Here is a 55,333-nt window from a genome sequence, read left to right as displayed (position 1 = left end):
GGCTCCCCGCGCGCCCTCGCCGTCCTCGAACCGCTGGTCGACGAGGTGCTCTGCCTGGTCGCGCCGGCTGCGTTCCGAGCCGTCGGGCAGGCCTACGGCGACTTCGGCCAGACCACGGACGCGGAGGTCCGCGGAGCACTGCACCCGGTGTGACCGAGCGCACCGGCGGGGGCCGCTGTCAGGTACCTCACACCCGGGCCTAGACTCGGAACGAGCGACTTTGTGAACCAATTCACAAGGTCTGTGGATTCGGAGGAGGCGCCGCGTGCCCGGCACGACGACCGCAGCACCACTCGGCGCGGACGCGGGCGCCGACGTGGTCGTGGTCGGCGCGGGCCCGGCCGGTTCGAGCGCCGCGTGGTGGCTGGCGCAGGCCGGGCTCGACGTCGTCGTCCTGGAGAAGGCGGCCTTCCCCGTGAGAAGGTGTGCGGCGACGGCCTGACCCCGCGCGGGGTGAAGGCGCTCGACGACCTGCGCCTCGACACTTCCGGCTGGGTGCGGCACAAGGGCCTGCGGGTGACCGGCGGCGAGCAGGTCGTCGAGGTCGACTGGCCGCAGCTGAGCACGTGGCCGGCCTACAGCCTGGTCTGCCGGCGCAGCGAGCTCGACGCCCGGCTCGCCGCGCACGCCCGGGCCGCGGGCGCGCGCCTGCACACCGAGGTCACCGTCACCGATCCCCTGTTCGACGAGGCGGGGCGGGTCGCCGGTGTCCGTTTCACCGCTGGGGCCGACAAGGTGCCGGGGAGGTCCGCGCTCCGCTCGTCGTCTCCGCGGAGGGGTGTCCGGACGCCTGGCCAAGGCTCTCGGTCTGGCCCGCCGCGAGGACCGGCCGCTCGGCGTGGCCGTCCGCCGCTACGTCGCCAGCCCTCGCGCCGCCGACGACTACCTGGACATCTCCTTCGACCTCGCCCCCGAGGGGCCGACCGCAGCCTCCATGCCGGGCTACGGCTGGATCTTCGGCATGGGCGACGGCACCGCCAACGTCGGCTTCGGCCTGCTCGACACCCGGCGGTCCGACGGCGGGGACCACCGCGAGGTCCTGCGCCGGTGGCTGGACACGTTCCCGGCGGAGGACCGGCTCGGTGAGGAGCACGCGGTGAGTCCGCTGCGGGGGCAGGGCTGCCCATGGCGCTGCACCGGCAGCCGGCCTACACCCGCGGCCTGCTGCTGGCCGGTGACGCCGCCGGAACGGTGAACCCCTTCAACGGTGAGGGCATCAGCTACGCCCTGGAGACCGGGCGCATGGCGGCCGAGACGGTGGTCGACGCCCTCGCCCGTCCGGAGGGCCTCGCGCGGGAGACGGCGCTGCGCCGCTACCCCGACCGGCTGCGGGCGGCCTACGGGCGCCACCACCGCCTCGGCATCGGCTTCCTCGCCCTGCTCAGCCGCCCCGACGTCGTCCGGTTCGCGACGGCGCACGGCCTGAAGCGGCCCGCGCTCGTGAACGCCGCGCTGCGGCTCATGGGCAACCTCGGCGACGGCTGGGACGGGGACCGGACCGACCGCGCCATCGCCGCCCTCACCCGCCTGGCGCCGGCGGTCTGACATGCGCAGTTACCCGGGTCTCGACACGCTCCGTACGCGTTCCGCGCCTGACCGGAACGTGATCGTCCCCACCGTAGGGTGCCGCTGATGCTCTCGAACTACGTCCCGATCGTCGGCCTCTTCGGCCTGGCCGCGGCGTTCGCGCTGTTCTCGGTCACCGCCGCGCCGTTCATCGGTCCGCGCCGCTTCAACCGGGCCAAGCTCGACGCCTACGAGTGCGGGATCGAGCCGGTCGACCAGCCGCTCACCGGCGGCCGGTTCCCGGTCAAGTACTACCTGACGGCGATGCTCTTCATCGTCTTCGACATCGAGATCGTCTTCCTCTACCCCTGGGCCGTCGCGAACGACGCTCTCGGGGTGTGGGGCCTGGTCGCGATGGTCGTCTTCATCGGCACCGTCTTCCTCGCCTTCGCCTACGAGTGGCGGCGCGGGGGCTGGAATGGGACTGAGCATGGGACGGGCGATCTAGTCATGGGACTCGAGGAGAAGCTGCCCAGCGGCGTGCTGCTGACCAGCGTCGAGAAGCTGGTCAACTGGACGCGCAAGTCGTCGCTGTGGCCGGCCACGTTCGGGCTGGCCTGCTGCGCGATCGAGATGATGGCCTCGGGCGCCGGCCGCTACGACCTGGCCCGGTTCGGCATGGAGGTCTTCCGCGCGTCCCCGCGGCAGGCGGACCTGATGATCGTGGCGGGGCGGGTGAGCCAGAAGATGGCCCCGGTCCTGCGCCAGATCTACGACCAGATGCCCGAGCCGCGCTGGGTGCTCGCGATGGGGGTCTGCGCCAGCTCCGGCGGCATGTTCAACAACTACGCGATCGTCCAGGGCGTGGACCACATCGTGCCGGTGGACATGTACCTGCCTGGCTGCCCGCCGCGGCCCGAGATGCTCATGGACGCGATCCTCAAGCTGCACCACAAGATCCAGCACGAGCCGCTGGGTGCCAAGCGCGAGCGCGCCCTCGAACGCGCCCGCGAGGACGGGACGGCGAAGGACCTGCACGTCGAGATGCCCTCCACCGTGCGGGTGGACAAGAAGGCGCGGCGGGCCTACGAGGAGGCCGCGGCGGAGGGCCGCACCGGCCAGTTCCTCATCGAGCAGCGGGACGGCAACGCGGTTCCCTGGCCCGGGACGGGAGGCCGGCGATGACGACAGGTGAGCGAGCATCGCGGGGAGCGCCGGCGACCGGGGAGCGGAACGAGCCCGGAGCCGAGCGGAGGACATCGTGAGCAACGACGGCGGCGAGGTCGTCCCCGGTCGCGAGGAGGCCGGGTACGACGCGGCCACGGCGCCCAGCGGCGGCTTCCGGAAGGGCTCGTTCGGGGTCACCGGCAGCGGTGACACCTCCGGCTTCGGCGGCCTGGTCCGCGTCGAGCCCGGCGGCGCGGTGGCGCTGCACTCCACGGACCGGCCCTACGGCGGCTGGTTCGACGAGGTCACCGACGCGCTGATCGAGGCCGTCGGCGAGGCCACCTACGCCGCTGCCGTCTCCCGGGTGCTGGTCGACCGCGGCGAGATCACCTACTTCGTCGCGCGCGAGCACCTGCTGACGCTGGTCCAGGCGTTGCGGGACGACGAGGCGCTGCGCTTCGAGCTGTGCAGCAGCGTCTCCGGCGTCGACTACCTCGACAGCGGTGGCCCTGCCGTCGACCCCGGCCGGCCGCGGCTGCACGTGGTCTACCACCTGACCTCGATGACGTACCGCCGACGCATCCGGCTCGAGGTGGCCGTCACCGCCGAGGACGCGCACGTGCCGTCGGTGACCGGGATCTACCCCACGGCGGACTGGCACGAGCGCGAGACCTGGGACATGTTCGGGATCGTCTTCGACGGCCACCCGGCGCTGACCCGGATCCTGATGCCCGACGACTGGGACGGGCACCCGCAGCGCAAGGACTACCCGCTCGGCGGGATCCCGGTGGAGTACCACGACGCCACGATCCCGCCGCCGGACACGCGCCGGGCCTACCGGTGAGAGGGGCCTACCGATGAGCACCACCTACAACGAGGCCGACCCGTACGCCGGCTCGCGCGAGACCACCGAGGGCCGCGTCTACACGGTCACCGGCGGCGACTGGGACCTCACCTTCGCCGACCCGCACGGCGAGGAGCGCCTCGTCGTCAACATGGGTCCGCAGCACCCTCCACCCACGGCGTCCTGCGGCTGGTGCTCGACCTCGAGGGCGAGACGGTGACCAAGGCGCGGGTGGTCATCGGCTACCTGCACACCGGCATCGAGAAGAACACCGAGTACCGCAACTGGACGCAGGGCACGACCTTCGTCACGCGGATGGACTACCTGGCCCCGCTGTTCAACGAGGCCGGCTACTGCATGGCCGTCGAGAAGCTCCTCGGCGTCGAGGTGCCGCAGCGGGCCCAGACGATCCGCGTGCTGGTGATGGAGCTGAACCGGATCGCCTCGCACCTGGTGGCGCTGGCCACGTTCGGCATGGAGATGGGCGCGCTCACCGGCATGACCAACGGCTTCCGCGAGCGGGAGATGGTCCTCGACCTGCTCGAGGAGATCACCGGGCTGCGGATGAACCACGCCTACATCCGCCCCGGCGGCCTGGCGCAGGACCTCCCCGAGGGCTCGGTCGAGAGCATCCGCGAGTTCCTGAAGGTCTTCCCGAAGCGGGTCGCGGACTTCCACCGGCTGCTCACCGGCCAGCCGATCTGGCAGAACCGGCTCAAGGACGCCGGCTACCTCGACCTCACCGGCTGCGTGGCGCTCGGCATCACCGGGCCCGTGCTGCGGGCGACGGGTCTCGCCTGGGACCTGCGCAAGGTCGAGCCCTACCTCGGCTACGAGACCTACGACTTCGAGGTGCCGACAGCGGACACCTCCGACGCCTGGGGCCGGTACCTGGTCCGCATGGCCGAGGTGAACGAGTCGTTGCGGCTCATCGCGCAGGCGCTGGACCGCCTCGAGCCCGGCCCGGTCATGGTCGAGGACCGGAAGATCGCCTGGCCGGCGCAGCTCTCGCTCGGCGCCGACGGCATGGGCAACTCCCTCGACCACGTGCGGCACATCATGGGTCAGTCGATGGAGGCGCTGATCCACCACTTCAAGCTGGTCACCGAGGGCTTCCGGGTGCCGGCCGGTCAGGTCTACGTGCCGATCGAGTCGCCCCGCGGCGAGCTCGGCTACCACGTGGTCAGCGACGGCAGCACCCGGCCGTGGCGCGTCCACGTGCGCGACCCCAGCTTCGTGAACCTGCAGGCCACGGCGGCGATGAGCGAGGGCGGCATGATCGCCGACGTCATCGCGGCCATCGCATCGATCGACCCCGTGATGGGAGGAGTCGACAGGTGAGTGAGCATCGCAGCGAGGAACGAGCGAGGAGCGGAGCGGCCGCGGAGACGACCCAGGGACAGGAGTGGATCGCTGATGAGTGCACTTCCAGGAAGCCCGGAGGCCGCGGCGACGACGGGACTCGACGACAGGCCGGTCCAGCCCGCGCCGCTGGACCTGCCGCCGTTGACCGAGCAGACCCGCCCGAGGCGCGCGAGATCATCGCCCGTTACCCGGTGGCCCGGTCGGCGCTGCTGCCGATGCTGCACCTGGTGCAGTCGGTGCAGGGCTACGTCTCGCCCGAGGGCGTCACCTTCTGCGCCGAGGAGCTCCGTCTCACCAAGGCCGAGGTGGGTGCGGTCGCGACGTTCTACACGATGTACAAGCGCCGCCCCACCGGTCGCCACCTGGTCAGCGTCTGCACCAACACGCTCTGCTCCGTCCTCGGCGGCCAGCGGATCATGGACGCGCTGTCGGCCGACCTCGGCGTGCACCACGACGAGACCGCCGTCGACGGCACGATCACCCTCGAGCACGCCGAGTGCCTGGCCGCCTGCGACTACGCGCCGGTCGTCACCGTCGACTACGAGTTCTACGACCAGCAGGACGTCGACAGCGCCCGCGAGCTGGTCGCCGCGCTGCGCCGCGGCGAGAAGCCGCTGCCGACCCGCGGCGCTCCGCTGACGGACTTCAAGGGGATCTCGCGCCAGCTGGCGGGGTTCTCGCAGCACGGCGACGACGCCGCCGCGCGGGCCGCCGTCGACGCGCCGGGTGAGTGGGGGCCGACCCTCGTGGGTCTCCGGCTCGCGGAGGACCGCGGCGAGGCGGCCCCCGAGATGCCGCGGCTGACCCCGGAGGAGACCCCGACGCCGGCGAGCCCCGGGAGACCGTCCGGCCCTCCGGGCGGACGGGCGAGACCCCCGGCGAGGAGGCGGCCGACGCGCGCGTCGCCGCCGCCGACACCCCGGCGGAGAAGGCCGGCGCCGCCGGCTCTCACCCGGATGCCCCCGAGCCCGCCGGACGGCGGCTCCCCGACGGCCGTGAAGGCACCGACACCCCTGCGGGATCCGAGCCGGGCACCACCGGCCAGGGTCCCGGGAAGGCCTGAGCCATGCCTCTCACCCCTGTGCTCACCACCCGCTGGGGCGCCGACCAGCCGTGGCGCCTGTCGACCTACGAGTCGATGGAGGGCTACGCCGCGCTGCGCACCGCGCTATCGATGGACCCCGACGAGCTGGTCACGATGGTGAAGGACTCCGGCCTGCGCGGCCGCGGCGGCGCCGGCTTCCCGACCGGCATGAAGTGGAGCTTCATCCCGCAGCCCAAGCCGGGGAGGCCCCTCCGGTCCGGCCGCCATGCCGAAGTACCTGGTGGTCAACGCCGACGAGGGCGAGCCGGGGACCTGCAAGGACCTCCCGCTGATGATGGTCGACCCGCACTCGCTCATCGAGGGCGTGATCATCTCGGCCTACGCGATCCGGTCGCACTTCGCCGTCATCTACGTCCGGGGCGAGGCCGTGCACGCCCACCGCCGGCTGCTGGCCGCCGTCGAGGAGGCCTACGCGGCCGGCTACCTCGGCACCGACGTCCTCGGCTCCGGCTTCGACCTGGAACTGGTCGTCCACGCCGGTGCTGGCGCCTACATCTGCGGCGAGGAGACCGCGCTGCTGGACTCGCTCGAGGGCTACCGCGGCCAGCCGCGCCTGAAGCCGCCGTTCCCGGCGGTCGCGGGCCTGTACGGCGCGCCCACGGTCATCAACAACGTCGAGACGCTGGCCAGCGTGCCCTTCGTCGTCCGCGGCGGCGCCGACTGGTTCAAGGCGTTCGGCCCGGAGAAGTCACCCGGCCCGAAGATCTACTCGCTCTCCGGCCGGGTGGTGCGGCCCGGCCAGTACGAGGCCCCCATGGGGACGACGTTGCGCGAGCTGCTGGAGATGGCAGGTGGCATCCGCCCGGGCCACGAGCTGAAGTTCTGGACGCCGGGCGGCTCGTCGACGCCGTACTTCACCGCCGAGCACCTCGACGTCCCGCTGGACTTCGACTCGGTGGCGGCCGCCGGCTCGATGCTCGGCACGACCGCGCTGATGGTGTTCGACGAGACCGACTCCATCGTCGAGGCCACCCTGCGGTTCACCGAGTTCTACGCCCACGAGAGCTGCGGCAAGTGCACCCCTGCCGCGAGGGCACCTACTGGCTGGTGCAGATCCTCGAGCGGATCGCGCACGGCCGGGGCACCGCGCAGGACCTCGACATCCTGGTCGACACCTGCGACAACATCCTGGGGCGGTCCTTCTGCGCCCTCGGTGACGGCGCCACGAGCTGCATCACCAGCTCGCTGAAGTACTTCAAGGACGACTACGTCGCCCTGCTGCCGCCCGAGGAGCAGGCCCGGCTGGGCCGCACCCTCCGCATCGAGCCCGTGGGAGTGGCGTCATGACACTCACCCCGACCAATCCGCCGCCCGCCCAGGCCGTGCCGCCGGGAGCGCCCGGTCCGCACACGCCGCCGGACGCGGTGCACTGCACGATCGACGGCTTCGAGGTGGCCGTTCCCAAGGGGACGCTGATCATCCGGGCCGCCGAGCAGATCGGCGTCCAGATCCCGCGGTTCTGCGACCACCCGCTGCTCGAGCCGGTCGGCGCCTGCCGCCAGTGCCTGGTGGAGGTGGAGGGCCAGCGCAAGCCGGTCGCCTCCTGCACCATGCCGGTCACCGACGGCATGGTGGTGCAGACCCAGCTCACCAGCCCCCAGGCGGACAAGGCGCAGCAGGGCACGATGGAGCTGCTGCTGATCAACCACCCGCTCGACTGCCCGGTCTGCGACAAGGGCGGCGAGTGCCCGCTGCAGAACCAGGCGATGAGCAACGGCCGCGCCGAGAGCCGGTTCGTCGACGAGAAGCGGACCTACCCCAAGCCGCTGCCGATCAGCAGCGAGATCCTGCTGGACCGCGAGCGCTGCGTGCTGTGCGCCCGGTGCACCCGGTTCTCCCAGCAGGTGGCGGGCGACCCGTTCATCGAGCTGTTCGAGCGCGGCGCCCTGGAGCAGGTCGCCATCTACGAGGACGAACCGTTCGAGTCCTACTTCTCCGGCAACACCACGCAGATCTGCCCGGTCGGCGCGCTCACCAGCGCGCAGTACCGCTTCCGCGCCCGGCCGTTCGACCTGCGCAGCGAGCCCAGCGCCTGCGAGCACTGCGCGTCGGGCTGCGCGCAGCGCACCGACTACCGGCGCGGCAAGACCACCCGCCGGCTGGCCGGCGACGACCCGGCGGTCAACGAGGAGTGGAACTGCGACAAGGGGCGCTACGCGTTCCGCTACGTCACCTCCAACCAGCGGCTCACCACCCCGCTGGTCCGCCGCGACGGCGAGCTGCAGCCCGCCTCGTGGCCGGAGGCCTGGGCCGCGGCGGCCGCCGGGCTCGCGCAGGCGCGGGAGGACGGCGGGGTCGGCGTGCTGCCCGGCGGCCGGCTGACCGTCGAGGACGCCTACGCCTACGCCAAGTTCGCCCGCGTCGCGCTGGGGACCAACGACGTCGACTCCCGCGCCCGCGCGCACTCCGCCGAGGAACTCGCCTTCCTGGCCGCCGAGGTGGCCGGCACGAGCCCGGCCACCGGGGCGGTCACCTACGACGATCTCTCGGCCGCGCCGGCCGTCCTGCTCGCCGGCTTCGAGCCCGAGGAGGAGTCGCCGATCGTGTTCCTGCGGCTGCGCCGAGCGGTCCGCACCGCGAAGACGCAGGTGTTCGACCTGGCGCCGTTCATGACCCGCGCCGCCTCGAAGCTCGAGGCGACCGTCCTGACGACGCTGCCGGGCACGGAGGCACAATCCCTCCGGGCGCTGGCCGAGGGCACCTGGGGCGGCCCGGCGCTCGAGGCGCTGCGCCTGCCCGGCGCCGTGGTCCTCGCCGGGGAGCGGCTGGCCGAGGTGCCCGGCGCCTTCTCCGCCCTCGTGGCGCTGGCCCGCGCCACCGGCGCCCGGGTGGCGTGGGTGCCGCGCCGGGCCGGGGAGCGCGGAGCCGTCGAGGCGGGCGCACTGCCGAACCTGCTCCCCGGGGGTCGGGGCGTCGGTGACGCGACCGCGCGCGCCGAGGTCGGGGCGCTCTGGGGTGCGGAGGTGCCCGCCGCACCCGGTCGCGACCTGACCGGCATCCTCACCGCGGTCCGTGACGGGGTGCTCCCCGGCCTGCTCGTCGGCGGGGTCGACCCGTGCGACCTGCCCGACCCGTCGCTGGCCGAGACTGCGCTGGCCAGCGCCTCGTTCGTGGTCAGCCTCGAGATGTTCCCGAGCGTGGTCACCGAGTGGGCCGACGTCGTCCTGCCGGTCGCCGCGGCGCCGGAGAAGGCGGGCACCTACCTGGACTGGGAGGGCCGACCGCGGTCCTTCGACGCCACCCTGCACGGCACCGGCATGCTGCCCGACGGGCGGGTGCTCCAGGGCCTGGCCGACGAGATGGACGTCGACCTGCGACTGCCCACCCCCGAGGCCGCCCGCGCGGAGCTGGCCGCGCTGGGTGCAGTGCGCCGCCCCGGGGAGGGGCGGGCCTCGACGTCCCACCGCCGGCCGGGCCGTCCCTCGGCGCCGACCAGGCCGTGCTGGCCTCGTGGCGCCAGCTGATCGACGCGGGGACGCTGCAGCGCGACGAGCCGGAGCTCGCCGGGACGGCCCGCCCGCCGGTGGTGCGGATCGGTCCGGACGCCGCCGGCCGGCTCGGCGTCGTCGACGGCGACCGGGTCGCGGTGAGCGGCGCGACCGGCTCGATCACCCTCCCGGTGCGGGTCACCCCCATGCCCGACCAGGTGGTCTGGCTGCCGATGAGATCACCGGGCAGCGATGTCCGCTCCGACCTCGGCACCGGCCCCGGTGGCGTCGTGCGGCTCTCGGTGTCCTCCGCCCACCCCTCCACCCCGGTGTCTTCCGCCCACCCCTCCACCCCGACGGCAGGACGCTCGTGATGCTCTGGGCGGTACCCGACCAGCCGACGCTCGAGGACTTCGGGCAGGACGTCTGGTGGATCGTGCTCATCAAGGTCCTGGGCGTCTTCGTGATCCTCGTCCTGCTGACGCTGTTCGCGATCGTGTTCGAGCGCAAGGTCGTCGCGCGCATGCAGCAGCGGATCGGCCCCAACCGGGTGGGACCGCGGGGCTACCTGCAGAGCCTCGCCGACGGGCTGAAGCTGGCGTTCAAGGAAGACATCATGCCGGCACTGGCCGACAAGCCGGTCTACTTCCTGGCCCCGGTGATCGCGACCGTCCCGGCCTTCCTGGCCTTCTCGGTGATCCCGATGGGCCCGTCGGTGAGCATCTTCGGTGAGGTCACGCCGCTGCAGCTCACCGACGCCCCGATCGGCGTGCTGATCGTCCTCGCCTGTTCGGCGATGGGCATCTACGGCATCGTGCTCGGTGGCTGGGCGTCCGGCTCGACCTACCCGCTGCTCGGCAGCATGCGCAGCGCGGCCCAGATGATCAGCTACGAGATCGCCATGGGGCTGTCGATCGTCGCGGTGTTCCTCTACGCCGGCAGCATGTCCACCTCCGAGATCGTGGCCGCCCAGGCCGACGGCAACCAGCTCTCCTTCTTCGGCTGGGAGTTCACCGGCCCGAGCTGGTACGGGATCCTGCTGCCGGTCTCCTTCGTCATCTACGCGATCGCGGTGGTCGGCGAGACCAACCGGGCGCCGTTCGACCTGCCCGAGGCCGAGAGCGAGCTGGTCGGCGGGTTCCACACCGAGTACTCGTCGCTGAAGTTCGCGCTGTTCTTCCTCGCCGAGTACATCAACATGGTCACCGTCTCGGCGCTGGCCGCGACGCTGTTCCTCGGCGGCTGGCGGGCACCCTGGCCCCTCTCGATCTGGGACGGCGCCAACACCGGCTGGTGGCCGCTGCTGTGGTTCTTCCTCAAGGTCGTCGCTGCGCTCTTCGTCTTCATCTGGCTGCGCGGCACGCTGCCGCGGCTGCGCTACGACCAGTTCATGCGCTTCGGGTGGAAGGTGCTCGTCCCGGTCGCGCTGGTGTGGATCCTGATCGTCGCCACGATGCGCACCGTCTCCCGGGAGACGGACCTCACCACCGGGGAGGTCACGCTCTACGTCGGTGTGCCGGCCGCGGTGATCGTGCTGGTCGCGCTCTGGTTCGGTGGGCGGGCGAGCAACAAGGACACCCGGCTGGCCGCCGTCGAGGCGGCCGCCGGCTCCAACCACCCGACGGAGCCGGAGGTCCTGCCGCCGGCCGGGTCCCGTCGCCGGCCGACCGGTGGTCCCAGCCGGGCCGAGGGCGGCTTCCCGGTCCCGCCGATGGACCTGAAGGTGCCGCCGTCCCCCGGCTGCGGCGCCAGCCGGTGGGCAGCGACGGCGCGTCCGTCGTGAGCACCGGACGGCGCGGCACCACCACTGTCGAGGAGGACGGCGTTGTCTGAGAACCGGCCTGACCGCAACCCCGCACCCCGCCGCGGCGGGGAGGTGGCGCGGCCGTCCACCGACCACCTGGCCAAGCCGACGGTGCGCGAGAGCCTGCTGCCGGCACCGGTCCAGGGCTTCGGCGTCACCTTCGCGCAGATCTTCCGCAAGGTGACGACGGAGCAGTACCCGTTCGAGCCCAAGGTGACCAAGCCGCGCTACCACGGCCGGCACGTCCTCAACCGGCACCCGGACGGCCTGGAGAAGTGCGTGGGCTGCGAGCTGTGCGCCTGGGCCTGCCCGGCGGACGCCATCTACGTCGAGGGCGGCGACAACACCGAGGACGCCCGCTTCTCACCCGGTGAGCGGTACGGCGCCGTCTACCAGATCAACTACCTGCGCTGCATCTTCTGCGGGCTGTGCATCGAGGCCTGCCCCACCCGCTCCCTGACGATGAGCAACGACTTCGAGCTGGCCGACGACAACCGCCAGGACCTGATCTACACCAAGGAGCAGCTGATGGCGCCGCTGCTGCCCGGCATGGAGCAGCCGCCGCACCCCATGCGGCTCGGCGAGGACGAGAAGGACTACTACCTGCGCGTGCCGGGCTCGTCGGCGGCTGAGCCGGTCCAGGAGGAGACGGTATGACCGAGACCCTCGGCGGGGGCGAGACCGTCCTGTTCTGGGTGCTGGGGCCGATCTCCTGGCCGGTGCCCTCGGCATGGTCTTCAGCCGGAACGCGGTGCACTCCGCTCTCTGGCTGATCACCACGATGCTCTCCCTCGGCGTCTTCTACGTCGTGCAGGAGGCGCCGTTCCTGGGTGCGGTGCAGATCATCGTCTACACCGGCGCGATCATGATCCTCTTCCTGTTCGTCCTGATGCTGGTGGGCCGCGACTCCTCCGACTCCCTCGTGGAGACGCTGCGCGGCCAGCGGGTGGCGGCCGCGCTGGTCGGCATCGGCTTCGCCGCCCTCGTCGGCGCCGGCATCGCCCGTGCCACCCAGGACCTGCAGGTCACCGGCCTGGAGGCGGTGCAGGGTGGGGCGGGCGGCGCGTCGGCGGGCAACATCGAGGCGATCGCCGAACTGCTCTACACCCGCTACCTGCTGGCCTTCGAGGTGACCGGCGCCCTGCTGATCGTCGCCGCCGTCGGTGCGCTGGTGTTCACCCAGATCGAGCGGACCCCGGGCAGCCGGCGCGGCCAGAAGGAGCTGTCGCGGGCCCGGTTCCTCACCGACCGCCCGCAGACGCTCTCCGGCCCCGGCGTCTTCGCCCGCGCCAACTCGGTCGCGGTGCCGGCGATCCTGCCCGACGGCAGCCAGTCACGGGACAGCTACGCGACGGGCATCGCACCCGGGCAGCCCGACGAGATGCCCCGCCCCACCGGGCAGGAGCAGCTCGGCTCGCCGGACGCGGCGCTCGGCTCGACGACACCGACCCTCGAGGACGGCGGGCACATCCGATGACCCTGAGCTACTACCTCGTGCTCGCCGCCATCCTGTTCACGATCGGTGCCGTCGGCGTCCTCGTGCGGCGGAACGCGATCGTGGTCTTCATGTGCGTCGAGCTGATGCTCAACGCGGTCAACCTGACGCTGATCACCTTCGCCCGGTCCACCGGCACCGTGGACGGCCAGATCATCGCCCTCTTCGTGATGGTCGTGGCGGCCGCCGAGGTGGTCATCGGTCTCGCGATCATCATGTCGATCTACCGGACCCGCAGGTCCGCCTCGATCGACGACGCCAACCTGCTGAAGTACTGACGGCGAGACGGGGACATCTGTGTCTGAGACGCTGCCCGCCGACGGGCTGCTCGGCTGGTCGTGGCTGCTGATCGCGCTACCGCTGGCCGGCGCTGCGGTGCTGCTGCTCGGCGGCCGCCGCACCGACCGCTGGGGTCACCTGCTGGGGACGGCGACCGTCGCCGCCTCGTTCGTCCTCGCGGTGCTCTGCACGATCCAGCTCGCGGGGCAGGACGGGAGGCCGGCCGACGTCGACCTGTTCACCTTCATCTCGACCGGTGAGCTCGACGTCCGCGCGGGACTCCTGTTCGACCCGCTGTCGGCGATCTTCGCGCTGCTGATCACCGGCGTCGGCTCGCTGATCCACGTCTACTCGATCGGCTACATGGCGCACGACCCCGCGCGCCGTCGCTTCTTCGCCTACCTCAACCTCTTCGTCGCGGCCATGCTGCTGCTCGTCCTCGGCAACAGCTTCGTGGCGCTGTACGTGGGCTGGGAGGGCGTCGGCCTGGCGTCCTACCTGCTGATCGCCTTCTGGTACACCCGCCCGGCTGCGGCCACGGCGGCGAAGAAGGCGTTCATCATGAACCGGGTCGGCGACGTCGGCCTGGCCCTGGCGATCTTCGTGATGTTCGCCCAGCTCGGGACGACGTCCTACGCCGGCGTGTTCGGCGCCGTCGGAACCCTGGCCGGCGGCACGATCACGGCCCTGGGCCTGCTGCTCCTGCTCGGCGCGTGCGGCAAGTCCGGCCAGTTCCCGCTGCAGGCGTGGCTGCCCGACGCCATGGAGGGCCCGACCCCGGTCTCCGCCCTCATCCACGCCGCGACCATGGTCACCGCCGGCGTCTACCTGATCGCCCGCTCGGCGCCGATCTACGACCTCACCGAGACCGCGCGCACCGTCGTCCTGGCGATCGGCGCGCTGACCCTGCTGATCGGGGCCATCGCCGGCTGCGCCTACGACGACATCAAGAAGGTGCTGGCGTACTCGACGGTCAGCCAGATCGGCTACATGTTCCTGGCCGTCGGGCTGGGCCCGGCGGGCTACGTCGCCGGCCTCGCCCACCTGCTGGCCCACGGCTTCTTCAAGGCCGGGCTCTTCCTGGGCGCGGGCTCGGTCATGCACGCCATGAACGACCAGGTGGACATGCGGCGGTTCGGCGCGCTCGCGAAGAAGCTGCCGGTCACCTTCGTGACCTTCGGGCTGGGCTACCTGGCGCTGATCGGGTTCCCGTTCCTCTCGGGCTACTTCACCAAGGACGCGATCATCGAGGCCGCGCTGGACCGTGACGACGTCTGGGGCTGGGTCCTCGGCGGGGTCGCCGTCCTCGGTGCCGGGCTGACCGCCTTCTACATGACCCGGCTGATGCTCATGACCTTCTTCGGCCGAGCCCGGTGGGAGGAGGGGGTCCACCCGCACGAGTCGCCATCGGTGATGACCGCGCCGATGGTGGTCCTGGCGATCGGATCGGTGGGGGCCGGTGCGCTGCTGGTGTCGGTCTTCCCGCTGTCGGGCTGGCTGGAGCCGGTGTTCGGCGAGCCGGAGGAGGCCGCGCACGTGGTGGCCCCGGCGATCATCGGCCTGGTCGTGACCGCGGTGATGCTGGTCGGCGTCCTGGCCGCCTGGCTGTTCGTCGGCCGTCGCGAGGTCCCGGTGACGGCGCCGGTCCGGGTCTCGCCGGTGACGCGGGCGGCCCGCAACGCCCTCTACGCCGATGCGGTCAACGAGTCGCTCTTCATGCGGCCGGGCCAGTGGCTGACCCGGGCGCTGGTCTGGGTGGACAACCGTGGGGTCGACGGCGCCGTCAACGGCCTGGCCGCCGGCCTCGGTGGCTCGTCCTCGCGCCTGGGCCGCGCCCAGACCGGCTTCGTCCGCAGCTACGCCCTCGGGATCCTCGGCGGCGCGGTGCTGGTGGCCGGCGCCCTCCTGGCGGTGACGGCGGGATGAGCGTCGTCGACCTCTCTCGGAAAGGCCACCTCGTGAGCGACCTGCCGTTCCTGCTGCTGATGATCGCGGTCCCCGCGGTCGGCGCGGCCGTCGTCGCCGCGCTGCCGAAGGGCCGCGACGAGCTCGCCAAGCAGGTGTCCCTGGGCGTGAGCCTGGTCGTCCTCCTGCTCGCCGTGCTCGCGACGATCGCCTTCGACACCGGCGGCGACCGCTTCCAGCTGACCAGCTCCTGGACCTGGATCGCCGACTTCGGGGTGTCCTTCGCCCTCGGGGTCGACGGCATCGCCCTCGTGATGCTGCTGCTCGTCGGGGTGCTCGTGCCCGTCGTCATCGGCGCGTCCTGGAACGACGAGCTGCCCGAGCGGCGGTCGATGACGGCGTACTTCGCCTGGCTGCTGCTGCTCGAGTCGATGATGGTCGGCGTCTTCGCCGCCACCGACGTCTTCCTGTTCTACGTCTTCTTCGAGGCGATGCTCGTCCCGATGTACTTCATCATCGGGAGCTTCGGCGGCCCCCGGCGGCAGTACGCCGCGGTGAAGTTCTTCCTCTACAGCCTGGTCGGTGGGCTGATCATGCTGGCCGCCGTCATCGGGCTGTACGTGGTGAGCAACAGCCAGCTCGGTGAGGGCACCTTCGCCTTCGACGCGCTGCGCCAGCTGGAGATCGACCCCGGGGTGCAGAAGCTGCTGTTCCTCGGCTTCTTCATCGCCTTCGCCATCAAGGCGCCGCTCGTGCCGTTCCACACCTGGCTGCCCGACTCCGGTTCCGAGGCCCCGATCGGCGGCGCGGTGCTGCTGGTCGGCATCCTGGACAAGGTCGGCACCTTCGGGTTCCTGCGCTACTGCCTGCCGCTGTTCCCCGACGCCTCGCGCTTCTTCGCGCCGTTCGTGCTGGTGCTCGCGGTCGTCGGCATCCTCTACGCCGCCCTCCTCGCGATGGGGCAGAGCGACATGAAGCGGCTGGTGTCCTACACGTCCATCTCGCACTTCGGCTTCATCGCGCTCGGGATCTTCGCCTTCACGACCGAGGCCGCCACGGGTGCGGTGCTCTACATGGTCAACCACGGCATCGCGACCGGTCTGCTGTTCCTCGTCGTGGGGATGCTCATCGCCCGCGGCGGCTCGCGGCAGATCCGCGACTACGGCGGCGTCGCGGCGAAGGCCCCGCTGCTCGCCGGCACCTTCCTCGTCGCCGGCCTGGCCTCGCTCGCCCTCCCGGGCACCAACAGCTTCGTCAGCGAGTTCCTCGTGCTGATCGGCTCGTTCCCCGAAGAGCCGGTGTTCACGATCCTCGCGACGGCCGGGATCATCCTGGCCGCCCTCTACATCCTGCTGATGTACCAGCGCACGATGCACGGCCCGGCGAGGGGCGTCCTGCTGCAGGAGGACCCGGCCGAACCGGCTCCGGCGACAGGTGGCGGCGCCACCGCGACGCTCGCCGCGCCCCGGCGCTCGCTGCGCGTGCTCGACCTGAGCCGCCGTGAGCTGGCCGTGGTGACCCCGCTGGTCGTGCTGATCATCGCGCTGGGCGTCTATCCGCAGCCGCTGCTCGAGCTGATCGAGCCGGCCGTGAGCGCCACCATGAGCGACCTCGGAGGAACCGACTGATGTTCGAGGCCCCAGACCTGTCCTTCGCCGACCTGGCGCCGCTGCTGTTCATCTTCGGCGCGGCGTCCGTCGGCGTCCTCGTCGAGTCGTTCTGGCCCCGCGAGAGCCGGCACCCCGTCCAGGTGGCCGTCGCGCTCGTGGGCACCCTGGGCGCCCTGGTCAGCACGCTGCTCCTCGCCGGTCTCCGGGAGTTCGCCACCGAGGGCGGGGAGACCACCGCCGTCGGTGCGCTGGCCGTCGACCGGGCCGGGCTGTTCCTGCAGGCGACCATCGCCGGCCTCGGCGCCCTGGCCCTCCTGCTCTTCGCCGAGCGGGCGCTCGATCCCGCGCGGTCGGCGTTCGTGACGTCGGCTGCGGTCCCGGCCGGCAGCCCCCGCGACCGGGAGCTGCTCACCTCGACGCGGGTGCAGACCGAGGTCTACCCGCTGGCGACCTTCGCCATCGGCGGCATGATGCTGTTCGTCACCTCGAACGACCTGCTGATCATGTTCATCGCGCTCGAGGTGCTCAGCCTGCCGCTCTACCTGATCAGCGGCATGGCCCGCCGGCGGCGGCTGCTGTCCCAGGAGGCGGCGGTCAAGTACTTCCTCCTGGGCGCCTTCTCCTCGGCCTTCTTCCTGTACGGGCTGGCGCTGATCTACGGGGCCACCGGCAGCGTCCGGCTCGCCGACATCCGCGAGGCGTCCCTGGCCGGCGGCACCGACGTCCTGATGCTGCTCGGGCTGGCGCTGCTCGTCGTCGGCCTGCTCTTCAAGGCCAGCGTGGCGCCGTTCCACACCTGGACGCCGGACGTCTACGAGGGCGCCCCGACCCCGGTGACCGCCTTCATGGCCGCCTGCACGAAGGTCGCCGCCTTCGGGGCCATCCTGCGGGTGCTCTACGTGGCCTTCGGCGCCGCGGAGTGGACCTGGCGGCCGCTGATCTACGGCGTCGCGATCGTGTCCATGGTGATCGGCTCCGTCCTCGCCCTCACCCAGACCGACCTCAAGCGCATGCTGGCCTACTCCTCCATCGCGCACGCCGGTTTCCTCCTCACCGGCGTCATCGGCCTGGGGGCCGACGGGGACGGCTCGGGGCTGGCGGCCACGATGTTCTACCTGCTCGTCTACGGCCTCACGACGATCGGCGTCTTCGGCGTCCTCACCCTGGTCCGGGACGGCGACGGGGAGGCCGGGCACCTCTCGCAGTGGGCCGGGCTGGCCGCCCGGTCGCCGCTCACCGCGGCGGTGATGACGCTGTTCCTCCTCGCCCTGGCCGGCATCCCGCTCACGTCCGGCTTCACCGGCAAGTTCGCGGTGTTCCGGGCCGCCGTCGAGGAGGGGCGTGGCCGCTGGTGCTGGTGGCCGTCCTGGCCAGCGCCGTCGCGGCGTTCTTCTACCTGCGGGTCATCGTGCTGATGTACTTCTCGCCCCCGGCAGCGGACGGACCCACGGTCGGTGTCCCGGGCATGCCCACCACGATCGTCCTCGCGATCACCGCCACGGCGACCCTGGCGCTGGGCATCGTGCCCGGGTCGGTGCTCGACCTCGCCGAGCAGGCGGCTAGATTCGTCGGTTGATGACCGGAGCCCGTGCCGCAGTCGAGGGCACCAACACCGTGGTCCAGGGCGGCAGCCCCCAGGCGCAGCGCCGGATCTCCACCCCCGCCTCGACCATCGGTCCCTGGCTGCCCGACGGAGAGCTCGGCGGCTCGCTGGCCGAGGGGCTCGCCCGCGTCGAGGCGATGCTCGTCGAGGCCGTGGGCAGCGAGCACGCGTTCATCCGCGAGGCGGCCGGTCACCTCATGTCCGCGGGCGGGAAGCGGTTCCGGCCGATGCTGGCGCTGCTCGCGGCCCAGCTGGGTGACCCGGGCGCCCCGGGGTCACCGAGTCCGCGGTCGTCTGCGAGCTCACGCATCTCGCGACGCTCTACCACGACGACGTCATGGACGAAGCCGCCGTGCGGCGCGGCGCGCCCAGTGCGAACAGCCGGTGGACCAACAGCATCGCGATCCTCACCGGCGACCTGCTCTTCGCCCGCGCCTCGGACCTGCTGGCCGACCTCGGCCCCGAGGCGGTCCGCATCCAGGCGCAGACGTTCGAGCGTCTGGTCACCGGCCAGATCCGCGAGACGGTGGGCGCCGAGCCCGGCGTCGACCCGATCGCGCACTACCTGGACGTGCTGGCGGACAAGACCGGTTCCCTGGTGGCCACCTCGGCCCGCTTCGGGGCGCGCTTCGCCGGGTTGGACGAGGCGCTGGTCACCGAGCTGACCGCGTTCGGCGAGGAGGTGGGCGTGGCCTTCCAGCTCTCCGACGACCTGCTCGACATCGTCAGCCAGGGCGGCACCTCGGGGAAGTCGCCCGGTACCGACCTGCGCGAGGGGATCGCGACGCTGCCTGCCCTGTTCGCCCTGGCCGACGACGCCCCGGCGGACGCGCGGTTGCGGGAGCTGGTCTCCCGCCCGGTCACCGACGACGACGAGCACGCCGAGGCGCTGACCCTGCTGCGGTCCTCGGCCGCGCTGGCGCGTGCCAACGACGTCCTGGCCCAGTACGCCGACCGGGCGCGCGCCCACCTGGCCACCGTCCCCGCGGGGAGGTCCGGGACGCGCTGTCGGCCCTGTGCGACTACGTGGTCACGCGTACCAGCTGACGGCGATGGGCACGACGATCACGTGCTCCCCGACTCGCGATGCCCCGCCCTGCTCGCCGGGCTCCTCCTGCTGACCGTCGCCTGTGGAACGGACGGCTCCTCGGGCGATGCGTCCGGTGCCGGATCGCCCACGTCGTCCGCGCCGGCCGGTGCCCCGGGGCTCGAGGTGGAGGTGGTGGCCGACGGGCTGACCCGCGCGTGGGACGTCGCCCAGGCCGACGACGGGACGCTGCTGGTCGACGAGCGGGCCGGTGGGCTGACGGCGGTGCTGCCCGACGGCACGGTCCAGCCCGTGCAGGCCGACTTCGACGACCTCTACGCCGTCGGCGAGACGGGCCTGATGGGGTTGGCGCTCGATCCCGGCTTCGCCGACAACCGGCGCTTCTACACCTGCCAGGGCGTCGTCGACGGCGGACCGGACGGCGGCCCCGCCATCGAGGTCATCGCCTGGAACGCCGCCGAGGACTGGCGCGCGGCCACCCGCGTCGACGATCCGCTCATCGGCGGCATCCCGGTCAACGAGGACTCGGGCCGGCACGGCGGATGCCGGGTGGAGTTCGGCCCGGACGGTGCCCTCCTGGTCGGCACCGGCGACAACGCCGTCGGCAGCAATCCGCAGGATCTGGGGAGTCTCGCCGGAAAGGTGCTGCGGGCCGACCCGGCCACCGGCGACCCGCTGCCGGACAACCCGTTCACCTCCGACGACGGCGCCGAGGACCTGATCTGGACCTACGGGCACCGCAACGTCCAGGGGCTGGCGGTGCGCCCGGGCACCGGTCAGGTGTTCTCCGTCGAGCACGGGCCCGACGTCGACGACGAGGTGAACCTGCTGGAGTCCGGTGCCAACTACGGCTGGGACCCGGTGGGGTCGGGACGGTACGACGAGAGCGTGCCGATGACCGATCCGGACCTGCCCGGCGCCGTGCCGGCGGTCTGGTCCTCCGGGGACCCGACGATCGCGCCCAGCGGCGGCACCTTCCTGACCGGCGAGGAGTGGGGCGACTACGACGGGCTGCTGCTCATCGGCGTGCAGAAGGACACCGGGGTCCTGGCCCTGCGGCTCGACGAGCAGGGCGAGCTGGTCGAGCAGTTCCGGATCCCCGAGCTGGAGGACGCCTACGGCCGCATCCGCACCCCGCAGCTGGGAACCGACGGCGCGCTGTACGTGACGACGGACAACGGGGACGGCCGCGACCGGGTGCTGCGGGTGACGCCCGAAGGCTGATCAGCGCCCGCGCACCCGCGCCGGCACCGGGATGCCGGGGGCAGCAGGGGGCACGGCTCAGGCTCGCCGAACACGGTCTGCAGCGGCAGGACCCCTGCCCACACCGGCGCCGCCAGATCCTCCTCGTCGTCCCCTGGCGGTCCGCTGCGCACCTTGACGCTGGCCTCGGCGAGGTCGAGGGCGAACAGCGCGGTGGCGGCCAGCTCCTTGCGGTCCGGCCGCCGGGTGGCGGCCCACGACCCCGGTGCCAGGTGCTCCGTCAGCTCCTCGAGCCCGGCGAGCCGCTCGTCCGGGTCGCTCACGGGGACCAGGCGGCCGTGGACCACCGCGCAGCGGTAGTTCATCGAGTGGTGGAACGCCGAGCGCGCGTAGACGACGCCGTCGAGGTGGGTCACGGTGAAGCAGACCGGCGCTCCGGCGGCCGCGGCGCGCAGCGACGCCGCTCCGGTGGAGCCGTGCAGGTAGAGGGTGTCGTCGCGGCGCCCGTAGCCGGTGGGCAGGACCAGTGGTGCTCCGTCGACGACCACCGCCAGGTGGCCGACGAGTCCGGCGTCGAGGACCGCGTACAGCTCTGCGCGGTCGAAGCGGGCGCGCTGTGCGCCACGGCGGACGGTGCTGCGCGGGGTCGGCGAGAGCGGGGAGCGGTCACGCCGACCACGATGACCCGACGAGTGGCGTCTCCCAACGTCCAATCCGCTAGATTCCCAGCAGGCCAATCGCCCGGCGCGGAGGTGTGGAGTGGCAGCGGTCCCGGCGGTCGTGCTGGACCGGACGTCGCGGACGCCGCTGTCGGTGCAGCTGGCCGACGCGCTGCGTGCCGGCGCCGCGGGCGGTGCGCTCCGCCCCGGCGACCGGCTGCCCTCGACGCGGGAGCTCGCCACCGCCCTGGCGGTCAGCCGGACCGTCACGGCGGCGGCCTACGACCAGCTGCTCGCCGAGGGTGGGCCGTGGGCCGCCGCGGCGCCGGCACCTTCGTCGTCGGCACGGTGACCGCTGCGCCGGCACCTGCGCCCCGCGGGCGGCCGCGCGACCGGCCGGAGCCGGCGCCGGTGGACCTGCGCGCCGGGTCCCCGTGCCTCGAGGTGCTCGACCGGGCGGCCTGGCGGCGTGCGTGGCGAGCCGCCGGGGACATCGCGCCCGACGGCGGTCCCGAGCCGGCTGCCGACCCGGCGTTCGCACGGGCGGTGACCGAGCACCTGCTGCGCCACCGCGGGCTGCCCGCGGCGCCCGAGGACGTGCTGGCCACCGCCGGGACGTCTGCCGCGGTCGGGGAGGTCGCCCGCCTCCTGCCGCCCGGCAGCCGGGTGGGCGTGGAGGATCCCGGCTACCACCGGGTCGTGGGCGCACTCCGGGCAGCCGGCGTCGCCGTCGTCCCCCTGCCGGTGGACGGCGACGGGCTCGTGGTCGACGCGGTGCCGGGCGGCCTGGCCGCCGTGTACTGCACGCCCGCCCACCAGTTCCCGCTGGGACGGCGCCTCTCCGCTGCCCGGCGGACCACCCTGGTCGCCCGGGCCCGCGCCGAGAGCTGGTGGGTCCTGGAGGACGACTACGACGGCGAGCTGCGTTACGACGTCGCGCCGCTGCCGCTGCTCGGCGCGCTCGGACCCGACGTCGTGGTCCATCTCGGGACCAGCAGCAAGATCCTCAGCCCCACCTTGGGCGTGGGCTGGCTGGTGGCGCCGGCGGAGCTGCGCGCGGAGCTGGTGGCCCGGCGCACCGCCACCGGGGCCCGCCCTCCGCGAGCCGGGCAGCGGGTCTTCACCGCCCTGGCCGACAGCGGTGACCTCGCCCGGCACCTGCGCCGGCTGAGCCGCGAGCTCGGACGACGGCGGGCCGCGGTGCTGGCGGCGGTGGCCGAGGCGGGCGCCGTCGCCGAGGGCGATCCGGCCGGCGCCCACGTCGTCGTCCCGCTGCCGGGCCCCGGGGCCGAGGACCGCGCGCTCGCGCTGGCCGCCGAGCGGGGGTGGCCCTGGACGGGTTGGCGCGCCACCACCACGGGGACGGGCCCGGCCGGCGGGCCGGCCTGGTCCTGGGCTACGCCGCCCCGTCGTCCGCCGAGCTCGACCACGCCCTGGACGTGCTCACCGAGGTCCTGGGGGAATGTCGCGACGGTGACCACGTCCGGTCGCGCCGAATGGGGACCCGCGGGGTCTCCGCGCAGGCGTGACGCAGCGGCTCAGCTCACCCGGGAAACGGCACCTGGCCGCGGTGTCGTCCGGAGGACGACGGTGTCATCGCACGTCCCAGGTGTCGTTGCCCGCGAGCAGCGCGTCGAGGTCGGCCGGCTCCTGCACCCGCGCCACGTCGAGCTGCTCGGCCATCATCGCGTCGTAGGTGGGCTTCTGGACCGCCCGGAAGACGCCCATCGGCGTGTAGCGCAGGTCCTGGCTCGAGAGCCGGGACAGGGCGAACGCGTAGGCCGGGTTCTCCCGGTGCGCGTCGTGCACCACGATCTCCGACGCGTCGACCTGGTTGGTCTCGGCGATCCGCAGCCCCCGACGTCGTCGCGCACCACGCACGAGGCGCCGTCGGGGCCGAAGACCAGCGGCTCGCCGTGGACCAGGGGATCGACCACTGGGTGCCGGTCGCCGGGTCCTTCAGCAGCTCGAAGGCGCCGTCGTTGAAGATGTTGCAGTTCTGGTAGATCTCGACCAGCGACGTGCCCTGGTGCTCGGCGGCCTGCCGGAGGACGTCCGTGAGCCCCTTGCGGTCGGAGTCCATCGCCCGGCCCACGAAGGTCGCGTCGGCGCCCAGGGCCAGCGACACGGGGTTGAACGGCGCGTCGATCGAGCCCATCGGCGTGGACTTGGTGACCTTCCCGACCTCGGAGGTGGGGAGTACTGGCCCTTGGTCAGCCCGTAGATCCGGTTGTTGAACAGCAGGATCGTCAGGTTGATGTTGCGGCGCAGCGCGTGGATCAGGTGGTTGCCGCCGATGGAGAGCGCGTCGCCGTCGCCGGTCACCACCCACACCGACAGGTCGGGACGAGAGGCGGCCAGGCCGGTCGCGATCGCCGGGGCGCGGCCGTGGATGGAGTGCATCCCGTAGGTGTTCATGTAGTACGGGAAGCGCGAGGAGCAGCCGATCCCGGACACGATGACCATGTCCTCGCGGGCGATGCCGAGGCTCGGCAGGAAGCTCTGGACCGCGTTGAGGATGACGTAGTCACCGCACCCGGGGCACCAGCGCACCTCCTGGTCGGTCTTGAAGTCCTTGCCCTTGAGCTCGGTCTGCTTCGGGCCGTGGGCGTCGACCGAGTGGGCGATCGCGTCCGCGATGGGTCCTTCGGCGGGCATGCCGAGTTCGACGGTGGTCACTGGAGCTCTCCGTTCGCGGGGGCGCCGGCCGGGACGGTGGTCGCCCGGTCGATGACCTCCTGGATGACGGCGGCCAGCTCGGCGGCCCGGAAGGGCAGCCCGCGGACCTGGGTGTGGCTCTCGACGTCGACGAGATACTTCGCGCGCAGCAGCATGGAGAGCTGGCCGAGGTTCATCTCGGGGCACACCACCCGGTCGTAGCGGCGCAGGATCTCGCCGAGGTCGTTCGGCATCGGGTTGAGGTGGCGCAGGTGCACCTGCGCGATGGAGCGTCCCGAGCGCCGGATGCGCCGGCAGGCGGCGCCGATGGGCCCGTAGGTGGATCCCCAGCCGATGACGGCGACGCGGGCGTCGCCGTCCGGGTCGTCGACCTCGGTCGGGGGAGGCTGTTCGCGATCCCGTCGATCTTCGCCTGCCGCGTGCGGGTCATGAAGTCGTGGTTGGCCGGGTCGTAGGAGATGTTGCCCGTCCGGTCGGCCTTCTCCAGGCCGCCGATCCGGTGCTGCATCCCGGCGGTGCCCGGGATCGCCCACGGTCGCGCGAGGGTCTCCTCGTCGCGCAGGTAGGGCAGGAAGACGCCCTCCTCGCCGTCGGCGGCCGACCCGTTCGGCTCGGTCGCGAACGCGACGGCGCCGGTGAGGTCGGGGAGGTCGTCCACGGCCGGGACGGGCCAGGGCTCGGCCCCGTTGGCCAGGTAGCCGTCGGAGAGCAGGATGACGGGGGTCCGGTAGGTCAGCGCGATCCGGGTCGCCTCGAGGGCGGCGTCGAAGCAGTCGCCTGGCGAGCGCGGGGCGACCACCGGGACGGGGGCCTCGCCGTTGCGCCCGAACAGCGCCTGCAGCAGGTCCGACTGCTCGGTCTTGGTCGGCAGCCCGGTGGAGGGCCCGCCGCGCTGGACGTCGACGATGACCAGCGGCAGCTCGGTCATGACGGCCAGGCCGATGGTCTCGGCCTTGAGGGCCACGCCGGGGCCGGACGTCGTCGTGATGCCCAGCGCCCCGCCGAAGGACGCACCCAGCGCGGCGCCGATGCCGGCGATCTCGTCCTCGGCCTGGAAGGTGCGCACGTCGAAGGACTTGTGCTTGGACAGCTCGTGCAGGATGTCCGACGCCGGGGTGATCGGGTAGGCGCCGAGGAACACCGGCAGACCCGACCGCTGCCCGGCCGCGACGAGGCCGAGGGCCAGCGCCTGGTTGCCGGAGATGTTGCGGTAGCGGCCCGGCGCCATCGGGGCGGGCTTGATCTCGTAGGAGACCGCGAAGGCCTCCGTCGTCTCGCCGTAGTTGTAACCGGCCCGGAACGCGGCGATGTTCGCGGCCGCGATCTCGGGCTTGCGGCGGAAGGTGCGCTCGAGGAAGCGGATCGTGCCCTCGGTCGGCCGGTGGTACATCCAGCTGAGCAGGCCGAGGGTGAACATGTTCTTCGAGCGCTCGGCCTCCTTCTTGCCGAGGCCGGAGTCCTTGAGCGCGTCGGTCGTCATCGAGGTCAGCGGCACGCTGACGGTCTGCCAGCCCTCGAGCGAGCCGTCCTCGATGGGGTTGGTCGCGTAACCGACCTTGGCGAGGTTCCGCGGGGTGAACTCGTCGGAGTCGAGGATCAGCAGGCCGCCGCCGGGCAGGTCCATGAGGTTGGCCTTGAGCGCCGCCGGGTTCATGGCCACGAGGACGTCGGGGGCATCGCCCGGCGTCATGATGTCGTGGTCGGCGAAGTGCAGCTGGAAGGAGCTCACGCCGGGCAGGGTCCCCGTGGGCGCCCGGATCTCGGCGGGGAAGTTGGGCAGCGTCGAGAGGTCGTTGCCGAAGCTCGCCGTCTCGCTGGTGAACCGGTTGCCGGTGAGCTGCATGCCGTCGCCGGAGTCACCGGCGAGCCGGATGACGACGCGGTCGAGCTCGACGACGCTCTTGACGAGGCCGCCCGGAGCCGAACCGGCCACCGGCCCGGTCTCGGCCGCGGCGGTCGGGGTGCTGGCAGTCATCAGTGGTGTACCTCCACCGGCCGAGGTTACGTGCGTGCGTCGCCTGCCGGGATGTGGATCCGGACACGGCGTTCTTCGGGTGCCCTAACAAGGGGGACGCCGTTCCTCATTCCGATGGGGGACAGGTCGCACCCGCACGGGGAACGGCGCCCGCCGACGTGGCGTTGGACGGGACGTGCAGCGCTGGAGCAACGGACTGAAGACCGCCGTCCTCCTGGGGGCGATGGGCGGGCTCATCGTCGCCATCGGGGGTTTCGTCGGGGGCCGCGGCGGGCTGCTGATCGCCCTCGTGGTCGCGCTGGGTGTGAACGGCTACGCGTACTTCAACTCCGACAAGCTCGCGCTGCGGGCCATGCGGGCGTTCCCGGTCACCGAGACGCAGGCGCCGCAGCTCTACGCCATGGTCCGCGAGCTGGCCACCGAGGCCCGCCAGCCGATGCCGCGGCTGTACGTGAGCCCGACGAACCAGCCCAACGCGTTCGCCACCGGCCGCAACCCGCGCAAGGCGGCGGTCTGCGTGACCCAGGGGATCCTGGAGCTGCTCGACCGCCGGGAGCTGCGGGGGTGCTGGCCCACGAGCTGTCGCACGTCTACAACCGCGACATCCTGATCAGCTCCGTGGCCGGTGCCATGGCGACGGTGATCACCTACCTGGCCCACATGGCGATGTTCGCGTCGCTGTTCGGCGGGCGGTCCGACGACCGCGGCGGCGGCAACATGCTCGGCGGACTGCTGCTGGTGTTCCTCGGCCCGCTGGCCGCCGGCCTGGTGCAGATGGCGGTCAGCCGCAGCCGGGAGTTCCAGGCCGACGCCTCGGGCGCCGTCCTCTCGCAGGACCCGCTGGCGCTGGCGTCGGCGCTGCGCAAGATCGAGCGGGGCGCCACCGCGCTCCCGCTGCCCCAGGACGACCGGCTCGTGACCCAGAGCCACCTGATGATCGCCAACCCGTTCCGCGGTCAGGGCATGGCGTCGATGTTCGCCTCGCACCCCCGATGCCGCAGCGGATCGCCCGTCTGGAGGAGCTGGCCCGGGAGCTCGGCCAGCGCTGACCCGCCGCGTCCCTCGTCAGGTTGCCCGGACGGCGTCGATGGCGTCGAGGGCCTGCTCCCGGAGACCGTCGGAGATGGGCGCGGAACCGGCGACCTCGGCGGCGGCCTCCTGCCCCTCCGGGCTGACGACGTAGGTCATGAAGGCCCGCAGTCGCTCGGCGGTGCCCGGCTCGTCGTACTCGAGGCAGCCGATGTGGTAGCTGACCAGCACGATCGGGTACTCGCCGGACCCGGCGGTGTCGCGGTCCAGCTCGATGACGACGTCGTGCTGGCCCCGGCCTTCGAGGCGCGGTGAGTTCTCCACGACGGCCGCGGCGGCCTCCGCCGACGGCGCGACGAACTCGTCGCCGACGCCGATGCTCGCCACGCCCAGATCGCCCGCCTGGCTGAGGTCGGCGTAGCCGATGGTGCCCTGGCCGCCGCCGACGGCGGCCACGACCCCGGAATTGCCCTGGGCGGCCTCGCCGCCGGGAACGGGCCAGCTGCCGTCGGGTTCGTGCGGCCAGGCCCCGCCGGCGGCGTCGGCGAGGTAGTCGGTGAAGTTCTCGGTGGTGCCGGACTCGTCGCTGCGGTTGACCGGAGTGATGGCCAGGTCGGGTAGCTCGGCGTCGGGGTTGTCGGCGGCGATCGCCGGATCGTTCCAGGTGGTGATCTGCTGGGCGAAGATGCCGGCGAGCGTCTCGGGGGACAGGTCGAGTTCCTCGACGCCCTCGAGGTTGTAGACGACGGCGATCGGCGAGATGTAGTTCGGCAGCTCGAAGATCCCGGACGGACCGCAGCGCTCCTCGGCCTCGACCAGCTCCTCGTCGTCCAGGGCGGCGTCGGACCCGGCGAAGTCGGTGCCGCCGGCGAGGAACTGCTCCCGGCCCCGCCGGAGCCGATCGGGTCGTAGCTGACGGTCAACCCGGGCTGCACGGCGGTGAAACCGGCGGTCCAGCCCTGCATGGCCGCCTGCTGGGCGCTGGAGCCGGCGCCCACGAGCGTCCCGTCGATGCGGTCGACGCCCTCGGCCACCACGCCGCGCTCGTTGGGCGGGACGTAGGTCGCCGCCAGGACGACGACGCCGCCGACCACGACGGCGCCGGTCAGGGCGGCCAGGATGCTCCGACGGGTCACGGGTGGCCTTCCATGGGTCGGGTTCTGCCGGGGCTACGGCGGCACCCGACCCTACGGTCGGGCCGCTCAGCGGTAGTTGTCGAACTGCAGGGCGACGTCGAGGTCGGCTCCGCGCAGCAGCTGCTGCACCGCCTGCAGGTCGTCCCGCTTCTTCCCGCTCACACGCAGCTGGTCGCCCTGGATCTGCGCCTGGACGCCCTTGGGGCCCTCGTCGCGGATCATCTTCGCGATCTTCTTGGCGACGTCGCTCTCGATGCCCTGCTTGATCTTCGCGCCGATCTTGTAGACCTTGCCCGAGGCCTGGGGCTCGCCGGCGTCGAGGACCTTCAGCGAGATGTTGCGCTTGATCAGCTTCTCCTTGAACACCTCGAGCGCGGCCGCGACGCGCTCCTCGGTGTCGGCCTGGAGGCTGACGCCGTCCTCCCCGGCCCAGGCGATCGTGGCGTTGGTCCCGCGGAAGTCGAACCGCTGCGAGAGTTCCTTGCCCGCCTGGTTGAGGGCGTTGTCGACCTCCTGGCGGTCGACCTTGCTCACGACGTCGAAGGACGCGTCGGCCATGGCTCTTCCCCTTCCGCTGGGCGGGCCGCGCCCCGGGGTTTCCGAGGACGCGCTCCACCGTTCTTGTACGCTGCTCCGGTACCACTGCACGGCGGGTTGCCCGAGTGGCCAATGGGAGCGGACTGTAAATCCGTCGGCTTAGCCTACGAAGGTTCGAATCCTTCACCCGCCACGCCCGGTACGAACGGCCCCTGACCTCTCCTGGTCGGGGGCCGTTCGCGTGGTCAGGGCGCCGTCGGTGCGCGGGCGCTGGCCACGGCGGTGCGCTCCAGGGGCTCGCCGCCCAGGAACAGCCAGCCGAAGGCGATGTGGACGGAACGGGTGCACCGGACGGTGACCTCGGCACCGTCGGTCTCGGCCGACCAGGAGTCCAGCGAGGTCCCGCCGTCGGCCAGCTGGTCCGCGACGGCGGCCTGTGCGGTCGCCCGGGTGAGCGGCAGCTCGCTCCCCAGCCCGTTCGCGTAGACCGCGGCCTCGTCCGTGCGGTTGGCCGCCGCCAGTGCGGCGCCGTCGCACACCGACTGCACCTCCTGCTGCTCGAGGAAGGCGTCGGACGCCGCGATCGCCCCGAAGGCCATCAGCGCGGCGACGGTCCAGCAGACCAGCACGAACGGCAGGGTCGACCCCGTTCGCCCTCCCACCGGTGGTGCCGCACCGGGGCAGCGTAGGGGCGCGAGCGGTTGTCCACTGCCTGTGGACGGGGTCTGTGGACACTGTGGACACCCGATCGGGTGGAGGCCTTCCGCCCGGCGAGGCCTGTGGACGACGGCCCGGCCTCCGGCGCGCGGACGCCAGACTCCGGCCATGTCCATCGAGATGCCGCCGGCCGAGGTGCACGCCCTCGCCGGCTCGTTGCGCGGGGCCGCCGCGGAGGCCGAGGAGATCGCGCCCCGGCTCGCCGGACCGGGCGACGTGGGAGACGTCCTCCGCCCCGGGCTGGAGGCGTTCCTCGAGGGCCAGCGGGCGGCCGGACGGGCGCTCGCCGGTGAGCTCGGCTGGCTGGCCGCGACGGTCGCCGCCGTCGCCGACTCCTGGACGGCGCTGGACCGGGGGCTGCTCGCTGCCCGTGACCGGGGCGGTGCAGGATGAGCGTCGAGGTACCCGACCCGGTGCCGCTCGAGATGCCGCCGGGCGGCCCGGCCGCCGTGGACGACCTGGTCCGGGACGTCGCAGGCGCGGCGTACCGGCTGGCCCTGCTGGCCGATCAGCTGTCCGGCCCGGCGGGTTCGGCGCCGGGATGGCTCGGCGCCGACGCGACGGCGGCCGCGATCCAGCTGTCCCGCGTGGCGGTGATCGCCCGTGAGTCCGGGGACGCGGTCCGGGCCGCCGCCGGGCGCCTGACCACGCACGCGGACGTGCTCCGGGACGCGCGGCGAGCGGTCGCCGCACTCCGGGCGGAGCAGGACGAGGACTTCCGGAGGACGTGGCAGCTCCTGGGGCAGATCGAGGACCCGCGGCTGGCCGTGACGAGCGGCTCGTCGGCGTGGGTGGGCCCGGTGGCCGAGCTCGAGGCGGCCGAGGCACGGCGACGACGGCGGCACGCGCTCGTGCTCGAGGAGGTCGCCGACGACGCCGCAGCCACGGTGCGCGCGCTGGCCGCGGCGGCGCGGCCGGTGGGAGGCACGGGCCGGGCCGGCGACGGCGGGCGCGTCCTGGCGCACCTGGCGGCCGCGCTGCCCGGGTGGGGCGCGCCCGAGCTCGCCGGACGGGGACGCGCGCTGGCCGACACGATGATCGGCTCACGCCTCTCCCCGGAGGAGCGCGCGGCGCTGGCCACGGACGCCACGGCCCTGGCGCGCAACCCAGCCTTCGCCGCTGCCTTCCTGCGGCAGCTGGGAGCGGAAGGGGTCGGCCAGCTCCTGCAGCTGCTCGGGCAGGATCCCGACGGCCCCGACCATCCGTTGGCGCGGGTGCTGGCATCTTCCCTCGGTGCCGCGACGCCGGGTGACGCGGCGCACGACGGCGTGGCGGCAGTGCTGGGGGCCACCTATGTCCACAGCGACGAGCGCACCGGCGCGGCCGCGGCGGCTGCCGGGATGGCGGCCGTGCTCCTCGCGGGAACTCGTTCCGCCGGCGTCCGGCCGGCGACGGCGGCGGAGTGGGCGCGGCAGTTGCTGGTGCGCGAGCACGTGCAGGGGACGCCTGCCGGCACGGTTCCTCTGACCTGGTCCTCCGAGGCGGCGGATCCGGTGGCCGTGGCCGTGCAGTTCGTGGCGCGCAGCGGTGACCAGGAGGCCGCGGCCGCTCTCCTCGGCGACGCACGGGTATGGCAGGCATCCCTCATCCGGTCCTGGGGTGACGGCGGCGCAGCCTCGGCGACCTCGTGGGCGAAGCCGGGCGGTCCACCGGGCCGGCCGGGGAGCGCGCACTGCGGGTGGGGCTGGAGACGATCGGCACCGGCCTCGTCGAGGGCGATCCTGCTCACCGCACGGTGGATCGAGCCGTCGTCGCCGCGGTGGCACCCGCTCTGGGCGAAGGGGTCGCCGCGCACGCGGGCCTCGCGGCCGACGCACTCGTGGCTGCGGCGTCCGACGGCGCCGGAGGCGCGGGCGGCGACCTCCTCAAGGGCCTGGGCTACGTGACGGTGGACCGGCAGGCCGCCGCGACCGTGGAGGCGGCGCTGTCGGAGTGGGCCGGCGAGCAGTCGCACGACCTGTCCGGGACCAGCCGCACCCACCCGCTGCCCGCCGTCGCCGTTCCCGCCGCCTATGTCGCCGTCCAGGAGTACGGGCAGCGGCTGACGTACGCGCTGGACGGGTTCGACCTCCAGGCGGAGGCCGAGAGCAGGGAGCGGCTGTGGAACTGGACCGCCGGATGGGTTCTCGAGGTGGCGTCGTACGTGCCGTTCAAGCCCGTCGGCCTCGTCGCGGACGTCCTCGGCGCGTACGGCCCGGTCCTCTTCGACATGGACGGGACCTACGAGCAGGGCCCGGACCGCGGACTGCGCTTCGGGGCCGACGTCGCCGGCGCCGAGGCGCTCGCCACCGTGCCGCCGAGCCTGGCGGCTCGGGCTGAGGCGGTCCAGGGTCAGTCGGAGGCGTCGTACCGGCGGACGGCGGCGCTGCTCGGCGATCCGGCGGCCCCGACATCGCCCGAGAAGGACTGGGTCGGTCCCGCGCTCGACCTCCTGACCGGCGGGATGGCCGACATGGCGGCCGACGAGCTGCGAGAGCGCGCGGGACACGAGGCTGCTCACGGTCCGTTCGGTGGGCTGCGACCCGGACGTCGCTGAGGACGCGTCACCCCAACTGGTGACATGTCGTCTATGAGTGATCACACAGAGCGACGACGCGACTGTCCGTCACCCGGACGTGATCTTCGGTGCTTGTCCAACCGGGTGACGGGAAGCAATGTCTCCAGCGCGGTCCGTACTGAACGACGCTCTGCCCCCGCGCGTAGGTGGCTGCCGCACAAGCCGCAGTCAGTCATGCCTTGGAGGCGTCATGAGCAGCACCGTCCAGTCCCTCTCCGTCCGTGGCCCCAAGTGGAGCCGTGGTCCCAAGTGGAGCCGTGGCCCCAAGTGGAGCTTCTCCGCCTGATCCACCGCCCGCCCGGACCGATGGCGTCGAGGCGGCCGGCCCACTGCTGGCCGCCTCGCGCCCGGGACGCCGTCCAACCCCTTCGGGTCGATGAGGCTTGCCCTGGCGCGGTCCGCTGTTAGCCTCGGCGCGCCCGACTTCCCAGGGAAACGCAGGTACGAGTGGCCGAGCAGGACCAGCACGCGCCGCACCGGCCGCTCCTCAGTGCCTGGAGCGTGGCCTGGATCGCGCTCGCCGTCGCCGTGCCGGTCTCACTGTGGGTCCTCGTCCCGCTGGCGGAGCCGGTAGCCCCGCTCCCGCTGGTCGCGGTCCTCCTCGGCCTGGTGGCCGCGGAGTCGTTCAACCTCGACTTCGAGTTCCGCAAGCAGGGCTTCTCGTACTCCCCGAGCGAGCTGGCCTTCGTGATGGCGCTGGTGACCGTGGGGCCCGCCTGGACGGCGGTCGCCTGGGCGGCCGCCGTCGGCATCGCTGTCCTGGCCCAGGGTTATCCGCCGCCGAAGGCTGCCTTCAACGTCAGCCTCGTCGTAATCGAAGTCTGCGTCGCCGCCGGCGTCCTGAGCCTGCTGCCCGCCGGCGAGATCTCCGAGCCCGCCACGTGGCTCTCCTACCTGGCGGCCGTGCTGCTCGCCAGCGTCGTGGGCTCGGCGTTGATCGCCGCTGCCATCACCACGACGCAGGGCTATCCCGGGCGCACGCTGTGGACGACGATCTTCGTGCCGCTCCTGATGATCGGGCCCGTCTCGGTCGTCGTCGGTCTGGCGGTCCTGCTGCTGGTCAGCGTCAGCTCGTGGGCATGGCTGCTGATCGCGCCGCTGCTGGTCGTGCTGGCCCTGCTCTACCGCCGCTTCGCAGCCGTCACGAGGGAAGGCCGCAGCGTCGAGCGGGTCTACGACTTCGCCCGGCGGGTCGAGCAGGTCTCACCCGACGAGGTGGGGACCCGGCAGATCGTCGAGGCCGTCCGCGAACTGCTCAACGCCGACCGTGTCGCGCTCTGGTTGCCCCCGTACCTCGACGAGGAGCCCCGGCTGGTCGTCGTCGCCGAGAACGGCGCGGTCTGGTACGACGGCCCGGGCGACCCCGACGACGTGTTCCGCCGGCGAGCGGTCGAATCCGACGGCGGACCGGTCCGGGTGGCCATGTCCCGCGCCGACGACGAGGAGGCGGCCGCGCTGACGCGGCGCGGGGTGTCGGACCTGCTGGGCGCGGCGGTGATGACGGCGGCCGGAGAGCCGGGCTACCTCGAGGTCTGCGACCGTCGCAGCGACATCATCTCCTTCGGCGACAGCGATCGTGCGGCCCTCGACTCCATGCTGACCCACGTCAACGCGGCCATCCGCCACCAGCAGCTGCTCACGCAGATCCGGTACGACGCCGACCACGACCGGCTGACCGGGCTGCCCAACCGGCAGCGCCTCGCCGCGGAGATCGACGAGCTCCTCGCCTCCGATCCGGTCACCGCCCGCGCGGGACTGATCCTGGCGGCCCTGGGCAACTACACCGAGGTCACCGACACGCTGGGCCACGCGGCGAGCGACGAGTTGCTGCTGGTCACCGCCGGGCTGCTGCGCGAGCACGCACCGCCGGCGGCGAGGCTGGCCCGGATGGAGGGCGAGCAGTTCGCCGTCCTGCTGCCCGGCCTCTCCCTCCAGGCCACCGAGCGCGCCGCGCGGAGGCTGCGGGAGGCGGCCTCGACGCGCGCCCGTGTCGCGGGGCTGGACCTGGAGGTCACGCTGACCATCGGGGTGGCGGCCGCCCCGGTGCACGGCGCGGACTCCGGGATGCTGATGCAGCGGGCCGACGTCGCCCTCCTGGCCGCGGCCGACTCCGGTGGGGTGGCCAGCTACCACCCGGTCCTCGACCAGCAGAGCCTGCGCCGGCTGCAGCTGGGCACCGAGCTCGAGCAGGCCATGGCCGACGGGCAGATCAGCGTGGTCTTCCAGCCGATCATCGACGCGCAGAGCTCCGACATCGTCTCCGTGGAGACGCTCGTGCGGTGGGCGCACCCGCGCTACGGGGCCATCGCGCCGGACGACTTCATCCATCTCGCCGAGCAGATCGGCCGCATCGGGGCCGTCACCGACCACGTGCTCGACCTCGCGCTGGCCCGCTGCCGGCGCTGGCTGGACCAGGACATCGCGCTCTCCGTCGCCGTCAACCTGTCGGTGCACTGCCTCACCGAGCCCGATCTCGTCTCCCGCGTCCGGCGCGCGCTGCAACGGCACCGCGTGCCGGGCGAGCTGCTCACCCTCGAGCTGACCGAGGGCAGCGTCGTCGACGATTCGGTGCGTGACAGCACGGTGCTCGCCGACCTGCACGGTCTGGGCCTGCGCCTGTCCATGGACGACTTCGGCACCGGCTACTCGTCGCTGTCGCAGCTCCGGCAGCTGCCGATCGACGAGGTCAAGATCGACAAGTCCTTCGTGCTGGGGATGTCCACCAGCCAGGGCGAGTCGTTCATCGCCCGCTCGATCATCGAGCTGGCGCACAACCTGGGGCTGCGGGTCGTCGCCGAAGGCGTGGAGGACGAGCTCACCAGGAACCTGCTGGCCGAGATGGGCTGCGACAAGCTGCAGGGCTTCCTGGTCAGCCGGCCGCTGCCCGACGACCGCCTGGAGAGCTGGCTGCTGGCGCGGACCGGCGTCCGGAAGGCTGCCCCGGGGGCGACCCACCGACGGCTGTTCGTGCGGACCTGACGCGTCGGACCCCTGCCCGACGCACGTGCTCCGGTCGGGTAGAGTTCCGGACGGCTCTTCGAGCACGCCCCTTTAGCTCAGTCGGCAGAGCGTCTCCATGGTAAGGAGAAGGTCTACGGTTCGATTCCGTAAAGGGGCTCTGTGGCCAGCCGGTCCAGTCGCGAGACCGGGCCGCACGGTCATCCCGGCGGTGTAGCTCAGCCTGGTAGAGCAAGCGGCTCATAATCGCTGTGTCACCGGTTCAAGTCCGGTCACCGCTACGCCCGACGGGCCCCGGTCGTCCGGGGTCCGTCCGCACGTCGCCAGCACCGTGACGGCATCCGCCGTCGCGGACGTACAAGGCTAGGAGCACTCCCCATGGCAGCGACCGACATCCGCCCGAAGATCACCCTGGCCTGCCAGGAGTGCAAGAACCGCAACTACATCACCCGCAAGAACCGTCGGAACGACCCCGACCGGCTCGAGCTGATGAAGTACTGCCCGCGTGAGCGCAAGCACACGCTGCACCGCGAGACCCGCTGACGCGGGTCGGTAGTCGAGCCGAGGGCGGGAGCATGGCGCTGGACCGGGAACTGGTCGGGCGCAGCTACCCGCCCTCTGCCGTCCACGAGGTGGGCCGGGCGAAGATCGCCGAGTTCGCCACCGCGATCGGTGAGCACGACCCGGTCCACCGGGACGTCGATGCCGCGAGAGCGGCCGGCCACCCCGACGTCATCGCGCCGCCCACCTTCGCGATCGCCGTCAGCCTCGAGGCCGCGATGGTGGTCCTCGACGACCCCGACGTCGCGATCGACTACACCCGAGTCGTCCACGGGGAGCAGCGGTTCGCCCACCACCGCCCGATCCGGGCCGGTGACCGGCTGGTGGCGACGACGACGATCGACGGGGCCAAGACCGTCGCCGGCAACGACATGCTGACGGCGCGGGTCGACCTCGCCACGGAGGACGGCGAGCCGGTCTGCACCGCCACGTCGATGCTCGTGGCCCGGGGCGAACGGGGAACACCGTGAGCACCCCGGCCGTGGAGGTGGGCACCGAGCTGCCCGAGCAGGTCTACCGCATCACCCGCGCGGACCTGGTCCGCTACGCCGGAGCCTCCGGCGACTTCAACCCGATCCACTGGAACGACCGCACCGCCACCGCCGTCGGCCTGCCGGGGGTCATCGCGCACGGGATGTACACGATGGCGCTGGCCGCCCGAGCGGTGACGGCCTGGACGGGCGATCCGGCCGCCGTCGTGGAGCAGCATGTCCGCTTCGGCCGTCCCGTCGCCGTCCCCGACGACGACGAGGGCGCCGAGGTGACGGTGCGCGGCAAGGTCGGGGCGCTGCTGGACGACGGACGGGCACGCGTCGACCTCACCGTCACCAGCGGCGGCGAGAAGGTGCTCTCCCTCGCGCGCGCGATCGTCCGCCTGGCATGAGGGCGCGGCGGGCCGCAGTCGCCGCTGCGACCGCGCTGCTGCTGACCGGGTGCACGTCGTTCGCCGACCCACCGGCGGCGCCTGACGCTCCGGCGCCGTCGGCTCCCGCGGCGGCGCCGGAGGACGTGGGCGGCTGCCCCGCGGAACGGGCCGAACCCGACCCCGACCGCCCCGAGATCTCCCTCGACTTCGCCCTGGCCGACGACCGGCGCACGGTGACCGGCACCGAGACCGTGACCTTCACGCCCGATCTCGACGTCCGCGAGCTCGTCTTCCGGCTCGTCCCGAACGGTCCGGACTCCTCGCCGGCGGGCAACCGGCTGGTCGTCGACGACGTCCGCGGGGACGACGTCGCCGGAGGGCGCTACGAGCCCGCGGGCGCGACCGGTCCCGGCGGGCTGTACGTCGTCGAGCTGGCGGAGGAGCTGGCGGTCGGGGAGCCCACCGAGGTGGTGCTGGACTTCACGCTGACCATCGGCAGCGGCGGGTTCGACCGCCTGGGCGTGGACGGCGGGGCCAGCTGGTGGGCGAGCGGCGCGCCGCTGCTCGCCTGGGAGTCCGGCGTCGGGTGGGCCGACGACCCGTTCGTGTCCGTGGGTGGGGAGACGGCGGTCAGCCCGGCCGCCGACACCGTCGTCACGGTCTCCGCCCCGGAGGAGCTCACCGTGCTCATGACGGGCGCGCAGGGGAACCCTCGGCGGCCCGGGACGGACGGCGGACCTGGACGTCGGTGGAGCCGGTGGCCCGCGACGTCGCGGTCGCGGTCGGGCCGTTCACCACCACGGAGGCCACCACCTCGGGCGGGACCCAGGTGCGGACCGGTGTGCTGCCAGGGGCCGCGGTTCCAGGTGACGTGCTCAGCACCTGGACGACCGCGGCCATCGCCGATCTCGAGGCATTCCTCGGCCCGTTCCCGTACGAGAGCCTCTCGGTGGCCCTGCTGCCCGACTTCGGCGGCGGCATCGAGTACCCGAGCATGATCCTGGAGGCGACGCCGAGCCGGGAGGTCCTCGTCCACGAGGTGGCCCACCAGTGGTTCTACGGCATGGTCGGCAACTCGCAGTTCCGCGATCCGTGGCTCGACGAGGCATTCGCGTCCTGGGCGGAGGCCGTCGTCGACCCCGGCTCCGGCCTCGTCCGTGAGGAGGCGCTGACCCTCGAGGGGCCGGTCGGCGCCGCCATGGACGAGTTCGAGAGCACCGGCAGCTATTTCCGGCTGGTCTACGACAAGGGCGGCGCGGCTCTGCTCGCGGCCCAGCGGGCGGTGGGCGAGGGAGCCTTCGACGCGGCGATCCGGTGCTACGTCGACGCGACGGCGTGGAGCCTCGCCACCCCGGTGGACGTGCACCGCGCACTGGCGGAGCTGCCGGCCGCCCTCCAGGTCCTCCAGGACGCCGGAGCCCTCGGCGAGGACGACGTCCCGCGATGAGGCCCGTGCAGTTCCGGCCCCGTCGCGAGGAGGACGGGGGCCCTCGTCAGCCGGCCGTGCCGAGCAGCCGTTGCATCCGGGAGACGCCCTCCGCCAGGTCCTCGTCGCCGAGGGCGTAGGACATGCGGAGGTAGCCCGGCGTCCCGAAGGCCTCGCCGGGGACGACGGCCACCTCGGCTTCCTCGAGGACGATCTCGGCGAGCTCGACGCTCGTCTCCGCCGTCCGCCCCGCGATCGGCCGTCCGAGCAGTCCCTTCACCGACGGGTAGACGTAGAACGCGCCCTGCGGCTCGGGGCAGGCGACGCCCGGGATCTCCCGCAGCATCGACACGATCGTCTGCCGCCGGCGGTCGAACGCCTCCCGCATCGTGGCGACGGCGGCAAGGTCACCGGTCAGGGCGGCGATGGCGGCGGCCTGGGAGACGTTCGCGACGTTGGAGGTCGCGTGCGACTGCAGGTTCGTCGCCGCCTTCACCACGTCGGTCGGCCCGAGGATCCAGCCCACCCGCCAGCCGGTCATCGCGTAGGTCTTGGCGACACCGTTGACGACGACGCAGCGCTCGGCGAGCTCGGGGACGACCACGGGCATCGACGGCGCGGTCACGCCGCCGTAGGTGAGGTGCTCGTAGATCTCGTCGGTGAGCACCCAGATGCCGGCGTCCAGGGCCCAGCGGCCGATCTCCTCGACCTGCTCGGCCGGGTACACCGCCCCCGTCGGGTTGGACGGCGAGCAGAAGAGCAGCACCTTGGTGCGGGGGTGCGCGCGGCCTCCAGCTGGGCGGCCGACACCAGGTAGCCGCTCTGCTCGTCGGCGACGACCGGTACCGGGACCCCGCCGGCCAGCCGGATCGCCTCCGGGTAGGTGGTCCAGAACGGTGCGGGCAGCAGGACCTCGTCGCCCGGGTCGAGCAGCGCGGCGAAGGCCTCGTAGACCGCCTGCTTGCCGCCGTTGGTCACCAGGACGTTCGCCGGGGTGGACTGCAGGCCGGAGTCGCGCAGCGTCTTCGCGACGATGGCCTCCTTGAGCGCGGGCAGCCCACCGGCGGGGGTGTAGCGGTGCATGGCCGGCTGGCGGCAGGCGGCGACCGCGGCCTCGACGATGTAGTCGGGGGTCGGGAAGTCCGGCTCGCCGGCGCCGAACCCGATGACCGGCTTGCCGGCGGCCTTCAGCGCCTTGGCCTTCGCGTCGACGGCCAGCGTGGCCGACTCGCTGATGGCGGCGATGCGGCGGGAGATGCGGCTCCCGCCCGTGGGGGTGGCGGACGGGCTGGCGGACTCCGAGGAGACGGCGGTCATGCGCCCATCGTGTCAAAGAAGGCGCATCCGCGATGCAGTCGGACGTGGGAGCACCGGGACGACACCGACCTGCAGCTCGTCGAGCAGCCCCGGCGCGGAGGTGCTGCCGCACCGTGGGGACGCCGCCCGGCGACGCGGGCCGGCGCCTGCCGCCGTCCTGCCGCCGCCCTGGCGTGCTCGAGGGCCGGCACCACCGTCGCGGACTCATCGGAGGGGAGGGCCGGCGGGAGGTTGGCTGTGCGCGCGTGCGGTCCCGTACACTGGCCGTCCTGGGGCAGCTGACCCCGCCACCGGCGTGCCCCGGAACCTCCTCGAGGCTCCGTGCTGTCGTGGTGAGGCGGGCGGTCCCGGGCCCCGCCCAGGGGACTAGGGGTGTAGCTCAATTGGCAGAGCAGCGGTCTCCAAAACCGCAGGCTGCAGGTTCAAGTCCTGTCACCCCTGCCACCGCACGGCAGGTTCCGACCGACCATCCGGCCGCTCATCCGAGCGGTCACCACGACGAGGCGAGCGAGGCGCAGTGAGCGACGAGAAGCCGGGACGTGAGGACGACCCTCGCGACGCCGAGCTGACCGACGAGCAGCTCGATCGCGATGCCCCCGGGGTCGACGACGCCGCGGAGCTCGAGGCCGCCGAGGACGAGCTGTCCGCCGAGGCGGCAGCCGACGAGGACAAGGTGGTCACCGCTCGTGACCGCGGTCGGCGCGGCCGGATCACCGCCGACGACGCCGACGACGAGGACGACGAGGTCCGGCCCGCCCGTGCGCGCCGTCCCGTCGGTGCGCGTCCGGCGACGCGGGACGGGGGCGGGACCCGGTCCCGGGCCGCCGCCGAGCGGGCTCGCACCGAGAGCGGGCAGAAGCGCTCGATCGCCCGGTTCCTGCGTGAGGTCGTCGCCGAGCTGCGGAAGGTCATCTGGCCGGGTCGTCGCGAGCTGATCACCTACACGACGGTGGTCATCATCTTCGTGGCGTTCATCGTCGCGCTGGTGGCCGGCCTGGACCTGCTCTTCGCCCAGGGCGTGATCGCCGTCTTCGGCTGATCTGCCGTCCCGCGCCTGAACGCCACCTGACAAGGAAGAGACAACACACGTGATCCAGCTTGTGAGATCACCAATGAGCGCAGCACCGTCGGTCACGACGCCGACGAGCGCCAGCGAGGAGAAGTAGTGACCGACCCCGCGAGCCCTTCGAGACCGCCACCCCGGTCGAAGGCGTGACCGCCACGGATCTGGACGACGCCGCACTCGAGCAGCGTGGGACCGCCGACGCCGAGACCGGCGCCGGTGAGCCCGGCGCGGCGGAGGGGTCCACCGACACGAGCGATCTCGACACCGACACCGACATCTCCGACGTGACGCCGGAGATCGAGAGCGGCGACACCGACAGCCTGGTGAGCGACCCGATGACCGCGCCCGCCGAGCCCTCCGACCTGCCCGCCCTCGCGGAGGCGGAGGACGAGGACCCGGTCGAGGCGATGAAGAAGGCCCTGCGCATCGCCCCGGGCGACTGGTACGTCGTGCACTCCTACGCCGGCTACGAGAACAAGGTGAAGACCAACCTCGAGGCACGGATCCAGTCCCTGGACGTCGAGGACTACATCTACCAGATCGAGGTGCCCACCGAGGAGGTCACCGAGATCAAGAACGGCAAGCGCGCGCAGGTCAACCGCAAGGTCCTGCCCGGCTACCTGCTGGTCCGCATGGAGCTCAACGACGAGTCCTGGGGCGCGGTCCGGAACACCCCGGGTGTCACCGGATTCGTCGGCGCGACCTCCAAGCCCTCGCCGCTGACGATCGACGAGGTCGTCAAGATCCTCGTGCCGGCGACGACACCGCAGGCCGCCCGCGCCACGGGGGCCGAGGCGACGACCGGTGGCGTCGCCGCCGCGCCGGCCGCCGTCGTCGACTTCGAGATCGGCGAGTCGGTGACCGTCATGGACGGCCCGTTCGCGACTCTTCCCGCCACGATCAACGAGATCAACGCCGAGCAGCAGAAGTTGCAGGTGCTGGTCTCCATCTTCGGCCGCGAGACGCCCGTCGAGCTGTCGTTCAACCAGGTCAGCAAGCTTTAGTCGAAGGACCCCTCTGCCCCCACCGTTCGCACGCTCACGGTGGGGCCCTGCAGAGGGGCCTTCCAACCAAGACCACAGCCCTACGTCCACGATGAAAAAAGGAAAGACATGCCCCCAGGAAGCGGTTGACCGCGGTCATCAAGCTCCAGATCAACGCCGGCGCGGCGACCCCGCCCCGCCCGTGGGTCCGGCGCTCGGCCAGCACGGCGTCAACATCATGGAGTTCTGCAAGGCCTACAACGCCGCGACCGAGTCGCAGCGCGGCAACGTGATCCCAGTCGAGATCTCGGTCTTCGAGGACCGGTCGTTCACGTTCGTCACCAAGACCCCGCCGGCCGCGCGCATGCTCCTCAAGGCCGCCGGTGTCGACAAGGGCTCGGGCGAGCCGCACAAGACGAAGGTCGCGACGGTCACCCGTGACCAGGTCCGCGAGATCGCCACCACCAAGATGGCCGACCTCAACGCCAACGACCTCGACCAGGCCGAGAAGATCATCGCCGGCACCGCCCGGTCGATGGGCATCACGGTCAAGTAGCCGCACCACCCAGCACCTCGTGGGAGGGCCTCGCCAGGCCCGTGAACCACGCGACCCCGGGCGCACAGCCCCGGAGAGGAATTCCCATGGCGAAGCACGGCAAGAAGTTCCGCGCGGTGGCCGAGAAGGTCGACCGCGACAACCTGTACTCCCCGCTCCAGGCCGCCAAGCTGGCCAAGGAGACGTCGACGACGTCCTACGACGCCACCGTCGAGGTCGCGATGCGCCTGGGCGTCGACCCGCGCAAGGCCGACCAGATGGTCCGCGGCACGGTCAACCTGCCGCACGGCACGGGCAAGACCGCCCGCGTCATCGTCTTCGCGACCGGTGACAAGGCCGCCGAGGCCGAAGCCGCCGGCGCCGACGTCGTCGGCTCCGACGACCTGATCGAGCAGATCCAGGGCGGCTTCCTCGACTTCGACGCCGCGATCGCGACGCCGGACCAGATGGCCAAGGTCGGCCGGATCGCCCGCATCCTCGGCCCCCGCGGCCTGATGCCGAACCCGAAGACCGGCACCGTGACCCCCGACGTCACCAAGGCCGTCAACGACATCAAGGGCGGGAAGATCAACTTCCGCGTCGACAAGCAGGCCAACCTGCACCTGGTGATCGGGAAGACCTCGTTCGACGAGGCCAAGCTGGTCGAGAACTACGCCGCAGCCCTCGACGAGGTCCTGCGCGCGAAGCCCTCCTCGGCCAAGGGGCGGTACCTCAAGAAGGTCACCGTCTCCACGACGATGGGCCCCGGCATCCCGGTCGACCCGAACCGCACCCGCAACATGCTGGTGGACGAGCCCACCGCCTGACAGCTCCACCAGGCATAGGTACCTATGCATGCGGATTCCGCCCGAAAACGCACGTATAGGTACCTATGCCTGGGCCGACGGCCCCGCGGTGCGCATCGCTGCGGGGCTTTCGTGCCTTCGCCGACGGGCGGTTGGCGGTCGCGCCGGTCCATCGCGTACCCTTGCCGCTGTTCCCCCAAGACCGTTGGTCGTCGCACGTCCGCGTGCGATCGAAGGTCCCGGAGTTCCGGGCGACCCGCGCAGGAGGACGGTTCGATCGACGGGCGTCGGTAGCACCACACCGAGCCCGCCCTCGCCCCGTGCGCCCTGCGCCGGGGCGTTCCTCGTCTCCGGGGCCGGTTGATCGCCCGCAGTCGCGCAACGGCCGGTGGTCGCCCGACAGACGAGAGGAGGCCCATGCCCACGCAGGCGAAGGCCGCGGTGATCGACGAGATCACCGAGCGGTTCCAGAACTCGAGTGCGGCGGTGCTCACCGAGTACCGCGGGCTGACCGTGGCGCAGCTGACCCAGCTGCGCCGTTCCCTCGGTGAGGGCAGCAGCTATGCAGTCGTCAAGAACACGCTGACGAAGCGCGCGGCGGACGCGGTCGGGTTCTCCGACCTCGGCCCGCTGCTCAACGGACCGACCGCGATCGCCTTCATCGAGGGCGACCCGGTCGAGGCCGCCAAGGCCATCCGGGACTTCGCCAAGGCCAACCCCGCCCTGATCGTCAAGGGCGGCGTGGTCGACGGCCGCCCGGTCGACGCCTCCGAGGTCACCCGCCTCGCCGACGTCGAGCCCCGTGAGGTCCTGCTGGCCAAGCTGGCCGGTGCGATGAAGGGCAACCTGACCAAGGCTGCCGGGCTCTTCCAGGCCCCGCTGTCCCAGGTCGCCCGCCTCGCCGCCGCGCTGCAGGAGAAGAAGGCCGCCGACGCCCCGGCCGAGGCTGCCGCTCCTGCCGCCGAGGCCGCTCCGGCCACCGATGACGCAGCTGCTGCTGACACCACCCCCGAGACCGACGCTGCCGCCGCCGACGCGGCCAGCGAGTGACCTGAGAAGGAGACAGACATGGCCAAGATTTCCAGCTCGGACCTGCTCGACGCTTTCAAGGAGATGACCCTCCTCGAGCTGTCCGACTTCGTGAAGCAGTTCGAGGAGACCTTCGACGTCACCGCGGCCGCCCCCGTGGCCGTCGCGGCCGCTCCGCCGCCGGTGGCGGTGGCGGCGGTGCCGAGGCCGCCGTCGAGCAGGACGAGTTCGACGTCATCCTCGAGGCTGCCGGGGACAAGAAGATCCAGGTCATCAAGGAGGTGCGCGGCCTGACCTCGCTCGGTCTGAAGGAGGCCAAGGACCTGGTCGACAACGCGCCGAAGCCCGTCCTGGAGAAGGTCGCCAAGGACGCCGCCGAGAAGGCCAAGGCCTCTCTCGAGGGCGCCGGCGCCACCGTCACCGTCAAGTGACACCGTCCCTGGCCTGAGCCGGGGACCGCACCACCGTCCGACCCATCAGGGGCCGTCCTCCTCCGGGAGGGCGGCCCCTGCTGTGTCCCCCGCCCAGGGGAACGAGCGGCCCCCAGGAGGGTTGTCTGGAGATTCCGGTCACGTGAATCGGGTGACACACGTAACCTGTGCCTCGCAACATCGTTACTCGTCAGTAGAAGTCGTCGTCGACCTCCGGATGCGGACCGGTCGGTGACGTCGGACACTGCCGGGGCTCGTCGATGCGACGAGGCGGGGAACCGGCACAGCAGCCGGAGCGGAGGGGCAGGCAGTCGTGGGCGTCGCAGTAGAGGTCGAGGGTCTGACCAAGTCGTTCGGCAGCCAGAACATCTGGAGCGACGTCACCCTGACCCTGCCGCCCGGGGAGATCTCCGTACTGCTCGGCCCCTCGGGCACCGGCAAGTCGGTGTTCCTGAAGTCCCTGGTCGGCCTGCTCAAGCCCGAGAAGGGCTCGATCGTCATCAAGGACACCGACATCGTCCGGACGAGCGAGCACCAGCTCTACGAGATCCGGAAGCTCTTCGGCGTCCTCTTCCAGGACGGCGCGCTGTTCGGCTCGATGAACCTCTTCGACAACATCGCCTTCCCGCTGCGCGAGCACACGAAGAAGAGCGAGTCCGAGGTCAGGTCGATCGTCCTCGAGAAGATGGACATGGTCGGTCTCCAGGGCGCGGAGGGAAGCTGCCCGGCGAGATCTCCGGCGGCATGCGCAAGCGCGCCGGGCTCGCCCGGGCTCTGGTGCTCGACCCCGAGATCATCCTCTTCGACGAGCCGGACTCCGGCCTCGACCCGGTCCGCGTCGCCTACCTCAACCAGCTCATCGTCGACCTCAACGCCCAGATCGACGCGACCTTCCTGATCGTCACCCACGACATCGGGACGGCGCGGACGGTGCCGGACAACCTCGGTCTGCTGTTCCGCCGCAACCTGGTGATGTTCGGCCCCGCGAGCAGCTCCTCACCTCGCAGGAGCCGGTCGTCCGCCAGTTCCTCAACGGCCGGCGCGAGGGCCCGATCGGCATGAGCGAGGAGAAGGACGTCGCCCAGGTCGAGGCCGAGATGGCCGCCCTGGAGGCGCGCGGTGGCGACGCCCACAACGGCGTCGGCCCCAAGGGGCATCCGGCGGGGATGCCGTCCCGCCGCAGCTGACGCCGACCGAGGGCCTGCCGGAGCGGAAGGCCGAGCGTCGCCGCCAGGAGCGGGTCGCCCGGATGCTGCACGAGTTCGACGAGGGCACCCGGGCCGAGATCCGCAAGTCGCTGCCCGAGGACCTGCTCGCGCGGGCGGACTCGGGCGCCTTCGAGCCGACCCGGGGCGCCGGCGGCCGGCACTGGGCTCCCGAGGCCGACGCCGCTGCCCAGGGCGCCACCGCCACCGCCGTGCTCCCCGGCAGGGCGGTGAGGGGTGAGCGCGACCGACAAGCCACAGGCCCCGGGCCTGCTCGACGGGAAGTTCTCGCCCACCCGACCCCTCGCGGCCAGCGGCAACCTCTTCGCCTTCGCCCTCGACGTCCTCCGGAACCTGCCCAAGCGACCGTTCCAGGTCCGCGAGTTCGTCCAGCAGGCCTGGTTCGTGGCGAGCGTGACCATCATCCCGACCGCACTGGTCGCGATCCCGTTCGGTGCAGTCATCGCCCTGCAGCTCGGGTCCCTGACGCGTCAACTGGGTGCGCAGTCGTTCACCGGGGCCGCGTCGGTGCTGGCTGTCCTCCGCGAGGCGAGCCCCATCGTGACGGCCCTGCTCATCGCGGGCGCCGGCGGCTCGGCCATCTGTGCCGACCTCGGCGCCCGGAAGATCCGGGACGAGATCGACGCCATGGAGGTGCTCGGCATCGACCCGATCCAGCGCCTCGTGGTGCCGCGGGTGCTGGCCGCGATGCTCGTCTCCGTCCTGCTCAACGGCCTCGTCAGCGTCGTCGGCACCGCGGGCGGCTACTTCTTCAACGTCGTGCTGCAGGGCGGGACCCCGGTGCCTACCTCGCCTCGTTCAGCGCGTTGGCGCAGGTCGAGGACTTCTGGGGCTCGGAGATCAAGGCCCTGGTGTTCGGGCTCATCGCCGGCATCGTCGCGTCGTACAAGGGCCTCAACGCAGGTGGCGGCCCCAAGGGCGTCGGCGACGCGGTGAACCAGTCGGTCGTCATCACGTTCATCCTGCTGTTCGCCGTGAACCTGGTGCTCACCGCGATCTACTTCCAACTCATCCCGCCGAAGGGGCAGTGATGGCGCTGCTGTCTCCCGGCGACCGGGTCAAGCTCGGTCTGCGCCGGCTCAAGCGGGTGGGGCGCCGTCCCTCGACACGATCGACGACCTCGGTGAGCAGCTGGGCTTCTACGGCCGGGCGCTGGCCTGGACCCCGCGGACGCTCAAGCGCTACAAGCGCGAGACGTTCCGGCTGCTCGCCGAGGTGACCTTCGGGACCGGCGCGCTCGCCGTCATCGGCGGCACGGTCGGCGTCATCGCCGCCCTGTCGTTCTTCACCGGCTCCGCCGTCGGCCTCCAGGGCTACGCGGCGCTGGACCAGCTGGGGACGTCGGCCTTCACCGGCTTCCTCTCCGCCTACTTCAACACCCGCGAGATCGCTCCGCTGGTGGCGGGCGTCGCGCTCTCGGCCACGGTCGGCTGCGGGTTCACCGCGCAGATCGGCGCCATGCGGATCAACGAGGAGATCGACGCCCTCGAGGTCATGGGCGTCCCCTCGCTGCCGTTCCTGGTGACCACCCGCATCATCGCCGGCTTCATCGCGGTCATCCCGCTCTACGTGCTGGGGCTGCTCACCAGCTATTTCGCCACCCGCACCATCGTCACGCAGGCCTACGGACAGTCCACGGGCACCTACGACCACTACTTCAACCTGTTCCTGCCACCGGAGGACGTGCTGTGGTCGTTCCTCAAGGTGCTGGTCTTCGCCGTGGTGGTCATCCTGACGCACTGCTACTACGGCTACCGGGCCAGCGGCGGCCCTCGGGTGTGGGCATGGCGGTCGGCCGCGCCGTCCGGTTCTCGATCGTCGCGATCAACATCATCGACCTGTTCCTGTCGTTGGCCATCTGGGGCTCGACGACGACCGTCCGGATCGCGGGGTGAGCGCGGTGCCGAGAATGACGGGCGAGGGAGCATCGCCGCAGGCTGGGGGCACTTCTCGCCTGCGGCGGACAGCGACCGAGGAGCGGATCGAGTCCGGAATCGAGCCGTCGACATGAACAAGAAGATCCGCATCCGGATCCAGGGGTCGCGTTCCTCGTCGTCCTGGCGCTCCTCCTCGGCCTGGCCGTCGCGCAGTACAACAAGGCCTTCACCGAGGTCGCGATGGTGACGCTGGAGACCGACACGGCGGGCAACCAGATGCAGGAGTCCTCCGACGTCAAGGTGCGCGGCGTCATCGTCGGCGAGGTGCGCGAGGTGAAGGGCAGCGTGGAGGGCGCGACGATCGAGATGGCGATCAAGCCGGAGTACCTCGAGCAGATCCCGGCCGACGTCTCCGCCCGGTTGCTCCCGAAGACGCTGTTCGGCGAGCGGTTCGTCTCCTCGAGATGGACGAGGCGCCCGCCCAGGAGCGGCTGGCCGACGGCGACGTGATCGGCCAGGACCGCAGCTCCAACGCCATCGAGCTCCAGCGGGTGATCGACGACATGCTGCCCCTCCTGCAGGCCGTCCAGCCGCAGGACCTGAGCTTCACGCTGGGTGCGGTCGCCGACGCCCTGCGGGGCAGCGGCGACGATCTCGGGGCGAACCTGGCGTCGACCGGCCGCTACATCGGGGAGATCAACACGGTCCTCCCGGAGCTGCAGGAGGACATCTCGCTGCTGGCCGACTTCGCCGACACCTACGACGCGGCCGCCGACGACCTGCTGGCGGTCCTCGACAACCTCGCGGTGACCAACACGACGATCGTCGAGCAGCAGGAGCAGCTGCGCCGGACCTTCACCGTCGGGGACAGCTCGGCCGCGGTGACGGCCGGCTTCCTGGAGGCGAACGAGCAGAACATCATCGCGGTCGCTGCGTCGTCCCGTCCGGTCCTGGGTGTGTTCGCCAAGTACTCGCCCAGCTACCCCTGCATGCTCGAGGGGCTCACCCGGGCGGCCCCGCTGACCACGGAGTCCTTCGGCGGCGACGGCGACCCGGCGCTGAACCTCAACATCGTGATCAGCTTCCCGCCGCGGAACCCGTACGTGCCCGGCGACCAGCCGGAGTACCTCGACACGTCCGGGCCGGACTGCCAGGGCCTCGCCGACATCGACGGGCTCATGGCCGCCGCCCAGGACGGCGAGTACTACTGCCCGACCCCGCCCGCGGACGGCGTGGACTCCCGGGACAACCCCGCCACGGGCAACCCCGTCTGTCTCGGTGGCAGCGGCCCGGACGACGTCCCCCGGGTGCGGGTGACCCCAACCCCACGGGCGGTCAGTCCCTGCCCTACGACCTGGCCGGATCGACGGCGGAGCTGGATTTCGTGCGCAGCATCCTGGGTTACCAGACCGGCCGCCGGCCAGGCCGGGTGTCGGACCTGTCGGCGTCGACGCTGGCACCGCTCCTGCGCGGGACCCAGGTGATGCTGCGATGAAGGACAAGCTGCGGGGCGTCAGCGGGCCCCTGGCAAAGCTGATCGCGTTCGGCCTGGTCACCATCCTGGCCAGCTACGTGCTGGTCAGCACGATCACCAACGCCGGCTACGGCGAGCAGGTCACTTACCGGGCCGAGTTCACCGACGTGGCCGGACTCGTCGAGGGCGACGAGGTGCGCATCTCCGGCGTCCGCGTCGGCCAGGTCACCGGCATCGGCCTGGCGGAGGGGACGGACCGGCCCGCCGCCATGGTCGATCTGGAGGTGTCCGGCGACGTCCCGTTGCCGGCCGGTGTCGAGGCGACCATCCGCTACCGGAACCTCGTCGGGCAGCGGTACATCGCGCTGACCGACAGCGACGGGTCGGCGGGGAGACCCTCGACGAGGGCGCGGTCATCCCGCTGGCGCAGACGACGCCGGCCCTCGACCTCACCATCCTCTTCGGCGGCTTCAAGCCGCTGCTGCAGGCGCTGTCGCCGGCCGACATGAACCGGTTGTCCTACGAGATCATCCAGGTCTTCCAGGGCGAGGGCGGGACCGTCCAGAGCCTGCTGTCGCACGTCGCCTCGCTGAGCGACTCCCTCGCCGACAAGGACGCCGTCATCGGCAGCATGATCGACAACCTGACGACGGTCATGAACACGGTGGCCGACCGCGACCAGCAGCTGTCGGACCTCGTGGTCAGCCTGCAGCAGTTCGTCACCGGGCTGGCGGGCGACCGCGAAGCCATCTTCGACTCGCTGCAGACCATCGACACCCTCGCCGTGGCCACGAGCGACTTCCTCGAGGACGCGCGAGCGCCCCTGGCGGCCGACATCCGGGCGCTCGGCGACCTCTCGACGAACCTGGCCGCCGACCGCGAGCTGGTAGAGGAGTTCCTGCAGCTGGCGCCGGTGAAGATCGACCTGATCACCCGCACCGCGATCAACGGGAGCTGGTTCAACTTCTACATGTGCAGCGCGAACGGCCGGCTCGTGCTCCCGGGCACCGACGGCGAGGAAGGCTTCGACGTCACCGTGCCGCCCGTCGAGAGCGGTGCAGGGGGTGCAGCTGATGGCCCGCGAGTCCAAGCCCTTCCGGCAGCGCAACCCGGTGACGATCGGGGCGATCAGCCTCACGGTGATCGCGGCCCTGATCTTCCTCGCGTTCAACGCCGCGTCCCTGCCGCTGATCGGTGGCGGCACGGTCTACAAGGCCCACTTCTCCGAGGCGGCCGGGCTCAAGCCCGACGACGTCGTGCGCGTGGCCGGCGTGAAGGTCGGCACCGTCGAGGGTCTCGCGCTGGAGGACGGCGCGGTCACCGTCGAGTTCCGGGTGAAGGACGCCTTCGTCGGCGACCGGTCGGAGGCGGCCATCAAGATCGAGACGGTCCTCGGCGCCAAGTACCTCGCGCTGGTGCCGCGCGGCGCCGAGGAACTCGACCCCGAGCAGCCGATCCCGCTGGAGCGGACGGCGTCGCCGTACGACGTCGTCGAGGCCTTCGCCGATCTGTCGACGACGGTCGAGGACCTCGACACCGAACAGCTGGCCAGTTCCTTCGAGGTGCTGGCGGAGACCTTCGCCGACACCCCGGACGAGGTGCGGACGTCGCTGCAGGGCCTGGCCAGGCTCTCGGACACCATCGCCTCACGGGACGCGCAGCTGCAGGAGCTGCTCTCGGCGACCCGGCAGGTCACGCAGGTGCTCGCCGACCGCAACGGCGAGTTCACCCAGCTCATCCTCGACTCCAACACGCTGCTGACCGAGGTGCAGGAGCGGCGGGCGCTGATCGACTCGATCCTGACCAACGTCCAGGACCTGGCCACGCAGCTGTCCGGCCTCGTCGCCGACAACCGCGAGGCGCTGACGCCCACCCTGCAGCAGCTGTCGACGGTCACCGACATCCTCAGCCGGAACCGGGCAGCCCTGGCCGAGACGGTCAACAACTTCGCTCCGTTCGTCCGGGTGTTCGCCAACACCCTCGGCAACGGGCGCTGGTTCGACAGCTTCGTCAACGACCTGCTGCCCACGGTCCTCGGTTCGGTGGTGTGCGGCGGCGTGGACCAGACGCCGCTGCCGGTGGGCTGTTCGGAGGAGACGGGATGAGCGGCTCCCTGCAGCGCGGCGTCGCCATGGCGGCCGCGGTCGTGCTCCTGGCGGCCCTGGGCTGGACGGTGCTCCGCCCGGCCGGCCAGTACCGCGTGACCGCGTACTTCGCCCAGACCGTCGGCCTCTACCCCGGCTCGGGGGTGAGCATCCTGGGCATCGACGTCGGCGACGTCACCGAGATCACCGCGATGGGCGACCAGGTGCGCGTGGACATGGTCATCGACGACGACTACGACATCCCCGCGGACGCGCAGGCCGTCGTCCTGGCACCGTCCCTGGTCTCCGACCGCTACGTGCAGTTCGCCCCCGTCTACGACGGGGGCCGACCATGGAGGACGGCGCCGAGATCCCGCTGGAGCGCACCGCCACCCCGGTCGAGCTCGACCAGGTGTACTCGGCGCTGGACGAGTTGTCGGCGGCCCTGGGCCCCGACGGCGCCAACGCGAACGGCGCGCTGTCGGACCTCGTCGACGTCGGGGCGGCCAACCTCGACGGCAACGGCGAGGCACTGAACCGGACGCTCACCGGCTTCTCCCAGGCGGTGGAGACCCTGGCCACCAACCGGGACGACCTGTTCTCCTCGCTGGACAACCTGCAGACCTTCACCACCGCTCTGGCGACGGTGGACGCACAGGTGGGGCAGTTCAACGACAACCTGGCGGCGGTGTCGGAGCTGCTGGCCGACGAGCGGCAGGACCTCGCCGCTGCGGTGCGGCTGCTGTCCCAGGCACTCGCCGACGTGGCCGGGTTCATCCAGGACAACACGACCCTGCTGTCGACGAACGTCAACCGGCTCGCCGACGTCACGCTCTCGCTGGTGCAGCAGCGGTCGGCACTGGCCGAGGTCCTCGACGTCGCACCGACGGCGCTGGGGAACCTGGCGCACGCCTACAACCCCGACTACGGAACGCTCGACACCCGCGACAACGGGCTCGGCGCCATGAACGCGGAGGTCGTCGTCTGCGGCGCGCTGTTCCAGCTGGGCCGGGTGCGGCTCGACGACCTGCCCGTGCCGATCCCCGACGTCAACGGCGTCCTCCAACCGCTCCAGACCACGACCGAGGCCGTCTGCGCCCGGCTGCTGTCCGGCGACGCGAACGCCGACGGCACGCTCGACGACCTCAACCAGAACGGCCGGCCGGACTACGAGGAGCTCCGCGAGGCGCTCCTCGGCGGGGAGGCGGCGGTGGGTCGCTGCCCAACCCGATCGGTCTCCCGGTGATCACGGGGGTGTCGGAGTGATGCGCGACGCACGGCGGCTCACCGCGCTGGTGGCCGGGGTCCTGCTGCTCAGCGGGTGCGGCTTCCGGGGCGCCTACTCGTTCGACCTGCCCGGTGGCGCCGATGTGGGGAGGACCCCTACCAGGTCGAGGTGCAGTTCCTCGACGTGCTGGACCTCGTGCCGCAGTCGGCGGTCCGGGTCGCGGACGTCCCGGTGGGACGGGTCCAGGAGATCGAGCTGGAGGACGACTGGACGGCGCGGGTCACCGTCCTGGTGAACGGCGACGTGGAGCTGCCGGCCAACGCCGTCGCGGCGATCCAGCAGTCCTCGCTCCTGGGCGAGAAGTACGTCGAACTGGCGCCGCCCGGCAACGCCGAGCCGGCCGGTGACCTGCGTGACTCACCGGTCATCCCACTGGCGCGCACCAACCGGAACGTGGAGGTGGAGGAGCTCCTGGGCGCCGTGTCGCTGGTGCTCAACGGCGGCGGCCTCGCCCAGCTCCAGACCATCAACCGGGAACTCGGCGAGGCGATGGAGGGCCGCACGGCCGAGCTCAAGAACACCCTCGACCAGCTCGACACCTTCATCGGCGGCCTGGACGCGCAGAAGGTCGAGATCAGCCGGGCGCTGGACAGCGCCGACCGGCTGGCCGAGACGCTGGCCGCCCGCACGGCCACCATCCGCACCGCCCTGGACACCATCGGCCCCGGCCTCGACGTCATCAACCAGCAGCGCGACCTGCTCGTCTCCATGCTCGAGAGCCTGGCCCGCCTCGGCGACGTGGGCACCCGGGTGATCAACGCGTCGGCGGCCAACACGATCGCCGACCTGGAGCTCCTCCAGCCGATCCTCAGCCAGCTGGCGTCGGCCGGACCGGACCTGGCCGGCTCGCTGGAACTGCTGCTCACCTATCCGTTCCCGGACAGCTCGCTGTCGGCCCTCAACTACCGCGAGGCCCAGACCGGTGGCTACGCCCTGTTCACCAACATGACCGCCACGCTGGACTTCGACCTGTCCCAGCTGCTCTGCCGGTACGTGATCGACCAGACCACCGGCGCCCTGAAGATCGCGCCCCAGGACGTCGTCGGCGACGAGTGCGGCCAGCCGGGCAGCCCGCCGGGGAACCAGGCCGGCGCGGCGGGCGGTCAGGAGCAGGGACGCTCGACGTTCTCCCTCCCGACGCTCCCCGACGTCGTCGGGCAGGTTCCCGGCACCGACGAACTGACCGGCCGGCTCGGTCTGCCGTCGATCCCGGGGGAACCCCGTGATCACCCGGAAGACGAAGCTCAAGTTGATCGCCTTCGCGGCGCTCGCGGTACTCGGCATGTCCTACCTGGGCTTCACGTACGTCGGTCTCGACCGGGCGCTGCTCGGGACCGGCTACGAGGTGGCCGCCGACTTCGAGGACTCCGGTGGCATCTTCGTCAACGCCGAGGTCACCTACCGCGGCGTCGCCGTCGGCCGGGTCAGCGACATGAGGCTGACCGAGGACGGTGTGCGCGTCGTCCTGACCATCGACCCCGACACCGACCCCATCCCGGCCGGGACGGCCGCGTTCGTCGCGACCCGCAGCGCGGTCGGGGAGCAGTACGTCGACCTGCGGCCGGACACCAGCGAAGGGCCCTACCTGGAGGACGGCGCGGTCATCCCGCAGGACCGCACCGGCATCCCGATCCCGGTCGAGCAGCTGCTGCTCAACGTCGACGAGCTGGTCGGCTCGATCGACGAGGAGAACCTCCGGATCCTCGTGGACGAGCTCGGGCAGGCCTTCGCCGGCGCCGGCGACGACCTGGGGCGGCTGATCGACAACGGCGACCTGCTGCTGGCCCGGGCCCAGGAGTCGCTGCCGGAGACGCTGCGCCTGATCACCGACGGGCGCACCGTGCTGCAGACCCAGGTGGACAGCCGCTCGGCCATCCAGACGTGGGCCGCGGAGCTGCGCGCCTTCACCGACACCCTGGTCGAGATCGACCCGGACCTGCGCGGCCTCGTGGTCAACGCCCCCGACGCCGGCGGTCAGCTGGAGCAGCTGATCCGCGACGCCGGTCCGGGGCTGGGGTCCCTGCTGCGCAACGTCGACATCCTCAACGGGGTGACCATCCCGCGGCTGGACGGCGTCGAGCAGCTGCTGGTCACCTATCCCGACGTGGTCTCGGGCAACTTCACCGTCGTCCGCCGCGACGAGGACGGGGTGATGCGGTCGCACTTCGGGTTCGTGGTGAACGCCGGCGACCCGCACTCCTGCACGACGGGCTACATCCCGACGTCCTCGCTGCCGAGCGAGGGCGCCGTCGCGAATGCCGACGTCGACTCCGTCTCCTGCCAGGTCATCAACGGCGCCGACCCGAATCCGGGCGACGGCTACGACGAGAACGGGTCCAACATCCGCGGGGAGCAGAACATCGGCCGTTCCGGCGGTACCCGCTCCAGCGGTCCGCAGGGCTCCACCGCGGGCACCATCCCACCGCTGAACGGGATCCCGGGCGAGGTGCTCGGGCAGCTGCTGTCGGCCAACCCGTTCGCCTTCACCGCCGGGTGAACTGCGGCATGCCGCCCGCGCACACGATCATCGGACAGGGAGAATTGCGCGCGTGACGAGTAGAGCGCGCCCGCGGGACGACGAGGCCCAGGAGGACCGGGTCCTGTCCGTGCCGCCCGGCGAGGACGCCGGCGCCCGGCGGGGAGCGGCCGATCCCGAGCCGACGGACGGTGCCGAGTCCACCGACACCCAGGTCGCGGGGAGCGATCCCGCGGCGGCACCGCCGGCCGCCGGCGACCGCCCCGGGACGGCGAAGCGGCGTGGAGGGGACGGCGGGGAGGCCTCGACCGGACGCCGCCTCGCGCTCCCGCTGGTCCCGACCCTGCTCGTCGTGCTGGCGCTGCTCCTCGGCGCGTGTGCCTTCCTGTGGTTCACCCGCCCCGAGACCTCCTCGGTGCGTACGGGGGACTACGTCGACGCGTTGCAGGCCGCACGGTCCGGGGTCGTGGACATGACGTCGTTCGACCACCTCACCCTCGACGACGACATCGAGCAGATCCGCCGCGTCGCGACCGGTGACCTGCGCGAGGAGGCCGTCGCCGAGCTCGACGCCAGCCGGCAGCAGATCACCGACGCCGAGGCCGTCGTCAACACCGAGGTCGTCGGCGGGGAGTGACCCGGGCGGGCGAGTCGGCCGCCACGGTCTGGTTGGTCATCCAGTCGACCCAGCAGAGCAACACCAGCCCGCAGGCCCAGGTCGTGCGCTACCGGATCGAGGTCGAGCTGGAGAAGCCCGAGGACCGCTGGCTGCTGTCCGGCATCAAGGGGACCGGTACCGAGAATGAGTGAGACCCCGACGGCCGGCAACGGCCCACGCCCCGTCCGCGCCCCACGGCGAAGCCGAGCCCGCGCCCGCGGGTGGCCGGCAGCCGCCGCGAGCGCGACGAGGCGGAGGCCCGTGCCATGCGCCCCGAGACCACGCGCCCCGAGACCACGCGCCCCGAGACCGTGCGCCCCGAGACCGTGCGCCCCGAGACCGTGCGCCCCGAGACCGTGCGCCCCGAGACCGTCACGGACCCGGAGGTTCTCGCCCGGACCACCCGTGGCGCGACGTCGTCCGCCGGGCCCGACCGGGCGGCCGCCACCGCGCGGCCGCGGGCTCCCCGCACCCGGGCGTCCGACCCGGCCGCGTCGGTCGCGACCGGTACCCGCAGCGCGCGGCGGTTCCCGGCCCTGGCGATGGTGCTCGTCCTGCTCTGCCTCGCCGCCGCGGCCGGTGCGGGGGTGCTGCTGTGGCAGCGGCTGAATCCCACCTACGT

Annotated in this window: 59 protein-coding genes, 4 tRNA genes and 9 pseudogenes (2 of these 72 only partly in view); 64 read left to right on the top strand and 8 right to left on the bottom strand. The window is 72.2% G+C overall.

Annotated elements, in window-relative coordinates:
* From U6N30_RS25625 to U6N30_RS25515, 22 genes and pseudogenes are all read left to right on the top strand, one after another.
* Window positions 1–153, top strand: partial view of a phosphoribosyltransferase family protein gene (locus U6N30_RS25625; protein WP_324274485.1) — the 3' portion only. It extends 120 nt beyond the left edge of the window; 153 of the gene's 273 nt are visible here — the last part of the coding sequence; its start codon lies off the left edge, out of view; the stop codon is at window positions 151–153.
* Between the two features lie 112 nt (window positions 154–265).
* On the top strand, window positions 266–442 hold the full coding sequence (locus U6N30_RS25620; protein ID WP_324274484.1) for an FAD-dependent oxidoreductase: 177 nt from the start codon (window positions 266–268) through the stop codon (window positions 440–442).
* Between the two features lie 336 nt (window positions 443–778).
* Window positions 779–1,195 carry a geranylgeranyl reductase family protein gene (locus U6N30_RS25615; RefSeq protein ID WP_324274483.1) on the top strand — a complete coding sequence of 139 codons (417 nt, stop codon included), beginning with the start codon at window positions 779–781 and terminating at the stop codon, window positions 1,193–1,195.
* A complete protein-coding gene (locus U6N30_RS25610) occupies window positions 1,126–1,545 on the top strand; it encodes an NAD(P)/FAD-dependent oxidoreductase (protein WP_324274482.1) in 420 nt (139 codons plus the stop codon). Before U6N30_RS25615 ends, U6N30_RS25610 begins: the two co-directional genes overlap by 70 nt.
* 87 nt (window positions 1,546–1,632) lie before the next feature.
* Complete coding sequence (locus tag U6N30_RS35820; protein ID WP_479690556.1) at window positions 1,633–2,691, top strand: NADH-quinone oxidoreductase subunit A; 1,059 nt, start codon at window positions 1,633–1,635, stop codon at window positions 2,689–2,691.
* A gap of 76 nt (window positions 2,692–2,767) precedes the next feature.
* Complete coding sequence (locus U6N30_RS25595) at window positions 2,768–3,517, top strand: NADH-quinone oxidoreductase subunit C (protein ID WP_324274481.1); 750 nt, start codon at window positions 2,768–2,770, stop codon at window positions 3,515–3,517.
* 13 nt (window positions 3,518–3,530) lie between these two features.
* On the top strand, window positions 3,531–3,737 hold the full coding sequence (locus U6N30_RS25590) for a hypothetical protein (RefSeq protein WP_324274480.1): 207 nt from the start codon (window positions 3,531–3,533) through the stop codon (window positions 3,735–3,737).
* Window positions 3,710–4,858: an NADH-quinone oxidoreductase subunit D gene (locus U6N30_RS25585; RefSeq protein WP_324274479.1), complete on the top strand. Its 1,149-nt coding sequence runs from the start codon at window positions 3,710–3,712 to the stop codon at window positions 4,856–4,858. Before U6N30_RS25590 ends, U6N30_RS25585 begins: the two co-directional genes overlap by 28 nt.
* Before the next feature lie 215 nt (window positions 4,859–5,073).
* Window positions 5,074–6,087: an NADH-quinone oxidoreductase subunit NuoE gene (gene nuoE, locus U6N30_RS25580; RefSeq protein WP_324274478.1), complete on the top strand. Its 1,014-nt coding sequence runs from the start codon at window positions 5,074–5,076 to the stop codon at window positions 6,085–6,087.
* A gap of 105 nt (window positions 6,088–6,192) precedes the next feature.
* Window positions 6,193–6,774 (top strand): annotated as a pseudogene (locus tag U6N30_RS25575) (NADH-quinone oxidoreductase subunit F); the annotation flags it as partial.
* A 227-nt stretch (window positions 6,775–7,001) separates the two neighbouring features.
* Window positions 7,002–7,274 (top strand): NADH-ubiquinone oxidoreductase-F iron-sulfur binding region domain-containing protein, encoded by a 273-nt coding sequence (locus U6N30_RS25570; protein ID WP_324274477.1) that lies wholly within the window; start codon window positions 7,002–7,004, stop codon window positions 7,272–7,274.
* Complete coding sequence (locus tag U6N30_RS25565; RefSeq protein ID WP_324274476.1) at window positions 7,271–9,451, top strand: NADH-quinone oxidoreductase subunit G; 2,181 nt, start codon at window positions 7,271–7,273, stop codon at window positions 9,449–9,451. The genes U6N30_RS25570 and U6N30_RS25565 overlap by 4 nt, the downstream gene beginning before the upstream one ends.
* Window positions 9,427–9,789, top strand: a complete 363-nt coding sequence (locus U6N30_RS25560; RefSeq protein WP_324274475.1) for a molybdopterin dinucleotide binding domain-containing protein — start codon at window positions 9,427–9,429, stop codon at window positions 9,787–9,789. The genes U6N30_RS25565 and U6N30_RS25560 overlap by 25 nt, the downstream gene beginning before the upstream one ends.
* Window positions 9,789–11,198, top strand: coding sequence for an NADH-quinone oxidoreductase subunit NuoH (nuoH, locus tag U6N30_RS25555; RefSeq protein ID WP_324278465.1), 1,410 nt, complete (start codon window positions 9,789–9,791; stop codon window positions 11,196–11,198). The genes U6N30_RS25560 and nuoH overlap by 1 nt, the downstream gene beginning before the upstream one ends.
* Window positions 11,199–11,240: 42 nt before the next feature.
* On the top strand, window positions 11,241–11,876 hold the full coding sequence (gene nuoI, locus U6N30_RS25550; RefSeq protein ID WP_324274474.1) for an NADH-quinone oxidoreductase subunit NuoI: 636 nt from the start codon (window positions 11,241–11,243) through the stop codon (window positions 11,874–11,876).
* A gap of 94 nt (window positions 11,877–11,970) precedes the next feature.
* Window positions 11,971–12,696: an NADH-quinone oxidoreductase subunit J gene (locus tag U6N30_RS25545; RefSeq protein WP_324274473.1), complete on the top strand. Its 726-nt coding sequence runs from the start codon at window positions 11,971–11,973 to the stop codon at window positions 12,694–12,696.
* Complete coding sequence (gene nuoK, locus U6N30_RS25540; protein WP_324274472.1) at window positions 12,693–12,992, top strand: NADH-quinone oxidoreductase subunit NuoK; 300 nt, start codon at window positions 12,693–12,695, stop codon at window positions 12,990–12,992. The genes U6N30_RS25545 and nuoK overlap by 4 nt, the downstream gene beginning before the upstream one ends.
* Window positions 12,993–13,011: 19 nt before the next feature.
* Window positions 13,012–14,919, top strand: a complete 1,908-nt coding sequence (gene nuoL / locus U6N30_RS25535; RefSeq protein WP_324274471.1) for an NADH-quinone oxidoreductase subunit L — start codon at window positions 13,012–13,014, stop codon at window positions 14,917–14,919.
* 32 nt (window positions 14,920–14,951) lie between these two features.
* Window positions 14,952–16,526: an NADH-quinone oxidoreductase subunit M gene (locus U6N30_RS25530; RefSeq protein ID WP_324274470.1), complete on the top strand. Its 1,575-nt coding sequence runs from the start codon at window positions 14,952–14,954 to the stop codon at window positions 16,524–16,526.
* Window positions 16,526–17,923: an NADH-quinone oxidoreductase subunit NuoN gene (gene nuoN / locus U6N30_RS25525; RefSeq protein WP_324274469.1), complete on the top strand. Its 1,398-nt coding sequence runs from the start codon at window positions 16,526–16,528 to the stop codon at window positions 17,921–17,923. The genes U6N30_RS25530 and nuoN overlap by 1 nt, the downstream gene beginning before the upstream one ends.
* Window positions 17,860–18,084: a hypothetical protein gene (locus U6N30_RS25520; protein ID WP_324274468.1), complete on the top strand. Its 225-nt coding sequence runs from the start codon at window positions 17,860–17,862 to the stop codon at window positions 18,082–18,084. Before nuoN ends, U6N30_RS25520 begins: the two co-directional genes overlap by 64 nt.
* Window positions 18,085–18,448: 364 nt before the next feature.
* Window positions 18,449–20,383, top strand: coding sequence for a PQQ-dependent sugar dehydrogenase (locus U6N30_RS25515; RefSeq protein WP_324274467.1), 1,935 nt, complete (start codon window positions 18,449–18,451; stop codon window positions 20,381–20,383).
* On the opposite strand, the gene U6N30_RS25510 is transcribed toward U6N30_RS25515, so the two are convergent.
* Window positions 20,275–20,910 carry a pyridoxamine 5'-phosphate oxidase family protein gene (locus U6N30_RS25510; protein ID WP_324274466.1) on the bottom strand — a complete coding sequence of 212 codons (636 nt, stop codon included), beginning with the start codon at window positions 20,908–20,910 and terminating at the stop codon, window positions 20,275–20,277. The genes U6N30_RS25515 and U6N30_RS25510 overlap by 109 nt on opposite strands.
* Window positions 20,911–21,121: 211 nt before the next feature.
* On the opposite strand from U6N30_RS25510, the gene U6N30_RS25505 reads away from it, so the two are divergent.
* Together U6N30_RS25505 and U6N30_RS25500 are read left to right on the top strand one after the other, a co-directional pair.
* The gene (locus tag U6N30_RS25505) at window positions 21,122–21,373 is read left to right on the top strand and encodes a GntR family transcriptional regulator (RefSeq protein ID WP_324274465.1); all 252 of its coding nucleotides are present in this window, start codon (window positions 21,122–21,124) and stop codon (window positions 21,371–21,373) included.
* Complete coding sequence (locus U6N30_RS25500) at window positions 21,331–23,007, top strand: aminotransferase-like domain-containing protein (protein ID WP_324274464.1); 1,677 nt, start codon at window positions 21,331–21,333, stop codon at window positions 23,005–23,007. The genes U6N30_RS25505 and U6N30_RS25500 overlap by 43 nt, the downstream gene beginning before the upstream one ends.
* Here the strand turns inward: U6N30_RS25500 and U6N30_RS25495 are convergent.
* The 3 genes from U6N30_RS25495 to U6N30_RS25485 are packed head-to-tail and all read right to left on the bottom strand — an operon-like array spanning window position 22,981 to window position 25,675.
* Window positions 22,981–23,700 (bottom strand): thiamine pyrophosphate-dependent enzyme, encoded by a 720-nt coding sequence (locus tag U6N30_RS25495; protein WP_324274463.1) that lies wholly within the window; start codon window positions 23,698–23,700, stop codon window positions 22,981–22,983. The two genes, U6N30_RS25500 and U6N30_RS25495, sit on opposite strands and share 27 nt — an antisense overlap.
* A complete protein-coding gene (locus U6N30_RS25490; protein WP_324274462.1) occupies window positions 23,697–23,933 on the bottom strand; it encodes a hypothetical protein in 237 nt (78 codons plus the stop codon). Before U6N30_RS25490 ends, U6N30_RS25495 begins: the two co-directional genes overlap by 4 nt.
* A complete protein-coding gene (locus tag U6N30_RS25485; RefSeq protein ID WP_324274461.1) occupies window positions 23,873–25,675 on the bottom strand; it encodes a 2-oxoacid:acceptor oxidoreductase subunit alpha in 1,803 nt (600 codons plus the stop codon). The genes U6N30_RS25490 and U6N30_RS25485 overlap by 61 nt, the downstream gene beginning before the upstream one ends.
* A gap of 223 nt (window positions 25,676–25,898) precedes the next feature.
* Here U6N30_RS25485 and U6N30_RS34595 point away from each other — a divergent pair.
* Window positions 25,899–26,608 (top strand): annotated as a pseudogene (locus U6N30_RS34595) (M48 family metalloprotease); the annotation flags it as partial.
* Between the two features lie 132 nt (window positions 26,609–26,740).
* On the opposite strand, the gene U6N30_RS25470 reads toward U6N30_RS34595, so the two are convergent.
* Both U6N30_RS25470 and U6N30_RS25465 read right to left on the bottom strand, forming a co-directional pair.
* Window positions 26,741–27,538 (bottom strand): phosphate ABC transporter substrate-binding protein PstS, encoded by a 798-nt coding sequence (locus tag U6N30_RS25470; protein ID WP_324278464.1) that lies wholly within the window; start codon window positions 27,536–27,538, stop codon window positions 26,741–26,743.
* Between the two features lie 368 nt (window positions 27,539–27,906).
* Window positions 27,907–28,398 carry a YajQ family cyclic di-GMP-binding protein gene (locus tag U6N30_RS25465; RefSeq protein ID WP_324274459.1) on the bottom strand — a complete coding sequence of 164 codons (492 nt, stop codon included), beginning with the start codon at window positions 28,396–28,398 and terminating at the stop codon, window positions 27,907–27,909.
* 90 nt (window positions 28,399–28,488) lie between these two features.
* On the opposite strand from U6N30_RS25465, the gene U6N30_RS25460 reads away from it, so the two are divergent.
* Window positions 28,489–28,570, top strand: a tRNA-Tyr gene (locus U6N30_RS25460).
* A gap of 52 nt (window positions 28,571–28,622) precedes the next feature.
* Here the strand turns inward: U6N30_RS25460 and U6N30_RS25455 are convergent.
* Window positions 28,623–29,039 carry a pilus assembly protein TadG-related protein gene (locus U6N30_RS25455; protein ID WP_324274458.1) on the bottom strand — a complete coding sequence of 139 codons (417 nt, stop codon included), beginning with the start codon at window positions 29,037–29,039 and terminating at the stop codon, window positions 28,623–28,625.
* Window positions 29,040–29,202: 163 nt separating this feature from the next.
* Between U6N30_RS25455 and U6N30_RS25450 the strand changes: the two genes are divergently transcribed.
* The 11 genes from U6N30_RS25450 (at window position 29,203) to U6N30_RS25400 (ending at window position 37,482) form a co-directional block, all read left to right on the top strand.
* The gene (locus U6N30_RS25450; RefSeq protein WP_324274457.1) at window positions 29,203–29,487 is read left to right on the top strand and encodes a hypothetical protein; all 285 of its coding nucleotides are present in this window, start codon (window positions 29,203–29,205) and stop codon (window positions 29,485–29,487) included.
* Complete coding sequence (locus U6N30_RS25445; RefSeq protein WP_324274456.1) at window positions 29,484–30,980, top strand: hypothetical protein; 1,497 nt, start codon at window positions 29,484–29,486, stop codon at window positions 30,978–30,980. The genes U6N30_RS25450 and U6N30_RS25445 overlap by 4 nt, the downstream gene beginning before the upstream one ends.
* Window positions 30,914–31,630, top strand: coding sequence for a hypothetical protein (locus U6N30_RS25440; RefSeq protein WP_324274455.1), 717 nt, complete (start codon window positions 30,914–30,916; stop codon window positions 31,628–31,630). Before U6N30_RS25445 ends, U6N30_RS25440 begins: the two co-directional genes overlap by 67 nt.
* A 468-nt stretch (window positions 31,631–32,098) precedes the next feature.
* A complete protein-coding gene (locus U6N30_RS25435; RefSeq protein ID WP_324274454.1) occupies window positions 32,099–34,630 on the top strand; it encodes a putative bifunctional diguanylate cyclase/phosphodiesterase in 2,532 nt (843 codons plus the stop codon).
* Between the two features lie 66 nt (window positions 34,631–34,696).
* Window positions 34,697–34,769 (top strand) — tRNA-Thr (locus U6N30_RS25430).
* 47 nt (window positions 34,770–34,816) lie between these two features.
* Window positions 34,817–34,890: transfer RNA gene (locus U6N30_RS25425), tRNA-Met, on the top strand.
* A gap of 97 nt (window positions 34,891–34,987) precedes the next feature.
* Window positions 34,988–35,152, top strand: coding sequence for a 50S ribosomal protein L33 (gene rpmG / locus U6N30_RS25420; protein WP_092194908.1), 165 nt, complete (start codon window positions 34,988–34,990; stop codon window positions 35,150–35,152).
* Window positions 35,153–35,184: 32 nt separating this feature from the next.
* Window positions 35,185–35,640 (top strand): FAS1-like dehydratase domain-containing protein, encoded by a 456-nt coding sequence (locus tag U6N30_RS25415; RefSeq protein WP_324274453.1) that lies wholly within the window; start codon window positions 35,185–35,187, stop codon window positions 35,638–35,640.
* Window positions 35,637–36,053 carry a MaoC family dehydratase gene (locus tag U6N30_RS25410; protein WP_324274452.1) on the top strand — a complete coding sequence of 139 codons (417 nt, stop codon included), beginning with the start codon at window positions 35,637–35,639 and terminating at the stop codon, window positions 36,051–36,053. The genes U6N30_RS25415 and U6N30_RS25410 overlap by 4 nt, the downstream gene beginning before the upstream one ends.
* A complete protein-coding gene (locus tag U6N30_RS25405) occupies window positions 36,050–37,033 on the top strand; it encodes a M1 aminopeptidase family protein (RefSeq protein ID WP_324274451.1) in 984 nt (327 codons plus the stop codon). The genes U6N30_RS25410 and U6N30_RS25405 overlap by 4 nt, the downstream gene beginning before the upstream one ends.
* Window positions 36,985–37,482: a M1 family aminopeptidase gene (locus U6N30_RS25400; protein ID WP_324274450.1), complete on the top strand. Its 498-nt coding sequence runs from the start codon at window positions 36,985–36,987 to the stop codon at window positions 37,480–37,482. Before U6N30_RS25405 ends, U6N30_RS25400 begins: the two co-directional genes overlap by 49 nt.
* Before the next feature lie 46 nt (window positions 37,483–37,528).
* Here the strand turns inward: U6N30_RS25400 and U6N30_RS25395 are convergent.
* Window positions 37,529–38,778 (bottom strand): annotated as a pseudogene (locus tag U6N30_RS25395) (pyridoxal phosphate-dependent aminotransferase).
* Window positions 38,779–39,146: 368 nt separating this feature from the next.
* Between U6N30_RS25395 and U6N30_RS25390 the strand changes: the two are divergent.
* The 27 genes and pseudogenes from U6N30_RS25390 to U6N30_RS25265 form a co-directional block, all read left to right on the top strand.
* Window positions 39,147–39,222 (top strand) — tRNA-Trp (locus tag U6N30_RS25390).
* A gap of 73 nt (window positions 39,223–39,295) precedes the next feature.
* A complete protein-coding gene (gene secE / locus U6N30_RS25385) occupies window positions 39,296–39,817 on the top strand; it encodes a preprotein translocase subunit SecE (protein ID WP_324274449.1) in 522 nt (173 codons plus the stop codon).
* 173 nt (window positions 39,818–39,990) lie between these two features.
* The gene (gene nusG / locus U6N30_RS25380) at window positions 39,991–40,848 is read left to right on the top strand and encodes a transcription termination/antitermination protein NusG (RefSeq protein ID WP_340371372.1); all 858 of its coding nucleotides are present in this window, start codon (window positions 39,991–39,993) and stop codon (window positions 40,846–40,848) included.
* Window positions 40,849–41,029: 181 nt separating this feature from the next.
* On the top strand, window positions 41,030–41,383 hold the full coding sequence (rplK, locus tag U6N30_RS25375; protein WP_479690555.1) for a 50S ribosomal protein L11: 354 nt from the start codon (window positions 41,030–41,032) through the stop codon (window positions 41,381–41,383).
* Window positions 41,384–41,469: 86 nt separating this feature from the next.
* Window positions 41,470–42,189, top strand: a complete 720-nt coding sequence (gene rplA, locus U6N30_RS25370; protein WP_324274448.1) for a 50S ribosomal protein L1 — start codon at window positions 41,470–41,472, stop codon at window positions 42,187–42,189.
* A gap of 396 nt (window positions 42,190–42,585) precedes the next feature.
* Entirely contained in the window at window positions 42,586–43,218 is a 633-nt protein-coding gene (gene rplJ, locus U6N30_RS25365; RefSeq protein ID WP_324274447.1) for a 50S ribosomal protein L10, read from the top strand.
* Between the two features lie 18 nt (window positions 43,219–43,236).
* Window positions 43,237–43,491 (top strand): hypothetical protein, encoded by a 255-nt coding sequence (locus tag U6N30_RS35815; protein ID WP_479690554.1) that lies wholly within the window; start codon window positions 43,237–43,239, stop codon window positions 43,489–43,491.
* Window positions 43,434–43,628 carry a ribosomal protein bL12 gene (locus U6N30_RS35810; RefSeq protein WP_479690628.1) on the top strand — a complete coding sequence of 65 codons (195 nt, stop codon included), beginning with the start codon at window positions 43,434–43,436 and terminating at the stop codon, window positions 43,626–43,628. Before U6N30_RS35815 ends, U6N30_RS35810 begins: the two co-directional genes overlap by 58 nt.
* A gap of 313 nt (window positions 43,629–43,941) precedes the next feature.
* Window positions 43,942–44,313: pseudogene (locus U6N30_RS25355) on the top strand (ABC transporter ATP-binding protein); the annotation flags it as partial.
* A pseudogene (locus U6N30_RS35805) lies at window positions 44,199–44,690 on the top strand (ATP-binding cassette domain-containing protein); the annotation flags it as partial. The pseudogenes U6N30_RS25355 and U6N30_RS35805, both read left to right, overlap by 115 nt.
* Complete coding sequence (locus U6N30_RS25345; RefSeq protein WP_324274445.1) at window positions 44,687–44,815, top strand: hypothetical protein; 129 nt, start codon at window positions 44,687–44,689, stop codon at window positions 44,813–44,815. The pseudogene U6N30_RS35805 and the gene U6N30_RS25345, both read left to right, overlap by 4 nt.
* A gap of 255 nt (window positions 44,816–45,070) precedes the next feature.
* A pseudogene (locus U6N30_RS25340) lies at window positions 45,071–45,885 on the top strand (MlaE family ABC transporter permease).
* Complete coding sequence (locus U6N30_RS25335; RefSeq protein WP_324274444.1) at window positions 45,885–46,073, top strand: hypothetical protein; 189 nt, start codon at window positions 45,885–45,887, stop codon at window positions 46,071–46,073. Before U6N30_RS25340 ends, U6N30_RS25335 begins: the two are co-directional and overlap by 1 nt.
* Window positions 46,070–46,978 carry an ABC transporter permease gene (locus U6N30_RS25330; RefSeq protein WP_479690553.1) on the top strand — a complete coding sequence of 303 codons (909 nt, stop codon included), beginning with the start codon at window positions 46,070–46,072 and terminating at the stop codon, window positions 46,976–46,978. Before U6N30_RS25335 ends, U6N30_RS25330 begins: the two co-directional genes overlap by 4 nt.
* Window positions 46,972–47,241, top strand: a complete 270-nt coding sequence (locus tag U6N30_RS25325; protein ID WP_324274443.1) for an MlaD family protein — start codon at window positions 46,972–46,974, stop codon at window positions 47,239–47,241. Before U6N30_RS25330 ends, U6N30_RS25325 begins: the two co-directional genes overlap by 7 nt.
* Window positions 47,196–48,215, top strand: coding sequence for an MCE family protein (locus tag U6N30_RS25320; protein ID WP_324274442.1), 1,020 nt, complete (start codon window positions 47,196–47,198; stop codon window positions 48,213–48,215). Before U6N30_RS25325 ends, U6N30_RS25320 begins: the two co-directional genes overlap by 46 nt.
* Window positions 48,216–48,222: 7 nt before the next feature.
* Window positions 48,223–48,714: an MlaD family protein gene (locus tag U6N30_RS25315; RefSeq protein ID WP_324274441.1), complete on the top strand. Its 492-nt coding sequence runs from the start codon at window positions 48,223–48,225 to the stop codon at window positions 48,712–48,714.
* A pseudogene (locus U6N30_RS34590) lies at window positions 48,621–49,049 on the top strand (MCE family protein); the annotation flags it as partial. The gene U6N30_RS25315 and the pseudogene U6N30_RS34590, both read left to right, overlap by 94 nt.
* Before the next feature lie 229 nt (window positions 49,050–49,278).
* Window positions 49,279–50,310 carry an MCE family protein gene (locus tag U6N30_RS25305; RefSeq protein WP_324278462.1) on the top strand — a complete coding sequence of 344 codons (1,032 nt, stop codon included), beginning with the start codon at window positions 49,279–49,281 and terminating at the stop codon, window positions 50,308–50,310.
* Window positions 50,307–50,561: pseudogene (locus U6N30_RS25300) on the top strand (MlaD family protein); the annotation flags it as partial. The gene U6N30_RS25305 and the pseudogene U6N30_RS25300, both read left to right, overlap by 4 nt.
* Before the next feature lie 80 nt (window positions 50,562–50,641).
* A complete protein-coding gene (locus tag U6N30_RS25295; protein ID WP_324274439.1) occupies window positions 50,642–51,535 on the top strand; it encodes an MCE family protein in 894 nt (297 codons plus the stop codon).
* Between the two features lie 16 nt (window positions 51,536–51,551).
* A complete protein-coding gene (locus U6N30_RS25290; protein WP_324274438.1) occupies window positions 51,552–51,812 on the top strand; it encodes a hypothetical protein in 261 nt (86 codons plus the stop codon).
* Window positions 51,701–52,393 (top strand): annotated as a pseudogene (locus tag U6N30_RS34585) (MCE family protein); the annotation flags it as partial. The gene U6N30_RS25290 and the pseudogene U6N30_RS34585, both read left to right, overlap by 112 nt.
* Before the next feature lie 406 nt (window positions 52,394–52,799).
* Window positions 52,800–54,074 (top strand): MlaD family protein, encoded by a 1,275-nt coding sequence (locus U6N30_RS25280; protein WP_324274436.1) that lies wholly within the window; start codon window positions 52,800–52,802, stop codon window positions 54,072–54,074.
* 52 nt (window positions 54,075–54,126) lie between these two features.
* Entirely contained in the window at window positions 54,127–54,690 is a 564-nt protein-coding gene (locus tag U6N30_RS25275; protein WP_324274435.1) for a hypothetical protein, read from the top strand.
* Window positions 54,687–54,863 carry a hypothetical protein gene (locus tag U6N30_RS25270; RefSeq protein WP_324274434.1) on the top strand — a complete coding sequence of 59 codons (177 nt, stop codon included), beginning with the start codon at window positions 54,687–54,689 and terminating at the stop codon, window positions 54,861–54,863. The genes U6N30_RS25275 and U6N30_RS25270 overlap by 4 nt, the downstream gene beginning before the upstream one ends.
* A gap of 69 nt (window positions 54,864–54,932) precedes the next feature.
* Window positions 54,933–55,333, top strand: partial view of a hypothetical protein gene (locus tag U6N30_RS25265; protein ID WP_324274433.1) — the 5' portion only. 433 nt of this gene lie beyond the right edge of the window; the window shows 401 of its 834 coding nt (coding positions 1–401); the start codon lies at window positions 54,933–54,935; its stop codon lies off the right edge, out of view.

It is taken from the genome of Blastococcus brunescens (assembly GCF_035320885.1).
Taxonomy (GTDB): Bacteria; Actinomycetota; Actinomycetes; order Mycobacteriales; family Geodermatophilaceae; genus Blastococcus_B; species Blastococcus_B brunescens.
Note: the sequence above shows the minus strand (reverse complement) of the source record. Positions and strands in the feature narration are given on the sequence as shown.

What these genes read in the sequence shown, in the direction of transcription:
- rpmG (WP_092194908.1), top strand. Translation starts at nt 34,988, where the DNA reads ATGGCAGCGACCGACATCCGCCCGAAGATCACCCTGGCCTGCCAGGAG.
- U6N30_RS25445 (WP_324274456.1), top strand. Translation starts at nt 29,484, where the DNA reads ATGAGCGTCGAGGTACCCGACCCGGTGCCGCTCGAGATGCCGCCGGGC.
- U6N30_RS25320 (WP_324274442.1), top strand. Translation starts at nt 47,196, where the DNA reads ATGGACGAGGCGCCCGCCCAGGAGCGGCTGGCCGACGGCGACGTGATC.
- U6N30_RS25325 (WP_324274443.1), top strand. Translation starts at nt 46,972, where the DNA reads ATGGTGACGCTGGAGACCGACACGGCGGGCAACCAGATGCAGGAGTCC.
- nuoN (WP_324274469.1), top strand. Translation starts at nt 16,526, where the DNA reads ATGTTCGAGGCCCCAGACCTGTCCTTCGCCGACCTGGCGCCGCTGCTG.
- U6N30_RS25415 (WP_324274453.1), top strand. Translation starts at nt 35,185, where the DNA reads ATGGCGCTGGACCGGGAACTGGTCGGGCGCAGCTACCCGCCCTCTGCC.
- rplA (WP_324274448.1), top strand. Translation starts at nt 41,470, where the DNA reads ATGGCGAAGCACGGCAAGAAGTTCCGCGCGGTGGCCGAGAAGGTCGAC.
- nuoH (WP_324278465.1), top strand. Translation starts at nt 9,789, where the DNA reads ATGCTCTGGGCGGTACCCGACCAGCCGACGCTCGAGGACTTCGGGCAG.
- U6N30_RS25450 (WP_324274457.1), top strand. Translation starts at nt 29,203, where the DNA reads ATGTCCATCGAGATGCCGCCGGCCGAGGTGCACGCCCTCGCCGGCTCG.
- U6N30_RS25465 (WP_324274459.1), bottom strand. Translation starts at nt 28,398, where the DNA reads ATGGCCGACGCGTCCTTCGACGTCGTGAGCAAGGTCGACCGCCAGGAG.
- U6N30_RS25345 (WP_324274445.1), top strand. Translation starts at nt 44,687, where the DNA reads ATGAGCGAGGAGAAGGACGTCGCCCAGGTCGAGGCCGAGATGGCCGCC.
- U6N30_RS25295 (WP_324274439.1), top strand. Translation starts at nt 50,642, where the DNA reads ATGGAGGACGGCGCCGAGATCCCGCTGGAGCGCACCGCCACCCCGGTC.
- U6N30_RS25565 (WP_324274476.1), top strand. Translation starts at nt 7,271, where the DNA reads ATGACACTCACCCCGACCAATCCGCCGCCCGCCCAGGCCGTGCCGCCG.
- U6N30_RS25610 (WP_324274482.1), top strand. Translation starts at nt 1,126, where the DNA reads ATGGCGCTGCACCGGCAGCCGGCCTACACCCGCGGCCTGCTGCTGGCC.
- U6N30_RS25405 (WP_324274451.1), top strand. Translation starts at nt 36,050, where the DNA reads ATGAGGGCGCGGCGGGCCGCAGTCGCCGCTGCGACCGCGCTGCTGCTG.
- U6N30_RS25490 (WP_324274462.1), bottom strand. Translation starts at nt 23,933, where the DNA reads ATGCCGAACGACCTCGGCGAGATCCTGCGCCGCTACGACCGGGTGGTG.
- U6N30_RS35820 (WP_479690556.1), top strand. Translation starts at nt 1,633, where the DNA reads ATGCTCTCGAACTACGTCCCGATCGTCGGCCTCTTCGGCCTGGCCGCG.
- nuoK (WP_324274472.1), top strand. Translation starts at nt 12,693, where the DNA reads ATGACCCTGAGCTACTACCTCGTGCTCGCCGCCATCCTGTTCACGATC.
- U6N30_RS25305 (WP_324278462.1), top strand. Translation starts at nt 49,279, where the DNA reads ATGGCCCGCGAGTCCAAGCCCTTCCGGCAGCGCAACCCGGTGACGATC.
- U6N30_RS25515 (WP_324274467.1), top strand. Translation starts at nt 18,449, where the DNA reads ATGGACGAAGCCGCCGTGCGGCGCGGCGCGCCCAGTGCGAACAGCCGG.
- U6N30_RS25485 (WP_324274461.1), bottom strand. Translation starts at nt 25,675, where the DNA reads ATGACTGCCAGCACCCCGACCGCCGCGGCCGAGACCGGGCCGGTGGCC.
- U6N30_RS25335 (WP_324274444.1), top strand. Translation starts at nt 45,885, where the DNA reads ATGGCGCTGCTGTCTCCCGGCGACCGGGTCAAGCTCGGTCTGCGCCGG.
- rplJ (WP_324274447.1), top strand. Translation starts at nt 42,586, where the DNA reads ATGCCCACGCAGGCGAAGGCCGCGGTGATCGACGAGATCACCGAGCGG.
- U6N30_RS35815 (WP_479690554.1), top strand. Translation starts at nt 43,237, where the DNA reads ATGGCCAAGATTTCCAGCTCGGACCTGCTCGACGCTTTCAAGGAGATG.
- U6N30_RS25590 (WP_324274480.1), top strand. Translation starts at nt 3,531, where the DNA reads ATGAGCACCACCTACAACGAGGCCGACCCGTACGCCGGCTCGCGCGAG.
- U6N30_RS25315 (WP_324274441.1), top strand. Translation starts at nt 48,223, where the DNA reads ATGAAGGACAAGCTGCGGGGCGTCAGCGGGCCCCTGGCAAAGCTGATC.